This is a genomic window from Candidatus Viridilinea mediisalina (genome assembly GCF_002532535.1).
Lineage (GTDB): Bacteria > Chloroflexota > Chloroflexia > Chloroflexales > Chloroflexaceae > Viridilinea > Viridilinea mediisalina.
On sequence record NZ_NQWI01000001.1, the window covers coordinates 54,654 to 112,324 of the forward strand.

General features: G+C 60.1%; 51 protein-coding genes and 1 pseudogene (2 of these 52 cut by a window edge). 21 read left to right on the forward strand and 31 right to left on the reverse strand.

Annotation, left to right across the window (positions count from 1 at the left end):
- Positions 1-511, forward strand: the 3' portion of a protein-coding gene (locus CJ255_RS00305; RefSeq protein WP_097642088.1) for a hypothetical protein. Its footprint begins 500 nt before the window's first position; the window shows 511 of its 1,011 coding nt (coding positions 501-1,011); the start codon falls outside the window, past its left edge; it ends in the stop codon at positions 509-511.
- A gap of 48 nt (positions 512-559) precedes the next feature.
- Here CJ255_RS00305 and CJ255_RS00310 read toward each other — a convergent pair whose 3' ends face one another.
- Both CJ255_RS00310 and CJ255_RS00320 read right to left on the reverse strand, forming a co-directional pair.
- A complete protein-coding gene (locus CJ255_RS00310) occupies positions 560-2,458 on the reverse strand; it encodes a CHAT domain-containing protein (protein WP_097642089.1) in 1,899 nt (632 codons plus the stop codon).
- Positions 2,459-2,494: 36 nt separating this feature from the next.
- Positions 2,495-6,376: pseudogene (locus CJ255_RS00320) on the reverse strand (Hsp70 family protein).
- A gap of 284 nt (positions 6,377-6,660) precedes the next feature.
- Here CJ255_RS00320 and CJ255_RS00325 point away from each other — a divergent pair.
- Positions 6,661-7,932 (forward strand): hypothetical protein, encoded by a 1,272-nt coding sequence (locus CJ255_RS00325; RefSeq protein ID WP_097642092.1) that lies wholly within the window; start codon positions 6,661-6,663, stop codon positions 7,930-7,932.
- 94 nt (positions 7,933-8,026) lie between these two features.
- On the opposite strand, the gene CJ255_RS00330 is transcribed toward CJ255_RS00325, so the two are convergent.
- Together CJ255_RS00330 and CJ255_RS00335 are read right to left on the reverse strand one after the other, a co-directional pair.
- Positions 8,027-8,299, reverse strand: coding sequence for a hypothetical protein (locus CJ255_RS00330; protein WP_097642093.1), 273 nt, complete (start codon positions 8,297-8,299; stop codon positions 8,027-8,029).
- Positions 8,296-8,592 (reverse strand): type II toxin-antitoxin system RelE family toxin, encoded by a 297-nt coding sequence (locus CJ255_RS00335; RefSeq protein WP_097642094.1) that lies wholly within the window; start codon positions 8,590-8,592, stop codon positions 8,296-8,298. The genes CJ255_RS00330 and CJ255_RS00335 overlap by 4 nt, the downstream gene beginning before the upstream one ends.
- A 143-nt stretch (positions 8,593-8,735) precedes the next feature.
- Between CJ255_RS00335 and CJ255_RS00340 the strand changes: the two genes are divergently transcribed.
- Entirely contained in the window at positions 8,736-9,062 is a 327-nt protein-coding gene (locus CJ255_RS00340) for a hypothetical protein (protein ID WP_097642095.1), read from the forward strand.
- 155 nt (positions 9,063-9,217) lie between these two features.
- Here the strand turns inward: CJ255_RS00340 and CJ255_RS00345 are convergent, their stop codons facing one another.
- The 3 genes from CJ255_RS00345 to CJ255_RS00355 form a co-directional block, all read right to left on the reverse strand.
- The gene (locus tag CJ255_RS00345) at positions 9,218-9,868 is read right to left on the reverse strand and encodes a SanA/YdcF family protein (protein ID WP_097642096.1); all 651 of its coding nucleotides are present in this window, start codon (positions 9,866-9,868) and stop codon (positions 9,218-9,220) included.
- Between the two features lie 125 nt (positions 9,869-9,993).
- Positions 9,994-10,416, reverse strand: a complete 423-nt coding sequence (locus CJ255_RS00350; RefSeq protein ID WP_097642097.1) for a type II toxin-antitoxin system VapC family toxin — start codon at positions 10,414-10,416, stop codon at positions 9,994-9,996.
- On the reverse strand, positions 10,403-10,621 hold the full coding sequence (locus CJ255_RS00355) for a hypothetical protein (protein ID WP_097642098.1): 219 nt from the start codon (positions 10,619-10,621) through the stop codon (positions 10,403-10,405). The genes CJ255_RS00350 and CJ255_RS00355 overlap by 14 nt, the downstream gene beginning before the upstream one ends.
- Before the next feature lie 288 nt (positions 10,622-10,909).
- Here CJ255_RS00355 and CJ255_RS00360 point away from each other — a divergent pair, with 288 nt between their 5' ends.
- The 8 genes from CJ255_RS00360 to CJ255_RS00400 all read left to right on the forward strand — a co-directional run bounded on the left by CJ255_RS00360 (position 10,910) and on the right by CJ255_RS00400 (position 15,016).
- A complete protein-coding gene (locus CJ255_RS00360) occupies positions 10,910-11,164 on the forward strand; it encodes a DUF4160 domain-containing protein (RefSeq protein WP_097642099.1) in 255 nt (84 codons plus the stop codon).
- A gap of 10 nt (positions 11,165-11,174) precedes the next feature.
- Positions 11,175-11,453 (forward strand): DUF2442 domain-containing protein, encoded by a 279-nt coding sequence (locus CJ255_RS00365; protein ID WP_097642100.1) that lies wholly within the window; start codon positions 11,175-11,177, stop codon positions 11,451-11,453.
- A 245-nt stretch (positions 11,454-11,698) separates the two neighbouring features.
- Positions 11,699-12,691 (forward strand): formylglycine-generating enzyme family protein, encoded by a 993-nt coding sequence (locus CJ255_RS00370; protein ID WP_165774509.1) that lies wholly within the window; start codon positions 11,699-11,701, stop codon positions 12,689-12,691.
- Positions 12,692-13,205: 514 nt separating this feature from the next.
- Positions 13,206-13,481 carry a hypothetical protein gene (locus CJ255_RS00380; protein WP_097642103.1) on the forward strand — a complete coding sequence of 92 codons (276 nt, stop codon included), beginning with the start codon at positions 13,206-13,208 and terminating at the stop codon, positions 13,479-13,481.
- 61 nt (positions 13,482-13,542) lie between these two features.
- A complete protein-coding gene (locus tag CJ255_RS00385; protein WP_097642104.1) occupies positions 13,543-13,743 on the forward strand; it encodes a hypothetical protein in 201 nt (66 codons plus the stop codon).
- On the forward strand, positions 13,740-13,997 hold the full coding sequence (locus CJ255_RS00390; protein ID WP_097642105.1) for a type II toxin-antitoxin system RelE family toxin: 258 nt from the start codon (positions 13,740-13,742) through the stop codon (positions 13,995-13,997). The genes CJ255_RS00385 and CJ255_RS00390 overlap by 4 nt, the downstream gene beginning before the upstream one ends.
- Before the next feature lie 19 nt (positions 13,998-14,016).
- On the forward strand, positions 14,017-14,469 hold the full coding sequence (locus CJ255_RS00395) for a hypothetical protein (protein ID WP_097642106.1): 453 nt from the start codon (positions 14,017-14,019) through the stop codon (positions 14,467-14,469).
- Positions 14,470-14,488: 19 nt separating this feature from the next.
- Positions 14,489-15,016: a hypothetical protein gene (locus CJ255_RS00400; RefSeq protein ID WP_124681765.1), complete on the forward strand. Its 528-nt coding sequence runs from the start codon at positions 14,489-14,491 to the stop codon at positions 15,014-15,016.
- 45 nt (positions 15,017-15,061) lie between these two features.
- Here CJ255_RS00400 and CJ255_RS00405 read toward each other — a convergent pair whose 3' ends face one another.
- The 3 genes from CJ255_RS00405 to CJ255_RS22340 form a co-directional block, all read right to left on the reverse strand.
- The gene (locus CJ255_RS00405) at positions 15,062-15,481 is read right to left on the reverse strand and encodes a type II toxin-antitoxin system VapC family toxin (protein ID WP_097642108.1); all 420 of its coding nucleotides are present in this window, start codon (positions 15,479-15,481) and stop codon (positions 15,062-15,064) included.
- On the reverse strand, positions 15,472-15,738 hold the full coding sequence (locus CJ255_RS00410) for a hypothetical protein (RefSeq protein WP_124681766.1): 267 nt from the start codon (positions 15,736-15,738) through the stop codon (positions 15,472-15,474). Before CJ255_RS00410 ends, CJ255_RS00405 begins: the two co-directional genes overlap by 10 nt.
- A 252-nt stretch (positions 15,739-15,990) precedes the next feature.
- Positions 15,991-16,242, reverse strand: a complete 252-nt coding sequence (locus CJ255_RS22340) for a hypothetical protein (RefSeq protein ID WP_124681767.1) — start codon at positions 16,240-16,242, stop codon at positions 15,991-15,993.
- On the opposite strand from CJ255_RS22340, the gene CJ255_RS00415 reads away from it, so the two are divergent.
- The 6 genes from CJ255_RS00415 (at position 16,222) to CJ255_RS00440 (ending at position 20,778) form a co-directional block, all read left to right on the forward strand.
- Positions 16,222-17,112, forward strand: a complete 891-nt coding sequence (locus CJ255_RS00415; protein WP_124681768.1) for a hypothetical protein — start codon at positions 16,222-16,224, stop codon at positions 17,110-17,112. The genes CJ255_RS22340 and CJ255_RS00415 overlap by 21 nt on opposite strands.
- 111 nt (positions 17,113-17,223) lie before the next feature.
- A complete protein-coding gene (locus CJ255_RS00420) occupies positions 17,224-17,406 on the forward strand; it encodes a hypothetical protein (protein ID WP_245863081.1) in 183 nt (60 codons plus the stop codon).
- 206 nt (positions 17,407-17,612) lie between these two features.
- Complete coding sequence (gene dnaN, locus CJ255_RS00425; RefSeq protein ID WP_165774510.1) at positions 17,613-18,362, forward strand: DNA polymerase III subunit beta; 750 nt, start codon at positions 17,613-17,615, stop codon at positions 18,360-18,362.
- A 282-nt stretch (positions 18,363-18,644) separates the two neighbouring features.
- Positions 18,645-19,310 (forward strand): JAB domain-containing protein, encoded by a 666-nt coding sequence (locus CJ255_RS00430; protein WP_097642113.1) that lies wholly within the window; start codon positions 18,645-18,647, stop codon positions 19,308-19,310.
- Positions 19,311-19,463: 153 nt separating this feature from the next.
- Complete coding sequence (locus CJ255_RS00435) at positions 19,464-20,120, forward strand: hypothetical protein (RefSeq protein WP_097642114.1); 657 nt, start codon at positions 19,464-19,466, stop codon at positions 20,118-20,120.
- A 55-nt stretch (positions 20,121-20,175) separates the two neighbouring features.
- The gene (locus CJ255_RS00440) at positions 20,176-20,778 is read left to right on the forward strand and encodes a hypothetical protein (RefSeq protein ID WP_097642115.1); all 603 of its coding nucleotides are present in this window, start codon (positions 20,176-20,178) and stop codon (positions 20,776-20,778) included.
- Between the two features lie 107 nt (positions 20,779-20,885).
- Here the strand turns inward: CJ255_RS00440 and CJ255_RS00445 are convergent, their stop codons facing one another.
- The 18 genes from CJ255_RS00445 to CJ255_RS00535 form a co-directional block, all read right to left on the reverse strand.
- Positions 20,886-21,323, reverse strand: coding sequence for a DUF488 domain-containing protein (locus tag CJ255_RS00445; RefSeq protein ID WP_165774511.1), 438 nt, complete (start codon positions 21,321-21,323; stop codon positions 20,886-20,888).
- Complete coding sequence (locus CJ255_RS00450) at positions 21,320-21,877, reverse strand: CYTH domain-containing protein (RefSeq protein ID WP_097642117.1); 558 nt, start codon at positions 21,875-21,877, stop codon at positions 21,320-21,322. The genes CJ255_RS00445 and CJ255_RS00450 overlap by 4 nt, the downstream gene beginning before the upstream one ends.
- 22 nt (positions 21,878-21,899) lie before the next feature.
- On the reverse strand, positions 21,900-22,235 hold the full coding sequence (locus CJ255_RS00455; RefSeq protein ID WP_097642118.1) for a hypothetical protein: 336 nt from the start codon (positions 22,233-22,235) through the stop codon (positions 21,900-21,902).
- An 8-nt stretch (positions 22,236-22,243) separates the two neighbouring features.
- Positions 22,244-23,302 (reverse strand): tyrosine-type recombinase/integrase, encoded by a 1,059-nt coding sequence (locus CJ255_RS00460; protein ID WP_097642119.1) that lies wholly within the window; start codon positions 23,300-23,302, stop codon positions 22,244-22,246.
- A gap of 228 nt (positions 23,303-23,530) precedes the next feature.
- A complete protein-coding gene (locus tag CJ255_RS00470; RefSeq protein WP_097642121.1) occupies positions 23,531-26,296 on the reverse strand; it encodes a phospholipase D-like domain-containing protein in 2,766 nt (921 codons plus the stop codon).
- Positions 26,293-27,924 carry a hypothetical protein gene (locus CJ255_RS00475; protein WP_097642122.1) on the reverse strand — a complete coding sequence of 544 codons (1,632 nt, stop codon included), beginning with the start codon at positions 27,922-27,924 and terminating at the stop codon, positions 26,293-26,295. The genes CJ255_RS00470 and CJ255_RS00475 overlap by 4 nt, the downstream gene beginning before the upstream one ends.
- 92 nt (positions 27,925-28,016) lie before the next feature.
- Positions 28,017-31,328, reverse strand: coding sequence for a Swt1 family HEPN domain-containing protein (locus CJ255_RS00480; protein WP_097642123.1), 3,312 nt, complete (start codon positions 31,326-31,328; stop codon positions 28,017-28,019).
- A gap of 11 nt (positions 31,329-31,339) precedes the next feature.
- Positions 31,340-31,813, reverse strand: a complete 474-nt coding sequence (locus CJ255_RS00485) for a ribonuclease toxin HepT-like protein (protein WP_097642124.1) — start codon at positions 31,811-31,813, stop codon at positions 31,340-31,342.
- Positions 31,806-32,120, reverse strand: coding sequence for a nucleotidyltransferase family protein (locus CJ255_RS00490; protein ID WP_097642125.1), 315 nt, complete (start codon positions 32,118-32,120; stop codon positions 31,806-31,808). The genes CJ255_RS00485 and CJ255_RS00490 overlap by 8 nt, the downstream gene beginning before the upstream one ends.
- A gap of 22 nt (positions 32,121-32,142) precedes the next feature.
- Positions 32,143-36,144: an REP-associated tyrosine transposase gene (locus CJ255_RS24045; RefSeq protein WP_097642126.1), complete on the reverse strand. Its 4,002-nt coding sequence runs from the start codon at positions 36,142-36,144 to the stop codon at positions 32,143-32,145.
- Between the two features lie 32 nt (positions 36,145-36,176).
- Entirely contained in the window at positions 36,177-37,277 is a 1,101-nt protein-coding gene (locus tag CJ255_RS00500) for a hypothetical protein (RefSeq protein ID WP_097642127.1), read from the reverse strand.
- Positions 37,278-37,337: 60 nt separating this feature from the next.
- The gene (locus CJ255_RS00505) at positions 37,338-38,288 is read right to left on the reverse strand and encodes a hypothetical protein (protein WP_097642128.1); all 951 of its coding nucleotides are present in this window, start codon (positions 38,286-38,288) and stop codon (positions 37,338-37,340) included.
- Between the two features lie 71 nt (positions 38,289-38,359).
- Positions 38,360-41,962: a DUF8742 domain-containing protein gene (locus CJ255_RS00510; RefSeq protein ID WP_097642129.1), complete on the reverse strand. Its 3,603-nt coding sequence runs from the start codon at positions 41,960-41,962 to the stop codon at positions 38,360-38,362.
- 16 nt (positions 41,963-41,978) lie between these two features.
- Positions 41,979-43,346 (reverse strand): hypothetical protein, encoded by a 1,368-nt coding sequence (locus tag CJ255_RS00515; RefSeq protein WP_097642130.1) that lies wholly within the window; start codon positions 43,344-43,346, stop codon positions 41,979-41,981.
- A gap of 4 nt (positions 43,347-43,350) precedes the next feature.
- Entirely contained in the window at positions 43,351-46,035 is a 2,685-nt protein-coding gene (locus CJ255_RS00520) for a HelD family protein (RefSeq protein WP_165774512.1), read from the reverse strand.
- 348 nt (positions 46,036-46,383) lie between these two features.
- Positions 46,384-49,944, reverse strand: coding sequence for a UvrD-helicase domain-containing protein (locus tag CJ255_RS00525; RefSeq protein WP_097642132.1), 3,561 nt, complete (start codon positions 49,942-49,944; stop codon positions 46,384-46,386).
- Complete coding sequence (locus CJ255_RS00530) at positions 49,941-50,549, reverse strand: transcriptional regulator (protein WP_097642133.1); 609 nt, start codon at positions 50,547-50,549, stop codon at positions 49,941-49,943. Before CJ255_RS00530 ends, CJ255_RS00525 begins: the two co-directional genes overlap by 4 nt.
- A 2-nt stretch (positions 50,550-50,551) precedes the next feature.
- A complete protein-coding gene (locus tag CJ255_RS00535) occupies positions 50,552-51,205 on the reverse strand; it encodes an RNA polymerase sigma factor (RefSeq protein ID WP_245863082.1) in 654 nt (217 codons plus the stop codon).
- 176 nt (positions 51,206-51,381) lie between these two features.
- Between CJ255_RS00535 and CJ255_RS00540 the strand changes: the two genes are divergently transcribed.
- The 4 genes from CJ255_RS00540 (at position 51,382) to CJ255_RS00555 (ending at position 55,094) form a co-directional block, all read left to right on the forward strand.
- Positions 51,382-51,696 (forward strand): DUF4258 domain-containing protein, encoded by a 315-nt coding sequence (locus CJ255_RS00540; protein ID WP_245863084.1) that lies wholly within the window; start codon positions 51,382-51,384, stop codon positions 51,694-51,696.
- A gap of 259 nt (positions 51,697-51,955) precedes the next feature.
- Positions 51,956-52,339, forward strand: a complete 384-nt coding sequence (locus CJ255_RS00545) for a hypothetical protein (protein WP_097642134.1) — start codon at positions 51,956-51,958, stop codon at positions 52,337-52,339.
- A complete protein-coding gene (locus tag CJ255_RS00550) occupies positions 52,336-53,736 on the forward strand; it encodes a hypothetical protein (RefSeq protein ID WP_097642135.1) in 1,401 nt (466 codons plus the stop codon). The genes CJ255_RS00545 and CJ255_RS00550 overlap by 4 nt, the downstream gene beginning before the upstream one ends.
- Complete coding sequence (locus CJ255_RS00555; protein ID WP_097642136.1) at positions 53,733-55,094, forward strand: AAA family ATPase; 1,362 nt, start codon at positions 53,733-53,735, stop codon at positions 55,092-55,094. The genes CJ255_RS00550 and CJ255_RS00555 overlap by 4 nt, the downstream gene beginning before the upstream one ends.
- A gap of 263 nt (positions 55,095-55,357) precedes the next feature.
- Here the strand turns inward: CJ255_RS00555 and CJ255_RS22345 are convergent, their stop codons facing one another.
- From CJ255_RS22345 to CJ255_RS00570, 3 genes are all read right to left on the reverse strand, one after another.
- Positions 55,358-55,669: a hypothetical protein gene (locus CJ255_RS22345; protein ID WP_124681769.1), complete on the reverse strand. Its 312-nt coding sequence runs from the start codon at positions 55,667-55,669 to the stop codon at positions 55,358-55,360.
- A gap of 80 nt (positions 55,670-55,749) precedes the next feature.
- The gene (locus tag CJ255_RS00565; RefSeq protein ID WP_097642138.1) at positions 55,750-56,232 is read right to left on the reverse strand and encodes a GNAT family N-acetyltransferase; all 483 of its coding nucleotides are present in this window, start codon (positions 56,230-56,232) and stop codon (positions 55,750-55,752) included.
- Positions 56,233-56,329: 97 nt separating this feature from the next.
- Positions 56,330-57,671 carry the 3' portion of a TerD family protein gene (locus tag CJ255_RS00570; protein WP_097642139.1) on the reverse strand. Its footprint extends 743 nt past the window's final position, so only the last 1,342 of its 2,085 coding nucleotides appear in the window; its start codon lies beyond the right edge, outside the window — the gene reads right to left on this strand; the stop codon is at positions 56,330-56,332.

A 57,671-nucleotide genomic window follows, 5' to 3' on the forward strand; every position in this document is an offset into this window, starting at 1 on the left:
CTACGCCCCAGAATATTTGGGCGCGGATTACACCCCGCCGCCGGGCATCGGCATTATGCGCCTAGTGGTCGAGATCGACAGCGGCAGCGAGGATGCCCGCCAACTCGCGCAGCGCGCCCGCAACTGGCGCACGCGCTGGGATCAGACCAGCTGGCCGCCAGCCACGCACACGATCTTCCTCTGGATCACCGACAAAGGCTGGCCCCGGCTCGAAACCATCTGGAGCGCCTGGACGCAGTACGCGCTGCTGCCCGCCTTCTTCACGACGGTGGAGACGCTCACGCTGGGCACTGGCGGCCGATGGCACCCCTGGAACCCGCGCCGCCACATGCCTGACGGGCGCAGCGTATGGGTCTGGCACGACATGGAAGGCCGTCCGCGTTCGTTGCGGCCCTGGGATCTGGATGAGGGGGTGTTGCGGTTTGAGCAGCCGAGGCCGGTACAGGCGAGGAGCCTGGGGGAGAGTGTAGAGCATCAATGTTCCGTTGAGTCAAAGCGATATATTCAGTGACTGCCTTATCGCACAAATACACTATCTCTGCGCAGTAGCTGGTCTGGCTTATTTCACAGGCCAAAGTTGCCCGTCCCGCAGGCGGAGGTAAAGCACGGGTTGCCACCAATCGTTGCCTCGCGTTGCCAACACATTACGCATTGCCGCCATAGCTCGGTCCACACTACCATGCCGACGTAGCTCGTCAAATAGGATGGGCATCCCGGCGGTGACGGTAGACACCGCAACCATGTCGTGCATTGCTAGGACGGCACCTACGCCGACTTGTGCGAGTTGTGGACCGAGTGCAATCAGGCCGCTATCCAGACCATCGCTTGGGCCAGCACTCTGGCAGGAAGCTAGCACTACGAGGCGCGGTCGAACCGCCAGCCCTGCAATCATTGAGGTAAAACGCTCTGCACGAATGGGCTCAGCCATTCCATCAGAGCCTTCTAGATAAAGGCACGTACTACTATCATCAAGTAGTGTGCCATGCGCTATAAGATAGAGGATGCTCGGGCCAGCACGGAGTTGATCCGCTAAGGCTGGCAGCGTGGTATGCGGCATCACTGCTACCTGATAACCCGCTAGAGCACTTTGTGCTTGAGCAATTTGCTGCGCACCATCAAGTGGAGCTAAATTGTAATGGTGCAGATTCTTCGGGTCAGCCACAGCGACGAGCGCCGTAGGAAGGGTAACAGCATGCGCAGAGAAGGGTGTGGTATCAGAGCTTCCTAGATAACGGGAGAAGTGTACTTGGTCGCGTGTGCAAAGGAAACTGTCGCGCTGCAAGTTTCGTAGAAGTTCCCAGCGTATGCGATGCAAAGCAGGATCGTCAGCGTCGAGTTGGAGGCGTAACCGCAGTGGTGTTCTGGCACCTAAGGCACGCTCCTGAGCGCGAATAAGCGCGAGCGCAAGCCGCGAATCGGCGAATAACACTTGAGATAGCGCGTTGCCGTACGCGTTAATGTCTAGGGTGTGAGGTAAAAGCAGCAGGGGATCGAGGTTGACCTCTGGGGGTTGACCTTCAACCATTTGTTCTTCAACTGGGATGCCAGGTGGGCGAAAAATGATCAACGCCTCGTGGGGGGCATTGGTGCGTCGGCGCAGCCAAATGACAAGATCGGCCGTGATGTGCGCCGGGGTAGTGAGAAGAGAAGTGGGATGCATAGGTGGGATTATCTCGACAAGATCCCGACTCTCTGAGGTCGGTTCACCTGCGAGCATGGCCAGTAATGCTACTGGGTCGCTATCCACAATGCGAACCATACGCTCATCCCAGATCCGCTGTTCGTCAAGGCTCATCCCCGGATGGATCGCATAGGCACCCAAAGCAAATTTCCCCATGCGGTCGAGGCCCTCGCGCCAGAGTATGTGGAAGTCTGGGTCTGTTAGGCTATGTCCAAGCAAAAGGACTGCGTTACTGCGAATCGCTCGGCGCACCTCGTCGAGCATCCCCTCCTTGTCACGGCTACGCCATAAACTGTAATGATCATCTTCGGTAACGATCAGGGTGTCGCGCTGCTGAAGATCCCCATAGAGTTTGATCAAGGTGGGCCGACGTGGATCGACAAAGGCCAAATCACTATCACGCACAATGCGATTGATTGGGGTGCCAGAGTCCTGGAACGCAAGCTCGAGCAGGTTATCGTAGGCAGTTGTGATAATAATTGATAGTGACAGTCGTGAAATCAAGCGGTGAATAGGTTGAGGGTCACGTCCAAGGGTGTCGAGTTGACGAATAAGGAAGTCGGTGAAAGCAAAGCGGTTGCCGCTCTGCATCACGCGCTGGGCCGTAGCTGCGAGGCTCAGACCGCTAGGAAGATGGTGACGCTCCGCTAGACCTGCGGCCAACTCTGCGCGTCCTGGTACCCCCGTAATCGTGGCAGGCAGATCGCCGCCCACAAAGAGCACCAGGCGTCCTGCCGCGAGTTGTTGTCTAAGGCTCACGAGTGCATCTGTAGCCATCAACGTGCTCCAAGCTATTGCATCGTCAGTCTTCAGTTACGAATTTGTTGCTTCATCTTTTTTGGGCAGTACGATTGGCAGATTGAGCTTGTCGATCTCGTGATCCTCGTCTAGCGCTGCGTTCGACTCAGCAGGATGTTTGTAGTGAATAGTTTTCCTCGTTGTTCCTCTGGTTGCCTTATCAGTGGCTGTTACTTCGAGAGTGCCATTTTGATCGATGTTAAATGTCACCTCGATTTGAGGAATTCCGCGTGGTGCCGGTGAAACCCCTACTACCAGCAACTTGCCGAGGCTTACGTTCTCATGTGCATGGCCAGATTCGCCTTGAAGAATATGAATGATAACGCTCGTCTGAATATCGCGCATTGTAGAAAGAGTTTCACTCTTTTGTGTCGGAATGGTCGTGTTCCGCTCAATGATCGGTATCATAACGCCACCCTCCCCCTCGATGCCAAGAGTTTTAGGTGCAACATCAAGCAAGAGTACATTGTTCACACTGTGGCTGATGACACCAGCTTGGATCGCCACGCCAAGGGCCACTGCTTCATCTGGATCGATACCGCGCCGTGGTTCGACATCAAATAGATCTTGTACTGCTTGGCGGACGTGGGGAATCTTTGTCGAAAGACCAACTAACAGTAACTCAAATGAATCTACATAAGTCCTCCAACCATTACCTGCATCCTTCTGAGCAGCACGACAGTATTCAATGGTTTTCTTCACAAGATCAGCTGTCATCTCCGCGAATTGAGTTCTAGTCAACTCGAAATCAAGGTGGCAAACGGCACCAGCATTGCTATAAAGAAAAGGCACATAGATATTGACGGTCTCGATCCCTGAAAGGGCAATTTTGGCCTTTTCAGCAGCTTCTTTCAAGCGCACTCGCGCACTCAGATCACGCGAAAGATCGACCTGGTTTGTCTGTCGGATGTAATCAATCAAATAACTGACAATCCGCTCATCAAAGTCATCACCACCGAGTGTGGTATCACCATTGATTGCCACTACTTCAACAACTCCATCAGAAGCTATAAGTAGTGAGACATCAAAAGTGCCAGCGCCTAAATCATAGACGGCCAGAGCTTGATCCGTCGAGAGATCAACCCCGTCGTATGCCATCGCTGCCGCCGTCGGCTCAGCGACAATCCGTAGCACTTCAAGCCCCGCTTGATGGGCAGCCTCGACAAGAGCCTGGCGTTAAACTACACTAAAGTAGGCTGGCGCAGCAATAACTGTCTGGGTAACTGGTTGTTGAAGGTACGCTTCGGCTTGCGCTTTGAGGTAGTTGATAATAATGGCTGCGATCTCAACTGCGCCGTAGATTTTGCCATCAATCGAGAGCGACCAGGTGGTACCTAGCTGGCGTTTAATCGAGAAGACCGTGCGTTCGGGATTCACAGGGGCCTGCAACAGGGCTGGTGTGCCGACTACTATCTCGCCCCGATGTGTGAAAGCCACTACAGAGGGAGTAAACTTGCTTCCCTCTTGGTTGGGGATAATGATAGGATCGCCCGACTCGATCACCGCTACTGCAGACGATCCAGTCCCAAAGTCGATCCCGATTATGTTGGTACCACGCCAATCTCGGCGCTTGCGTCGGTTACTGTTATCTATCTCATCAGTGAATGCTTCAACCGAACGACCTTGTTGAAATTGGCGTAACGTCTTGCGAACCTCGTGCTGATGCACATCGCGAACCTTGATCAAGACCTCACTGAGCCACGCGGCATCCTCAGCTTGGGCATGCAATAAGACTGCTGCGGCGCACGTCACGTCGCGGTTATCATCACCAAGCAAGCGCACATACATGTCTTTTAGCTGGCTCAATCTCGCGGCTGTTACTTCATGCCATAGCTTGAGTTTCCCGAACGTCAGAGAACTGCGAAAGATCAACTCAAGCTCACGCTCTTCAAACTGGATATGCATCCAGTAGCGATAGATATCTGCCAACTTGTTTTGGTTGAGCGGAGTTCGGTAGCGCAGCCAAGCAATGGCCTCGTAACGCAGCATTTCCCGCACTTGCTTTATCTGCACCTCATCGTCAGTAAAAGTTTCCCATACTTGCTGCACAATGTGATCATGGATGATTTCGTACTTATAATCATCATCGGTTTGCAGACGCCGTATGAGACGCGAGTTTTCAAGTTCGACGAGCAACGGCTCGATCTGCTTGAGATTGATATCAAGCCCGCTTGCGAGTTCGGCTGCTGTTCGTAGGAGTTTGGTACGGCTTGTACTAACGAGCTCCTGCAAAAGTCGGTTAGCAAGAACACGGCGGGATGCTGTCAGACGCCCGATCACATCTTCAAAGTAGGCACGAAAGATAGCTTGTGCACGGCCAAGTTGGGCATAGTGCTCAACCGTGATGATCTGTTCGGCTGCGAAGTGCTCGTAAAGACGACTGCACACGATCTGCAGTTGCGCAGGCTCAATACTGCCCTCAGCACGCAAATCTTCGATCAGCAACTCGACCAGCTTATCCTCAAATTTGACATCACAAAAGCCAAGAGGGCCAACAATAGACTCAGTGGCGGCACTTTCGGTAAGACGACCAAGGCGAAAGAAGTGGTGATAAATCGCGGGCAGCTGACCCTGCCAACTCTCGAGTTCAGGAAAGAAGTCGTCGCGCAGAGCAAAAACGACGCGTAGACCAACATGGTCATTGGTGATAACGCGAGCAATCTGGATGACAAAATTCTGCTGCTGTTCAAAGGATAGCCGAAAGATCTCTTCAAGCTGGTCAACGAAGAGAACCAACTGCTGACCAACGACCTGCTGTGCACGTGCCACAATGCTGAGCAGACGACTAGCTGACTGATCCTCGCTATCAACGCCACAGCCAGTACAGGCACGCACCGCGTCATCGATCGCCCGCTCAAGGGCCACTATTGGATTATCAAGACAACGACTATAGATAGGTAGATACCCGAGTCGGGCGATCTCAGGCATCAGACCAGCTTTGATGAGTGAGGTTTTACCGAAGCCCGATCCACCGAATAGCACGGACTGGCGACTCGCCAGAATGCGCCGACTGAGCCGAAGCACCTCTTCACCTCGACCGAAAAATAGTCCCTCATCTGCCGTCTCGAAATAATCGAGATATTTATACGGTGTCGCCAAATTAGGGATGACAATGGCGCGGCGAGGAGCAATAGCTGGGAGAGTCTTCGGCAGAGCCGTTACAGCATTTTGCAGGAACGCCTCGGCTCCCTGGGCGATTACAACAATATTGTCTTTTGCCCAGTAGCGTCTAGTGAATTCATCGGACTGGGGGGTGACAGCGTAAGCGGTACGGTGGAGAGGGCGAATCCCAGCAATCGTCTCTTCATGGAACTCGCGCAGGTAGTCACGCTGTAGGTCGTAATTAAGAAAGATGAGGGTCTTACTCGCGTAAATAACTTTCAGTTGATTTGCGATTAAGGGATGGCGACGCTGGAAAGTACGATGATCGCGCTCAGTTAACACCAGAGTTTCTGGCTGCTCCACACAGCCACACACCTTGATAAGTGTTACCTGCTTACCATCACCAAAGCTAACGTCACTATCACGAATTACTTTTGCCAACGGTTTGTCTGCACGTCGGAAGGCTTCTTCAAGCCGGGTGTCAAAGCTTGTCGTGATGATAACCCCAAAGGGTAAGGCAGTAAGCAACTTGTGGTGTAGCGTAGGTTCTCGGCGCACACGGTCTACCCAGTCAATAGTTCGCTGGATGAGACTCTGGCGCCCAGACATAATTTCAAAATAATCAGCTACCCGCGATAGTTCCTGTTCGGGTCGGTCGTAATTACAATACCCAGCCAACTCTGCTGCTAATGCCTGCTCACTCGACGCTCCTGAGGTGTAGCTTTCAGCGATAAAGAGTGCCCCTTGCCCTTGAGCCAGACGTTCAAGTAGATCTCGCGTGACAGAGTTGTTCATGATCTTGGTATTTGATGTACAGAAGATGCATCAAGGAAGACACCAAAAACGATAGCGTTCAGTCCACCATCATCATTCCAATCCCAGCAATCCTGATGTTTCACAAACAGATGATCGCTCTTTCACATGATAGCACACCAGGTGAACATCGCTTATCGCACCTTGCTACGTTGATCGGCAATGATCACCGATGCCCTCCGGCCCGCAATCCCCCATGATACCTCCAGGCGCATCTGCGCCGCAGCGCCATCCTCGTGGCGCTGTGCATTGCCAGGAGGTTCACGATGCTCACCAACGGCGCCGGCCAGGGTTTGCTGGCCGAGGATTGGGATGTTCCGCCGGACGCTGCCACCACTGACTCTGCCTCGCCTGCCTTGCCTGCCCCACATGCCCCGCATGCCCCGCATGCCCCGCCCGCTGCGCCTGTTGCGCCGCATGATGCTGCGCCGACGTCGCCACCGCCGCACCTCGGCCTCATTTTGCCTGACCGGGTCGCCCTGATGCTCGCGACGGCGCTGCACGGTGATCGTGCGCCGAACGGGACGCCTGATGGGGAGGGCCAACCGCGTAGTAAGAATTTGACCGTGATTGTCGGGACGGTGCGCGTCGTCACTACGGGGCGCGGTGAAGGTCGGCGGATTTTCACGGAGCTGGGTGCCGCTGAGTATCGCTACGAACTGAGTATCAATGAGGTCGTTGGCGATGGGCAGAGTGCCGCTCGTGCCAGTTACCGCCTGCCGATTACGATGAGCGATGCGGTGCGTTCCCGCGCCGAGCACCTGCTTGTGGATGGGCAGCGGATCGCCATCCTTGGCCCGCTGGGCATGGAGGAGTACTACGACCAGCGTTTCCAGCGCGATGCCTACGATGCGGGACGCCGTACCTGGGATATTCGCATTGATGTGATCGGGGTGCAGGAGATCGGCGACGACGTGCCCGATATGGCCTGGGTCCAGCTTGAGGGCGAGGTCGTCGATCGTCCGCGGATCTACACCCGTCAGTATGGCGACCGCCGCACCCTGGTCGAGCACTATGCCGGGGTGACGCTGCGCTACCGCGAGGTGCTGGCGGCCAGCTTTGGGCGAGCCGTGCGCCCGGTCGTGAAGTCCATCCCGGTTGAGGTGTTGATCAGCGCGGAGGAGGCGATCATTCCGGCCAGTGATGCCTTGCTGCGCCCTGGCAACAAGGTGCGTATCGAGGGCCGTCTCAGCCCGGCGACGTTTCGCTTGCCCCGCGCTGCGCTGGAGGATGCGACGGTGCAGACGGCGCTGGAGCGCACGCGGAGCCAGTTTGAGACCCGCAATGCCGATCTGGCCCAACGGGCAGAGGCGGCACGTCAGCAGCGGCTGGCCGCTCAGGAACGCGCCCAGCGCGAGGGGCGTCAGGGCCAGATGACGAGCGCTCGCCAGCAGCCGTTGACCGCCGAGGCGCTTGAGCGCCAGATTGCCCGCGCCCAGCAGCGCCTGCTCACCGGTCGCCGGGTGCGCGTGGAAGTCGGCTATGTCGGTGTCCGGCACACTAGGTGCAATACCTTTCAAATAAGGCACCTACTTTGACGCAAAGGCGCAAAGGCGCAAAGCTTTTGGCGTAGGGAAGCCAACCTTTCGCGGCTTTGCGGCTTGGCGCGAGCTTATTTGCAAGGCATTGGTTTTAGGTATCTAAGCCAAGGCGGCGCCGTGCTTCTTCCGCCGGGATGCGTGCCTGCTCCTGCGACCGTACCTCAAGCAGTTCCATCAGCATACTATTCTGGCGTGTGCGCGCAATTTCATCGGCAAAATCGTCATGCTCATCATCGTCTTCCGCTACTGAGCGAAGCAAAAAGACTTTCCCATTGGGCAGTCGCAGCAAGACGCCATCGTCGGTTGCAAGATCGAGCAGTTCTTCCACTGCATCAACAACCCGCATCAGGTCTACGGTTTTCATAGGATATACTCCTTGCCACGAATATAGAGCCGATTATGCTCTTTCCAGCCCACCGCTTTGACCAGCACCACGCGGTCGCTGACTTCCACATCATAGAAGATCCGATACTTCCCAACGCGGACTTCCCAGCGGGCCAGCGCATTGAATTCCAGCGGCTTACGATTCCGCACCTCGCGGAGCGGCTCGTGGGTGAGCTGCGTTTCAATCGCAGTGACGATCAATCCTCGTTCGTATTTGGTAAAGTAGGCGATATCTTCGATCGCACTATCCGTGTACTCGATACGGTATGCCACAGATCGTACCTTCGCATGTATGGTCGCCAAAAAAGTATACCATGGTGCCAAGCACACTGGGGCGAGTCCAGACTCAGAGGCTGTCTGAAAAGTTTACGGTGATCGTGCGTCGAGTGGGACACCGGATGCGGAGGGTCAGGCGTGTGGGCCGGACGCAGCTCGTGGCGGGGCATCCCGTTCAAGCGACGACCCAGATTACGGTGGAGGTCGTTGGTGCCGCACGGGTCGCCAGTGTCGCGCAGCAGTTCGGCGCGGGCAGCCGGGTGCTGGTCGAGGGACACCTGGAGCTGCGCGAAGCCACGCGCAGCGAGCGCCTCCCGTTGGCCGATGGTTCGGGCGAGGTGCTGGTGCGGGTCGCACGGCGTGACCTGGTGTTGGTGCTGGCGACGATCTTCAACGCCGATCCACCCCTGCCAGCCGCTGAGGCACAGCGCCAGCCAGCCCAGGTCTGGTGGGACGCAGCATCGTGAGGCGGTGCGGTGGGTAGGGCGGCGAGTCTGCGTCGCACATCGCCCTGGGCATTCCCCAATGATCGTTGAGCATGTTGCATACGGGAGGCTCCGATCCTGCACGGTGATGCCCAGCAGCGCAATCCACCATCCACAATCCAAAACCCCAAAGGGTCTTACTCGATGCCTTCGTAGGGGCCGAGGAAGGTCGGGCGCGGCCGGGTGAGATGGACATCAACCAGGGCTTTCACGGTCGCGAGGGCTTCGCGCAGCGTGTAGCGAACCAGCAGGGGCGGTGCGTAGCGACCCCAATCCGGCACACCGAAGCCCACGGCATCCACCCCTAAGGCGCGGCAGGTATAGACCGCCCGGGGCACATGGTAGCGCTGGCTGATCAGCACGGCCTGCTCCACGCCAAAGATGGGCTGGAGGCGGTAGCACGATTCGTAGGTAGAGAACCCGGCGTAGTCGCGGGTAATCGCACTCGCGGGCACCCCAAGCCGCTCGGCATACCGGGCCATCACCGTCACTTCATCATAATCGGCACGGCTGTTGTCGCCAGTCATGAGCAGCTTTTCGACCCGCCCGAGGTGGTAGAGTTCGGCCGCGCCCTCGATGCGCTCGGCCAGGATGCGGGTGGGCTGATCGCCACGAATGCCCGCACCAAAAACAACCGCAACCCGCGTTGCGGGCGTCTCGGTCGGATTGGTGAGCCGGAAGCGGGCGGTCGCAACGTGGCTGTAGCTCAGCGCCAGCAGGGGCACGAGCAGGCTCAGCCCGAGGCCCAGGGCGATGAGGCGGCGGAGGTTTTTGATCGTGATGGGCATCGCTAGCGTCAGACGATCAATGTACAGCAGAGGTTGCAGCCGCGATCAATGGTCTGCCCGCATCGTGTGAGCCTCTGGTGACCGTGGAGATGCGCGACTGCCTACGTATGCGGTGTCAGCGATCGTCACATCGTCCAGTCTTCGACGCGCAGTCCTGGCACTTGCTGAAAGTCTGCGCTGTTTCGGGATAGTACGGTTGCATCGTGGGCCAGGGCAATACTGGCGATACGCAAATCCATTGTCCCAATGCGGATACGCTGCTGCTGGAGGCGCTGGAAGATCATGGCCGCAGTCTGATCAAATGCGACGAGGAGAATCGCACAAAAGACCTGGAGGTGACGCTGTAAATAGGCATAGGCCGTAACGTGCTCATCGCGTGAGCGCGCTTTGGACAGAAAACCAAGCCAACCCCGCGTCTGTTCCTCATAGCTGACAACCGTTGCCGCCACCTCATCAGGTGAAACCGCTTGGAGACGTCGTCGCAGGCGCTGTGATTCTGCGCCGCCGCGTTCCAACACACTGAGATGGTCCGTATCAAGCAGATACATCCCCGTCCTCGTCTATGAGGGGTCGCTGGGCCGCTCGATACTGACGGCCCAGATCGACCGCCTCATCAAATGCGGGGGTGTCGGCAAACACCCCGCTGATCTGCTCCCACCAGGGAGCCTCAACAGGCTTCGGGAGCTGCCGCTTGAGTACCAGCAGTTCCTGCTCAAGGATCGCAACCCGCTCTTCAAGGGTCATGGTGGACATAGCGTCGCTTCCTCCTCGTGGCCTTGCTCTGCTCATTATACCGTTCCGACAAGCGTGATGCCAACATGGGAAAGCTGACAGCTGAAAGTTGAAAGCTGAAACTACAAAGGGCACCACTGTCTGCACTGCTGTTTTCATATTTCATATTTCATATTTCCACTGGGCGCTCAGCCGTACGGCCCGCCAGCGCTCACGCGCCTGGCAGTCACGTCCGGTGGAGTGGTATACTACCAGTGCGTCTTTTTGGTCGCGAATCACCTTCATCGTGCAACGTACCAGGAATCAGCAATGCCACGGATCGCTGAGTTTGATGGGGTTATTATCCTCATGTACTATGATGACCACCAACCACCCCATTTTCATGTGCGCTACGGCAGCGATCAAGCACTCATTCATATTGATCCCACAACCCTTGCGGCTGGAAAGCTCCCACGGCGCGTCGAGCAGCGCGTTATTGCATGGGCAACCCGCCGGATGGCTGAGTTACAGGCCAATTGGGAACGCGCTCAGCACCATCAGCCGCTAGCATGGATTGAGGCATAGGAGTACCATCATGCAACTTATGGATATTGTGGCGGTCGAGTTGATCGAAGACTTTCGGGTTCGTCTGACTTTTTCTGATCACACGATGCGTGAAGTGGATCTATGGCCTTATATTCGGCGTGGCCCGATCTTTGCGCGTGTGCGTGATGATACCTCCTTCTTCCGCCAGATCGAGATCCGCGATGGTACGATTGCCTGGCCCAATGGAGCCGATATTGATCCGAATGTGCTCTACTACCCCGACCTGCAACCGGCAGGATGGGAACATGACCGGGCACCAGCATCCTGACGCGTATCGTTTGAACCCACAACCCCTGAAACCTCTGACGGCAATCCTGCGGCACCGTCAGAGGCTTTTTCATGTCAGATGACCATGCGCTTCGCGCACAACGCCGTGATGAAAACGCCGTTAGGCTATCGGTTATCGGCTATCGGCTATCGGCTATTTTCACGTTAGCATTACCCCCACAGCGCACCTTGGCACATGTTATACTCCAGATAAAGGATCCATCTCATCATCCTACCCGCAACGCTATGACCAAAAAAGAAGAACGCTACACGATCATCGGGCTAATCATCGCCGTCTTAAGCCTCCTCATTGCGATCCCCCCGATCCAGCGCTTCATAGAAGAGCGAACCTCCGCAGCCCCCACCCCAACGGCGCTAGCTACCCCCACCATGCCACCGACAAGTGCTCCAGTGGTCGTCAGTCCACTCCCACCCTGGGTTCCCGAGTTGGTCAAAGTCCCCGCTGGCCCCTTCCTGATGGGCAGCACGGATGCTGATATTAGGGCTCGTGATAACGAAAAGCCCCAGCACGAACTCACCCTCCCTGACTACTGGATCGGGCACACCGAGGTGACGAACGCCCAGTTTCGGCCTTTTGTCGAGGGCGATGGCTACACCAATATCGCCTACTGGACGGAGGCGGGCTGGGCATGGCGGGTCGCTGAGAAGATTAGCCAGCCAATGTTTTGGGAAGATTCACTCTTCAACGGCGATGACCAGCCCGTGGTCGGGGTAAGCTGGTACGAGGCAGTGGCCTATGTGCGCTGGCTGAGCGCCCAGATCGGCCACACCTTTCGCCTGCCGACGGAGGCCGAGTGGGAGAAGGCGGCGCGTGGCCCCGACGGGCGCATCTATCCCTGGGGTGACACATGGGATACCAGCCGCCTCCACAGCGGTGGAACCGTTGGCCGCACAACCACAACTCCAGTCGGGCAATACCCCTCTGGCGCTAGCCCCTATCGCGCCCTTGATCTGGCGGGCAATGTCTGGGAGTGGTGCGCAACTAAATGGAGGGAAAGGTATCCCTATCGGCTTGTGGATGAGTGGACTGAGGAGTACCTTGCGGGCGAGAGCAGCCGAGTAATGTGCGGTACATCGCACCGCGGCAGTTCCGAACTGCACTCACGCAGTGCAAGTCGCATTGATAGAGAACTGGATCCGCGCCATGGACATGACCTACGTAGCTACGTCGGCTTACGCATCGCCAGTGATGCGCCCGTGCCCGGTGCTGGTCAGTGACCAACCAAAGGGCGGCTTTGATAAGCAACGGCCTGTTCCCCCACCCCACGCAAGCTCCAACGCAGCTTCAACTCATTGTCCACGCGTTCAGCGTGAGGGCGGGCGCACGCTGGATGATCGCCAGCGCGTTGGCCTGTCCCAGTTTGCATACCGTGTAGGCCAAAGTTCTTAACCAAGCGACGCGAGTTGCCGCCATCGCCGCCCATGACCCGACGATCCCTGGGCAACTCGGCCTTGCCGAGAGCCTGGAGGAGCGTTGGCTCGTGGCCTACGCCGCCCAACGCGGGAGAAATAGCCGATAATCGATAGCCGATAGCCGATAGGTGCGCGATAACCGTTGTATGTCATACCATCTACCCTTGAAGATGCCGCATTGCCCGTGACGGCTGACCGCCGACCGCAGCCATAGAAGTGCTTCTGGCGGTCAGCGGTCGGCAGTCGGTTCATGCGATAGATCCAAAGAGCATTGGTATAACCGTTTCGGCTATCGGCTATCGGCTATCGGCTATCGGCTATGAAGAGCCCGCCCTTCACGCTGGAGGCCGATGGCACGACGCTCACGCGCACCTTGCCGCCCTGGCCGCTGCGCGTGCGCACCGACCTCCATCGGCTCGACCTGAAAGACGCTGCCCACTGGCCGGTATCGCTCTGCGTCCTGCCCGATACCCTGAGCCGCGATGGCAACGAGGCCCTGCTGCACCTGAGTGCGGTCAATGGCCTGAGTAAGAACCGGGCGCTCTGGGCTGCGGTGCTCGACGGATCTCGCTGGATTCCCCATGTGCTAGAATGAAGGAAGATGCGCTGGAACACGCTCCCCAACCAAGAGCGAAATCTAAAGGAAGCACACGACAATGACTACGGTCAGTGAAATCAAAACCGCGATCACGCAACTCACCTTAGAAGAACTGCGTGAACTTCGCACATGGTACGAGCAGTTTGAGGCCGACCAATGGGATGCCGAGCTTGAAGCCGATGTTGCCGCAGGACGGCTTGACTCGCTTGCTGACGAGGCGATCCGGGACTTTCAGGCTGGGACTGCAACGGAGCTATGAGACATTTTGCTAGTCCGGCTTTTTGGCAACACTATGATCGGTTGCCTTCCACGGTGCAAGCCCAGGCCGATAAGAGTTACGAACTGCTCAAAGCAAATCCGCAACATCCTTCGCTCCACTTCAAACAACTGGGGCGTTTCTGGAGTGTGCGCGTTGGGTTGCGCTATCGCGCCCTTGCGGTTGCTGTGCCCGAAGGGCTGATTTGGTTCTGGATTGGCTCGCATGCTGAGTATGATCGGCTGGTGAAGGGCTAGGATCTGCGCATAATCCAGCGTGCTCGCCCCCCAGGATGTCTGGCTGACCAATCGGGCGACGCTCAACCACCTGGCCCGCTGCTACGACCGCGTGACCATGGTGGCCCTCCCTGAGGAGCAGCGCCACTACCGCGAGGTGCTGGTGATCGGCGTGGTGCGTGCGCGTGACCGTACCGGACAGGAGCTTCAGGCTCGCGCTCGGCAGATCGCCGAGAAGCTCGCGGGCGACCTGCCGGTGCTGACCGAGCAGGCTGAGCCACGCTACCGCATTCCGGCCCCCCCCAAGACCCAACGCCCGCTGATCTGGCGTGACGCCAACGCCGCCACCCCCGAACAGGCCCAGGCCGATGTGCTGGCCGGCGGCGGAGCCTGGAACGCCCGCGCCTATCGCGGACGGCTCCAGACGGCCCGCCAGGATCGCCGCCGCATCCGCCCGGTCTTCCCGATCGGCAAGGTCGCCAGGGAAAACTGAAAACTGAAAGCTGAAAAGGTTGTCCTGCTTGATTTTCAGCTTTCAGTTTTCTGATTTCAGCTTTCCCTGCCAGCTGCTGCCGACCAATGGCCCGGGCCGCGCCTTTACCACTCTGGTCGTTGCTCCGAACCACCTGATTGGCGACCTCGCCCAGGTGCGCGCCCACGAGGAGACCCTGAACGGCATGGGCCAACCGCCCTTGCCGCAGTGGATCGCCGAGTGGCGCGACCTGCTGCCGGATTGGTACAGCACCATCCTTGAGACCCCCGCCCAAGTCAGTGCCTTCTACGCTGGGGCTAGGGCCAATCCCGCGACGCCCCGGGTCGGCTTCATCGCCTTCTCGAAGTTCAGCCTGAGCTGCGGTTGGGAGGTGGCGGTCACGACCCATCACCCGGCCCCGCCGGTGCTGACAGCCAATCCTGACGACGCCGAACGCCCTGAAGCGACGGCGCTGTCCTGGCGTGCGGAGTTCTACGAGCGTTTGCGTGCCGAAGAGCACCGTGAGTGGGAGGCGTTACAAACGCAGAACGCAGAACGTAGAACGTAGAGCGGCTTGCCTCACTTGCGCAGCAATCTGCAATCCAAAATGGTATTACGCCAGCAGCAGATCAATGGCACTGGTTCCTACGACCAGACCGTCAATATGCTGAAAATGCCCGTCAAAGCTGAAGAGCACACTGCCAGTTTGCAGCGCCGATGCAGCAATCCACATATCGTTCGTCGGAATGGGCTTGCCTTTTTGCTTCAGAATACGGTAGACGCGGGCATAGTACTGGGCCGTGTGATCATCAATCGGTCGCATACTGACGCGTGGCGAGGCCAGGAACTGTTGCAGCTCAGCGCGATTTTGCGCCTCGCGTGAACCCATCGCAAACCCAGCCAACAACTCTCCGATCACGATACTACTCAGCGTGAGGGCTGGCGCACGCTGGATGATCTCCAACGCCTCGGCCTGTCCAAGCTTGAACGCCGTGTAGGCATTGGTATCCACCATGACGGTGATCACTGCCATAGGGTCGGATCCAGTTGACTCATGTCGTCGAGTGCCTGCTGAAACACCGCAGCGTCAGCGGCACTCCACGTTCCTGCCAGTGCATCAAGGTCGTGGTAGCGTTGGGTGGGAGCTTGGCGTCGGGCGACCTCCATCCCCTGCACTAAGAGCCACCGCACAATGGCTTCGACTGATTGGCCAGTACGCTGCGCCTCACGCTCGATCCACTCCGTCACTGCCTGATCGAGGTGGGTAACGGTTACCGATTGATCCATCATCTGGCTCCTTGAGAGGCGTTCGTTGCACAACCGCTAGCCAAAAGGCCATCAGGTTACCTTCATTCTAGCACAACGCCTTGCAGGTTCTCCGGCGACAGGGAGGAACGGAGAACGGCTTGCATCGCGATGGCACAGCCAACGATGCCGCGACTCGTTCTACGCTCGGCGTTCTACGTTCTCTGACTGCCGCCGTACCAGGAGGGCGTCGTCTTCTTCGATCTGCCCGCAGAACTCGCCGAGCAGTACGCTCGCCTAGTCAACGAGGGCAAGGCGATCATCCAAGAACCGGGCGGCAAAGACGCGCTCAGCAACTACCTGCAGTCCACCCTGACCTACGCCATCGCTCCGTGGAAGCCGGTGACCGTGCAGAGCAACCAGACCGGCGAGTCCTACCGTCCACCCGCCTTCCCGCTCGACACCATCCTGCCACACCATCGCTGGCTCGCCCAGCGGGCAGCCGAGCAGGCCCGCACCGGGCGGGGCATGCTCGTCTTCGCCGAGCATACCAACAAGCTCGATGTGCTCGCCGACCTCCAGACCAAGATCCAGCAACTGGCGCTGCGCGACCACGGCACCCCGGTGAAGGTCGCCATCCTGCGCAGCACGACGGTCAAGCCGGGCGCCCGTGGGGCCTGGTTCGCCGAACGCGAGCAGGACGGCACGAACGTGGTGCTCTGTCACCCTGGTCTGGTCGAGACGGGCATGAACCTGATCGCCTGGCCCGAGATCGTCTTCGCCGAGCCGACCTACAGCCTCTACCGCGCGATGCAGGCGCGCAAGCGGGCGCTGCGTCCGACCCAGACGCGGGCATGCAACGTGACCTGGCTCGGCTACGAGGAGACCATGATCGCCCAGGCGCTCGACATCATCGGCAGCAAGGCCACGGCCGCCACGCTGCTCAACGGCGACGACCTCAGTTCCGGCTTGATGCAGATGGACCCTGGCATGTCCCTGCTGCAAGAGTTGGCCAAGCGCGTGCTCAACGACGAGGTTGCTGCCACCGCACGGGAGGCGATTGCCGCCCGGTTGGAAGCGGCGGGCACGGCACTCAAGGCCTCGCTCGAAGTCGGTGCCCACGACCTCGTCGGCGTCAGTGTCGGTGCGATGGTGCAGCCTGACCGGCAGCGGCAGCCGAGCACGCTGGTCAGCCCGCCTCGCGCCCTGCCCATCCCGCCCACCTTGAGTCCACCGCAACCGACCCTGGTGGATGACCGCACGCAGCCCTTCTTGCCCGATCTCGGAACCAGCCCAACCCAACCGACCCCATCCCACGGCGAACGGATCACCTGGAACGAAGTCCTCATTCGCCGGAAGCGCGGGCAACGCCCCGTCACCGCCGAGGAGCCGCAGACCGTCCAGTTCGCCTTCCTCTAGCCTGCCCCTCACCCAACCGAACCGACGCCCATGCACGCCCAGCCCAGTCACCCTGGCTGGGCGTGCGCCTAGCTTACCGACCCGCAATGAAAGGACACCGCCATGAAGCTCGTGGTTCAGCAAGAAAATCTCAAGAAGGCCCTGGCCCAGGTCAGTCGCGCCGTGCCAAGCAAGCCGGTCATGCCCGTGCTCAGCAACGTATGCCTCGCGACCGACCAGGGCCGACTGCGCCTCAGCGCGACCAATCTCAACCTCGCGATCACCAGTTGGACGGGTGCCTTTGATAGCCGATAGCCGATAGCCGATAGCCGATAGCTGATAGGAGGACGCCACACTGCCAACGCCTGCACTATCGGCTATCTGTCGTACATCAAGACATCGTGCGAACAGCTTAACGTCCTGATGCGCCAAAAGGGATTGATTACCCTACGACGTATGGAGAAGCGATAGCTATCGGCTATCGGCTATCGGTTATCGGTTATGGGTAGGCCATTCACCAGGTGGCCTGTGCCGCCGCCGACAGCGATGCGCGCCCGGTGCTGGCTGGCGTCTACGTGCGCCTGCACGAGAGCACCGCGACGCTCGCTGCCGCTGATGGCTTCCGCCTCGCCCTGAAGCAGATCGCGCTGCCGGTTCCCGTCGCGACGAAGCAAGAGGTGATCATCCCGGCACCGGCCCTCCGCGAGCTCGGTGGACTACTCGGAGAGACCACCGAGACCATCAGCATGAGCGTGAGTGCCGCCGCGCTCGGGAGCGCCAGCGCGACCCAGGCCATCTTCACGACGACCAACATCACCCTGAGCACACGCCTGATCGAAGGGCAGTTTCCCAACGTCGAGCGCATCCTGCCGCAGGGCTGCACGACCCGCGCCATCCTGGATGTGCGCGAGCTCAACCGAGCGGTGAAACTGGCGGGCCTGATTGCCAGCGTCAGCCAGAACGTCGTCAAGCTCAGCCTGAGCGCCGACGAAGCAACGCAAACCGGCACGGTGATGCTCAGCGCGAACGCGGCCGGCATCGGCACGAACACCGGTGCCGTCGAGGGCCAGATCGCGGGCGAAGGGGGCCAGATCGCCCTCAACGTCAAGTACCTCGGCGAAGCGCTGGCCGTGATCGGCACGCCCCAGGTCGCGCTCGAAATGGTCACCGCCCAGGCCCCGGGCGTCCTGCGCCCGGTCGGCCAGAACCCTGGCCTGAGCGGCGTCGAAGGCGGCTACGTCCACGTGATTATGCCGATGGCACTGCGCTAACCTGAACATAGCCGATAGCCGAACGTCCGATAGCCGATACCGAGCACGTTCTGGCCCATGTTCATCGTGGCGTTGTGCGCTCCGCGCATGGAGCCTAACGCGAATTTCCACTGAATACACCGCATCACCCAGGGAGCGCTACCGCACGGTGATGCCCAGAAGCAAATCCACAAGCCAGCATCGGCATGCCACACCGCGAGCACGCCGCCGACCAGATAACCCGAAGGCCACCCTGATGCCTGCCCCGGCGATCAGGGTGGCCTTCTGATCAAGGAGACGCAGATGCAGTACGAACAGACCACGCTCATCCCGCCGACGCCGATCGCCACGCTGGAGCCACCGGCCAGTTCTGGGGCACCTGCGCGCCGCCGACGCGGCACGACTGCCTCCCCGGCAACCAGCACCCGCGCCCTGCGCGAAGCGCTCGATCCCTTCGTAGACTTCCCCAAACTGCGCCAACTCGCCGCCTGCGGCCAGGATCTGCAGGATGCGCTGACGATTGGCGAAGTGCCTGAAGACGTACAGGCCCTGATCATCTTCGTCGCCGAGCTGCTGCGCCCGGTGAGCCGCGAACAGATCAAGAGCCCCGCAGACGCCGCCGGCTTCTTGATGGCGCGCATGGGCCTGCTCGACCAGGAAGAACTCTGGATCCTGTGCCTCAACACCAAGAACCACGTCCTCAAAGTCCACCGGGTCTACCAGGGCAGCCTGAACACCTCCGCCGTCCGCATCGGCGAAGTCTTCCGCGAGGCGATCAAGCTCAACGCCGCCGCGATCATCGTCTGCCACAACCATCCCAGCGGCACGGTCGATCCCTCCCCCGAGGACATCCTCGTCACCCGGCAAATCGTGGAGGCAGGCAAGCTCCTCGACACGGACGTGCTTGACCATATCATTCTGGGCAAGGGCAAATGGCTTTCGATGCGCGAGAGGCAATTAGGCTTCTAAACGCCGAATCTCCGCATTCCGGAGTTACGTGAGACGACCATTACCCCATCATCAATGCAAACGCCGCAGGAGCCTGAGGGCTGCTGCGGCGTTTTTGTGTTTTCAGGGTGCCAAGATCGTTACACTGGTATGTTATCATCCTCGAAGAACATCGTGATCATTCTCTATGTTGCTACAATGACTACCTTCGTGACACTCGACAATCTGCGTGTGGGCATTCGTGAATGGAAGGCCCGTCCGCATTGGGCGCAAGATTTTCATAGCAGCCTCTATGCGAATCTGGAGCAATCTCGGCGTGCCGATCCTACGCTTGAACAGTGGTGGGAATCCGCAGTTATTGCGCTTGGCCAATGGAAGGCATTGCGTTCTCCAGTACGCGAGAAGAATACCCGCAAGGCCATTTACCAACGGGGATTGCGCAAGCTGCCCGATATTCGCGCGCAGTATGATGCCATTTGCACAGCACACGCAGGGTCTGCGCCAGATCTTGAGCAGACGTGCTGGGATGAGCTTCGCCCGCTGATGCGCTTAGCCAAAAAGGTCAAGATCGCACAGAGCTGGATGTTTGCCAGCAAGTTCTGCCATTTTCTGCTCCCCAACTGCGTGATAGTCACTGACAGTCAGATCGCTCCGCTTCACGGCGCTTCGTACAAGAACTATTGGCGTGCTTGCCAACAGGCATGGAAAACGTGTGATGCACATGAACCGTTGATCGCAGAGCTCCGTTCAGCGATCAGGGGTACGCCTCCAAGTACCTATCCGTGGGCAACTAAAATCACCGAGTTGTGCTACGCTGGCGCGCGTGGGTGATCGCTGCGGTAATGTCAACGAGAGCGTCGCGTCTTAGCGCGGCGAAGGAGACCCTATGGCTGCACGGAGCAACGCACTTGGCGAACTCACCCGCTTCTGGCTTCAGGCGCGCCACGGCTGTCTGATCGACGAGTCCGTCGCGGTGCGGGTACCCTATGGCAACTCCGATATCGACCTGGTCGCGATGCGGCCTGATGGCATGCCCTGGCAGCTTCCTGACGGCACCTCGCTGACACGGGCGATCATCGAGACGAAAGATGAGCACGACTTCGATGCTGGCGGCCGGGATTTCGCCAAGCGCCTGCGCGCCGATGTGACCGCTCTTGGCGATGGGCTTTGGATCCCGAAAGGAGAAAAAGCTCACTTCTCGATGCTCCGCCAGGAGCATTTCGACAAGGCCGTACAGATCTTCGGGGGCGAAGAGTTTGATCGGCTGTTCGTGGTTCACGCCCTGGAGCAAACAACCCGTAGCGAGCTTGGCCCGATCCTCGCGCCACGACGGATCTACTGGCTCACCGTCCACGAGCTCGTCGATGATCTGCTCACCTGGTATGGTCCCGGTAAGGGTCAGGCTGCTTTGCGGCATACCCTGGTTGGCGACATGTGGCACCTGCTGGTGGGTTATTGCGGGATGCGACGATCAAGGGATGTTGGTTGAGAGACAGAGGTTCCTGACAGCACATCTCGCACCCAGAGCAGGGATGGTCAGCCCAGCGCTGACACGCCACTGTGAACTATTCTACTCCCCAAATGGGCCATGATCTATCACTCCCACCCCGGCAGCCGCAGCTGCTCGCTGGGCCGGTTGGTGCGCTCAGGCGCAAGGATGTGCTCGACCTCGGCGCCGAGGCGCTCAGCCAGGAACGCCGCAGCGACGCTGCGATGACAGCGCTGCGGATCGGCGCAGCCGCAGAGCAGCACAACTGGGCCGCACTCCAGCAGCGCGGCGATCGGCGGTAGCGCGCGCTCCGGGTCGTTCAGCGCGACCGGGCCGCCGGTGAAGGCGTTGCGGTTGCCCAGGGTCGGCAGGTGGCGGTACGCCGCGCCCATCAGCGCGGCCAGCGCCTCCTTGCGCCACTGCGGCGACTTCGAGGTCGGCGCGATGCGCACATCAACGAGCGCGGCGCCCAGCGCCAGCACATGATCGCGCAGCGCGGCCGACGCCCAGCCGGCGTAGCCGATGGTGTAGATCGTCCAGATCATAGTCGTCCCTCTTGGTAGCCGCTCGCCCGCCATCGCTGGAATTCCTCCGACGTAAGCCGTGCCAGGCTGCCGCCGCGAAAGACCGGCTCGGCGGTCACCTCACGGGAGGCAAAACTCGGTAGCACCACGCCCGCTACCTCTGCATCGCTAGCACCTTCAACCTCCGCCAGCACCAGCCCCTCGAGCGCTCCAGCGAAGACATCGACCGAGAAACGCACGCCGTTATCCACCCACGGGTAGCGACGCTTGCGCAGCGTCGCGCCGGGCAGCCCGCTGAGCAGAGCGTAGTCTTCCGCGCTCAGGTAGATGTTGGTGATCAGCACCGCGTAGGCCGGCAGCTCGGGCAGATGGCGCTTCTGGGTGAGCTTATAGGCGATGGGGCTGCCGTCCGGGCGCTGCATCAGGCGCAGGCGGAGCTGCGCGCTCGGCAGGTAGGTATCGATGATGTCGACGCAGGGCGACGCCGGCATCGGCGTGAACGGCAGCCGCGCGACAAGGAAGCGGCGCTCGCGCTCGACCTGGGCGTACTTCTGCGGATTGGACAGCTCAAGCATCCGCGCGCATCCTTATTGACCCTCACCAGCGCCAGGTGATGTAGCCGTCGGCCTCGAAGCCGGAGACGCTGACCGGCAGCATCGCGCCGTCGGGCGTGCGGATCGCCCAGCCGTGCAGCGCGGCCGCCACCTGTGCCTCGTCGAGCCCGCGCCGGCGCAGCTCCTCCTCGTAGCGCGCATCGGACTCGTCATCCGGCAGATCATCAGGGATGGTCTCCACCCAGGCACGAAAGGCATAGATCGCCGCATACCGCTGGATCGTGAGCGTATCAGCGCGGAGCCACGCCTCGGCCCAGGGTGTTGCGTAGCCGTAGTCAACCAGCGTGCCCAGCCGAACATCGTGATGAAACAGATCCATTGGCTCACTCACACCTGTAGCTTCACCCGTTCATTGGCAATCTTCGCCCGCTCAACGTAGCGACGCGGCATGGCCAGCGAAGCCCAGCCACCGGCCTCCTGGAGCGCGAGCAGGTCGGTGCCGCCGGAGATCGCCGCTGAGGCCCAGTAATGCCTCAGGTCATGTGGCGAGAGTTGCTTGAGCCCAATGCCTGCGCCGAGCATCTGCACGCGGGCCTGGATCGAGCGGACGCCGAGCGTCCCACGCAACCCGCCACCTCGGCGACTCCCGAGCAGCAAGGCATCGCCTGCGGCGGCACCGGTGCGATCATGCTGGAAGTAGGCCAGGGCAGCGCGTAGCGTAGCCGCTGAGAGCAGATGGGTCTGGGTTAGATCAACCTTCTCGCGGTAGAAGGTCAGTGTGCCTGCCGCGAGATCCACCGCCCCGACGGTAAGCGCAGCGAGTTCGCCGATGCGCAGGCCGTGGTCGAGCAGCAGGCAGATCAGCAGCGCATCACGGCGACCCTGCGGCGTGTCGCTGGGTTGCTCCTTGAGCGCCCGCGCATGCGCCAGAGAGATAGTCACCGCCTGGGCCTTCTTCGCGCTGCGCCGAGTCGTGGCCCGCTCGGCGTCGAGGTTGCGGCCTTGCTTGCGCCCGTAGCCCTTCACGGCGGCAATCATCGTCGCTTGCTCAGCGGCGAGCGCACCGGACTGCGCGGCGAGGCGCGTGTAGGATTTGATTGTCGCCAGGGTGCGATTGAGCGTCGCCAGCGCAAAGCCCTCGCGCAGCATCCAGCGCTTGAAGCCCTCGACAAGGCCCCAGGTGAACCCGGCCCAGGCCACTGGCTCGACGGCCAATGCCCCAACGCTCACGCCGACATCGGCCAGGTAGAGCGCACAGCGCGCGAGATCCTGATCGTGGGCACTCCGCGTGTGGGCCGCAAGCTGCTGGCGGTACTCCGCGAAGAGCGCCGATGATGCAGCGCGGTCGGCCGCTGCGGCAGCCTGGCTAAGCGCGGCACCGGTTGGCTCACGCGGCACCAGCGCCGTGATCTGCGCCTGGTCAACGGTGTCCAATGCGTCAGCCATGACCACTCCTCCCACGCCATCAGGACTAGAACAAGTGTAACAAGTATGCACGATGATGGGGAAGGTGGATAGACTCGTATAACAGGGGGTTATGCGAGTCTAACTTCTCAACTACTTCCCACTGCCCCGGCCGAAATTCGGCTTGCGGATCAGCGAGAGCCGTGCGCAGAAGAGCCAGGGCGTGGGCGAAAGTGTCGTGCGACATCGAGTGGTTCCAGTGTCTCCGGGCTACCTTACTTCAGCTTTCGTACTGACAATTTGAGGAACCTCCAGCCTTGCCTGTACCTGTTCAGCCAGCGCCTGCAGCTGCGCCAGTGCTTCGGCCCATGATTGCGGCTCAGAATCAATGCGTCCAAGGATCGTTTCACGTTTGGTCAGGCTGTCCCAGAGCAGACCTTCATGTTCACGCACTTCGTAGAGCACGACACGCTCAGCCTTGTGGCTTGTCGGCGCCACGATGCGGTAGTAGTCCAACGGCTGGAAGCGCATCCACTCGCCCACCAGCGATACGGCCTCGTCGGCGCTGCGAAGGGCGTTGTGTACGGCGATCACCAGACAGTTCACTGGCGCTGTCCGGTCAAGCGGTTCCCGATAGACTTCTACCCGCTCGAACTGGCAGCTCCCAGCCGGGAAGCCGTGCCGACTCTCCAACGCGCGCAGAAAGCTGCCAGATGTCTCGAAGTCTGCTAGCTCGGCGAGATCAGCGACGATCTCCGCCGGTAGGGGCGTCGTCTGGGGATAGGCGTCGGCAAGAGCATGCCAGGTCTGCTCCAGCACCTCAGTTGTTATGAGCCCCGCGTGCCGAGTAAGCAAGACGCGCCAGAAGTCACGCAGCGCCAGCCGCTGCGCATGCCAGCCCCAGGTGTGCATCCAGCGGGCGCTGTCGAAAAGGCTGGCCAGCAGTGTCGCTACGGTGTGGTGCTCGCGAAGGATGGTGCCAATTTGGTCACGTGACTCTGTGCTTGCGGTGGTAAGGCAGCCAGGATCGTCTGCGTCGCCCCAGAATGCGTGCCAGGTTCTAGTGAAGGCATCGACCATGAAGTTATAGTCAAGCCAATCCTTGACCCAGAGGCGCCAGAGGATATGCGAGAAGATGATGTAGTTCTGGGCAAGCACCTCCACGCCGACCAGTGCGCGGAACTCAGCGCTCGTAATGCCTTCCAGGTAGCGGTTGATGAAGCTTTTGAGCAGGCGCTGCGTTCGCTGCTGCGGGCTGCGCATGCCCTGGGGCGCCGCAGGCTCATCTGCGGCTTCTAGCTCTTCCTCGCTCAGGTCGGTGCTGCCGATCACTGCCGCTCCCGGGCCAGCTATTGGCCCCTGGCTGGTGCGATCGAGGATTTCCAGCAGATGACCGGAGATCGAGCTCAGAATGACCTGGAGACGCGTCCGACCCGCTCGTGCTACCCCGAAGCCGCGCAGATACTGCTGTACCCGCGGGTGCTGGCGCAGCAGCGCGTAGTCAATGTCGTCGTAGCTCAGGTGTTGCGCGTCGCCAGCTTCCATGTCAGCAACCGACGCTTGCTTGCCAGCTACCTGCCACAGACTACGCCGATCGATCAGCAGGGTGCTATCGATCAAGCCGAAGAGCGTCTCGATCTCATGATCGTCGAGATCCAGCCCCCCCACCTGGCTGAGGCTGGCATCCTCGGCGGTGACGGCGAGTGCCGCGTCCAACGCTGCGGTATTGCAGATGAAGACCGGGTTACTCTGACTGCCGTCGACCAGGCGGATTCGCAGTGCCACCGGGCGATCAAAGCGCCTGGCCTCTTCTACTGGTGGCTTCCACGCAACCGCACGCACGTCAACGCGTGGACGCTCGATGCGGTGCTCGTCAACCCCGAGGATCGCGACTGCGCCGCTGAGGTCGGGGCGCGGGCCGCGGTCTTCAATCCGCAGCTGGGTGCCATCCCACGCGGCGGCGGTGAGTCGCCAGGCAGCAGGTGCTGAGAGAAGTTGTTCCGGCTCCTCATAGTGGAGATCGAGGTTTTGCACCTCCACCAGCGCCGGATCGATCGCTAGGCCGGCCAGCAGATCGTCGAATGCGTCGCGGGCGCCGCTGAGCAGGTTGACCAGTTCGATGTTTCCCTGCGGGTCAATCAGCAGCAGCGCGGCCTGTGAGAGGTTCGCCGAGCCCTGGAGGCAGACCGCGCGATCGCGCTGCTTGACCAGGATGAGCTTTGCGTGCAGGTAGGGCTCGCCATCCGGGCGTCGCGCGACCTGGACTCTCGCCGTCCCACGGTAGCCGGCCAGCACGCGCTGGAGCGCCACCGGGTCGAGTGAGGTTCGGCCAGGTTGCACAAGCAGTGTCAGCTCCGCTGGCTGTAAGAGGATCAGCAGCTGCTCAAGGGCCCGGCACTCCCGGTCGTAGAAGGGGCTCAGGATAATCAACTCCTCGACCGGCTGCTCACCGACCTCCAGACGGAGTTGCTGGAGAAAGCTCTGGTTCAGGTTGTGGCGCACCGGGCGATCGGTTGCTTCAGGTGACTGATGCAGCCAGGGGGTTCCCTGGAGCAGGAGTTGCAGGTAACGTTCGGCGGCATCGCTCAGGTAGCGCCGCAGCATCAGCCCTTCCAGCAGATCGCGGACGGCAAGGAAGGCCCCAAGCTGCTGCGGTGCCTCAGCCTGGTACTGGTAGGTGGTAAAGAGTTCACCGCCCGAGGCGTAGCCCTGCCAGCTGAGGTTTCCGCTCCCGACCAGGAGCCGCCCCTGGGTCGGGTTGGTGAGCATGATCAGCTTGGCGTGCGCGGCCTGCGGCGAGAAGATGCCCTCGGCGACATAGCGGTGGTTCATGGCCCGCGCCAGGCCGTCGCGCACGTGGGCCTCACTGATCTCCAACAGATGTGCCCCATCTCCCAGCACGATCCGGTTGCGGCAGCGCGCTGGCAGCTCGCGCAGCAGGGTGTGCTCGAAGAAGGGCAGATCCATGCCGTAGGTCAGGATCAACAGGTGATCCCAGGGACCTTTGATCTGCTCAGGGAGCTGCACCTCGCTCATGGCAGGTCTCCCGTGGACAGCAACTGCGCACCATCAGCGGTGAGTGAATGGCCAGCAAGCTGTAGGTCGCCGCAGAGACCAAGCTCGTGCAGGGTCGTGCTGAGCGCTTCAAAGCGCGAGTCATTGAATTGCAGGCTGTTATAGAGGTTGACGAAGCGCAGCCGCTGGCCCTCGCGCTGGAAGCGAAAGGTATTCTCGGGGAGCTTGCTGGTGGCGATCATCAGGTGTTGCTGGATGATGTATTCATCGTAGAGCCAGCGTGCGACATCGGCGATGGTGAGCGCCTGGCGGGTGAGACGGTGATGCAGGCTCTTGACGAAGCCATCGAGGCTCAGGCGGCCATCGGCCCCCATCTGGGCGATCGGCCAGTCCGGTTCGAGCCAGCGTGGGGGCATGCCGAAGCGGAGGTAGGTCAACGCGAGCAGCGCCAGCATTGCCGGGACGAAGATTTGCGGATCGTTGCTGACCTCATCATGGGCCAGAGCGTACAGCCGGTGCTCGTGGATCGGCGCATCCAGGCGGCACAGCGCATCGAAGCCGGCTTCATTGGCGCCGACGGTGCTGCGCAGCCAGCTCAGCAGGCGGGCGAAGCTGGCATTGGGGCCGAGGCCAGGCTCGGCCACGCCGAGTTGTTGCGCAAGCGAATCGAAGTTGAGCAGCAGGCGAATATGCTCGTGGAGCGCCTCGATCGGCAGTGGCCGTATATCGCCCTGCTCGGCGATGCCCCAGTCACAGAGGTGCCACCAGAGGCCATTGAGCGCAAACGCGTAGTACTCGCGGGCCTGGTAGAGCCGCCAGCGCCGATAGGTGAGCGCGACCGATTCCTGGGGTGTATAGGTTGCGCCGCCCATCTCGGCACCGAAGAGGAGCAACTGGCGAAACGCATCCTGACTGACGGCAGAGCCATCGGTCTGGGCTGCCAGATCCAGGAATAGGCACAGCGTCTCGCGGCGCGCCGCGGCGGCCTGGGCATCGCCGCCGTGTAGAAACGTGTCGAGGAGCAACTTCCGATCCGGCGCGTCCTCGCACTGAAGCTGGCACAAACACGCGGCGTGGATATACTCCTGCACCACCTCGCGCGGCACCGGCTGGTCGGGGTGGTCGAAGTAGTCGCGGTAGTAGCGCGTGGACTGAATGGCTCGCCGGAAGGCTGCGGCGAGCGTTTTGCCGCGCTCGGAGGGTACATCAAGCGGATAGGGTAGGGGCTTCGGGCCGCCGGGGTAGATCACCCCAAGTTCGGCCATTACCGAGCGGTAGTAGAGGCCGTAGCCGCCCAGTTCACTCTTGATGTAGTTGAAGCCGGGGTCATACGTTGGCAGTGTTTGCCTGGCAATGCCTTCGGTCTTCTGCGTGCCGACAATGGTTGTTACTCGATCATGCTCTGGCTGGTCACAGAGATTCGCACCAATGGAGAAGATGCACTCTCGTGGCCGGTAGAAGCGTGAGAACGCCGCCGTGCTGCGCGGCAGGTCGCGACGCCAGTACTCGTCGAGCAGAAAGACGTAGAAGCTGAAGTAACGCGGGTGGATCGTGAGTACATTGATGCCGGGTGAGAGCGTCGGTAGGATCTGATCCGACGAAACGCTACCTAGGCCCAAGTGATCACGCCCGACCTTGCCGGGGTACATGCGCGTGATCCATTGGGGGTGGGCTGGCACTATCACGGCCATCTCCTGATGTCGCTGCGATCAACGCTGCTGATTGCGTAGTGTCCGCCGCGCTACTCTTCTTCGAAACCAGCCTGGTCGAATTTGAGCGTCCGGCTGTTCTCCGTCACGGTGCGCACCACATGTTCCGGCGCACCGTCGGGAATATCGGCGCTAATCTCAATCGTGATCCGTACGTTCGTGCCGACGAGACTGGTTAAGTGCTGCACTATAGCATCAGCAATGTCTTTTGAACGACTTGCCAGTCGGTTTGGGTCACTGAGTGTCGCGCTCCCATAGAATCGCCGCGGACGCTTCACTCCTGGAACAGGTGGCTGCGGGCCAGGACCAACGATGGGTGGCTGCGGGCCAGGGCCAATGATGGGTGGTTGGGGGCCGGGGCCAACGATGGGCGGTGGTGGCTGCACCATGTCGAGTTGGCGACGTGCTGATACAGGTTTCACCAGCACACTCTCTGCATCGAGGGCCGCTCGGACGCTCTGCCCAGCCTGGAGTCCGCGATACGCCTGCCGCGTGGCATCCCAACTGTCAGCATAGGCGAAGGTTTCACTTTCCCAGGTCAGCTGCCCAACCCCTTGCTCGATCGCCCCCACAAGCACGTCGGTGCTGCGCAAGCGGGGTAGGTAGAGGTAGCGGGCAAAGTCATCGGCGAGCTGTTTGATAGCGACATGATCCCCACGCCAAAGCGGGATGCGGTCGAGCTCCATCCGCAGGCGTGTCCCGGCCATCTGCGTGACCAGCAACTCTTCATTCCGTAGCTTCTTCGCCGCCCGCACCGCCAGCGCTTCCTGCGCTGGCCCCTGACTCTGGAGCCGTATCTCCGTCCAGGTTGCCGTACCCTGCGGATCGGGCTGTTCGGGGATTAGCAACCAGATATAGGTCTCAGGAATGCGCTGCTCCACCGTATCATCAAACTGCTCACGCCGTGTTTTGGCCTGATTGGTCTGGAATGAGTCGAGTCCCAGCGAGTCACGTTCATCCTCGATGGACTTCCAGGCCAGGTACTCGCGTACGGCCTGCTCCAACTCCTTGAGCCGGGCGGCATCAGCGGCGAGGAAGGTCAGCGCGTTGCGATAGGTACGCGGGCCGGCCCCACGCGAATCGAGCAGTTGCTCCGCGTGTTGTCGGGCCGCGCTCTCGGTCGCTTTGCTACTGTGTGCATGGACGGGATCGAGGAGTACCAACCGTGTTTCACGCTCATCGGGTACGTCGCTCCCCCCAGCTGGTGCTGGATGGACAGCAGCGAAATCACCGCGCTGGCGGGCCGCAGCGCGCAATCGTCGCAGCAACTCATCATGGACAGTATCATCTTTGAGCCGCGCCGCGCGATCCTGCGCCAGGCGATTCACACTTGGCTGGGTGGCATACCAGTACCGCTGCGCATTCTGGTAGAGATAGGTTGCCTGGTCAGCCAGACGGCGCAGGGCGTCGCCAAAGATGGCCACACTCTCGCCCGGTTGCACACAGCCCAGCTTGATCTGCCGATCTTCAATCCCTTTGTTCGTCATCCGAAAGGTCGGTGCGGAGCCCAGATAGAGTGTTCGCGCAACGCGCCGCGTCGCCGAGTAGCGTCCCAGATTGGGGTTCTCTTTATCGAGCCGGAGCGAGAGAGAGTTTGGCCCGTCAATGTCTTTCTCGATCACCGGCACCCAGGGGTCTTCCATATAACGGGTGAGCTCATACTGCACCGCTGGCTCATCGACTGGCACACTCGCCGGCAGGATGAGCAGCGATCGGTCATCACGCTGCCAGAGCGCATGGATCACCGCAGCCATGAGCCGCAGCACGCCACGGGTACGCTGAAACTTCTCCAGCGTGCTCCAGTCGTTGTAGAGTCGGTCGAACAGCTCCGGATGGATCGGATAGGCAGCCTGCATCCGCTGCTCGTAGTCAGCATCACGGGTGTGTGCAGGAAACTCAGCGCTCTGCGTGCGATACAGGTCACAAAACGCCCGTACCACGGCATCGCGCTGCGGAAAATGCGCCGGGTCGGTGATGGGTTGGAAGAGCCGGCGTCGGACAATCTCAAAGCCTTCTTCCGCACTGGCAGGCCGCCAAGCCGACTCCAGCCGCCCGAAGGTATTCTTCAAACGGGTGAGCGCTTCACGCCCGGCCTCACCGCCGATCTCAATATCGGACGCCGGGAGCGAGGCCACCAGCAGGACGCCCGGTACGGCGCGCGCTGCTTCGGTCAATGCCTGCGCAAAAGTCAGATTCGCATCGAACGAGCCGGCCGGGAGATCATTCCGGGTATAGAGCTGACGGACATAAGCAACCCATTCATCGATCAAGATGAGGCATGGGCTCGCCGCGTGGAATAGTGCGCCCAGTTCGTTCGATCCAGGGCTGACCCCCGCCCGATCTGACTCAGCGACAAAGGCATAGCCCTGCTCCCCAAGCAACTGATGCGCCAGTTCGCCCCAGAGCGTATGCACCTCTGTCCCATCGGCCTTGCGATGCACCTTGGCGGGCGAAAGCGCTGTGCCGACCAGTACCGCACGCCGTACGCTGGGTAAGCTTGTGACCTCGGCAGCCGCCAGTACGGGCTCGCTGCCTGGCAAATCGGCCGGCGCTGCGCCGGAGCACAAATGGTAGAGCGCCAGCATCGAGTGGGTCTTACCACCGCCAAAATTGGTCTGGAGCTCGACCACTGGATCACCACCAGAGTTGGTTAGGCGGCGGAGCGCTCCAACGAGGAGCAGGCGTAAGCCCTCGGTGATGAATGTGCGCTGAAAGAAGCTGCGCGGTTCGCGGTATTCGTCGGAACCCTCGCCACGATAGACCTGTGCCAGATCTGCGGCAAACTCGGCCTGTTGGTAGCGACCGGAAGCAACGTCTGGGTGGGGAGTGATGATCTCGCGCCAGGGTCGTAGCCCGCCGGCCGGCTGGCCGACGAGCGGTGCCGTGGCGACTTTGCGGGTTTCACGGCGGGTCTGCTCTTCAAAGCGAATGCGCAATACCTCTTGCTTCTGCCGATCAACTTCAGCGGCTTCTGGCGCTGAGATGGCCGTGAGCAGTCGCTGCACGCTATCGAGTGCGCGATAGGTGTCATCGGTCGAAAATGGTTCTTGGTGCGCCCACTTGTGGCGGGTATCGCGCAATTCACTGACCAGGGAGCGCTCGGCGTGGCCGAGGGTCTTGCCAAAGACACTATTCCATTGCTCCCACATGATGCGCAGGAGTGGCGAGGCATCAAGACGCGGTTCATCGCCGTCCCAGCGCAGATCGTTGGGCCAATGCTCGGTCACCTTCGTCACCCAGTAGCGGCCATGGATCGCCAGCAGTTCGCGCTCGACAAATGGTCGCAGGCCGAGTTGCAGGAGTTCAAGACCTTTGTTCACGCGATCGCGGTTGCTGAGGGCCATGGTGGTACTCCTTACGAATCGTCAGGCTGTGTAGGGAGGAAATTCAGGAAGACGTCGAGCTCTTCACGCAACGCTGTATGCACGGTAGATAGTTCATGCACCAGGGGTTCTAAACGTGCCCAGTCAAGGGTGAAGGCATAGCTGTGACGGAAATAGTGGCGAAAGGCCAGGTAGACCGTCAAGCGCGTCTCAAGTGAGGATGAGAGCAATGCTGGACGACTCGTCGTTGGCCGTGCTACCTGTGCTAATAATTCCCGATGCCACCGCGTTCCCTCAGGCAACTGGAGATCAAGGTGTCGTGCCACAGCCAGGAAGATACTTTCAGCCCCGTTGTAGTACGAATGGAGTACGGTAGCGAGTGCGGCTAACTCTACGACGTCGGGTGCTTGTTGTTGCACCCGATCAATCAGGTTTGCATAGGTTGTCAAGAGCAGATCAAGTTGGGCCAACTCAACCTTGATGGCTTGGATCAGGGTTTTAGCCAAGGTACACCAATTCCTCGCTGCTCAACAAGGCTTCAACAAAGGGGCTAGAAAGATCGAGATCGACGAGATCAACCGGATGCTCAAGCTCAGAAAGCAGCTGTCCAAGGAGTTGAAAAAAAGCGTGTGGGGGACAACCGCGTACGGCAAAATCGAGATCTGATCCCACGTGCCGAGTACCGGTCGCCGTCGAGCCGAAGAGGTAGACTTCCTGACAACCTCCAGCTTTCAGAATGGCGACCGCCCGCGCAAGATTGCGTGCGACATCAGCCGGATAGGCTTGTTGAATTTCATGGATTGGCTTTGTCATACCTGCTTCCTCCTTCCCCAGATCAGATCTCCATCCGCCCCTGCACCGGCGCGCCGCGCTGTGCCTCCGCTGCTAGCCGCCGAATCTCCGGCCATGCGACCACGAGGCTGTTATAGGCGAGCGCCTCCTGCGCCCAACCCTTGCGCTCGCAGGTGGTATAGAGCCGATAGGCCAGGTCGCGCGCGATCTCACCTTCGCCGCCGAGCTGGGCCAGCAAGGCCGCCGCACCAGCTTCGCCACGCTTATCGAGCGCATGGACGAGATGCTGAGCGACCTCCCAGACGCTCATGCTGCCCGTGCGGGCGGCTCGCCCGCTTCCTATAGCGGACGGGCCGTCCGCGCTCCCGGGAAGTTCGTCACGGCTCAGCAGGCGCACCTTGCCGCTGCGGGCCACCACCAACCCAGCTTCGACCATGCCCTCGACGGAGGTGTTTTTGGCCTTGGAGAGCGTCTCGGCGACGCCATACGGCCCTTCATTGACCCCATACTGGTCAAACCAAGCGATCGCCCAGCGTGTATCGCCGTCGAACTCGCCCTCCTGCTCGGCCAGCACCGTGTCAAGCTCTTGATTGATGATCTGCAACGCCGTGCGCACCCGCATCGCCGAGCCGTCCGACTCGACGACTTTGCTGTAGCGCGAGAAGACCGCCATGCCGGGGCCGATCGCGGCCTGCGCCAGGTCTACCGGCGCGATATTGCCCTGCTGTAAGCGCCGCAGCGCCGCCGGTAACTCGGCCTTGAGCGCATTGAGGAACTCGCGGCGCGTGGCTGCACGGGCCTCCGCTGGGCGCGGGCGGCAGACGAGGACGATCGATGAGGCGAGGGCGTTGGAGCCGATATTCCGCATGCGATTGCCTAATTCGGTACGAATAGGCCACGTGCCAACAATCGTAAACCCCTCCTGAATCAAGCCTTGCAGCATGGTTTCCCAGCCCGTTGAGGCAATGCCAATGCCGGGAGCGCGGGCGGCTCGCCCGCTTTCCAGCTCGGACGGGCCAATGTCGGGAGCGCGGGCGGCTCGCCCGCTTTCCAGTGCGGACGGGCCAATGCCGGGAGCGCGGGCGGCTCGCCCGCTTTCCAGCGCGGACGGGCCAATGCCGGGAGCGCGGGCGGCTCGCCCGCTTTCCAGTGCGGACGGGCCGTCCGCGCTCCCGGCGGGACTCTCATCCGCATCACTCTCGGCCTGTTTGAAGGCGTAGTAGACACTCAGCGGATAGGCGGGATGCTGCGATGTGCGAATACGCTCGAAAACCTTGAGCAGCCCTTCCTCGAAGAAACGTTGGGCTGCTTCGCGTCCGCCGTGGCGGAATGGTTCAGCCACCAATTCCTGAGCTTTGGGCACAAGCAACGTGCCAAACAGATCAGGGTAGACTTCCTTGAGCGAATGACGCAACCAGACGTAGAAGAAATCGCTGAGATCGGCGTAAGGTACGTTGTCGTAGTAGGGTGGGTCGGTGGAGAATATTCGATTTGTATTGCGATCCAATTTTTGTGCGTCAATTTGAGAAACACGTCCGTGACTAACAACAGATAGTTGCTCAATACTTCTTGCTATATTCGTAAGTGTGACAACTAAATCTCCCATTGACCCAGAAAAAATACAGGGTTCAGCAAAATCCCATACGATCGGTATAGCTTGCCTAGTAAAAAGATGGATTGGTTGATCCATACTTGGTTTCCATGAGACAAGAGAGTTACCACTATCAGCAATTTTACTCACCCCCAACGCCAAATAGGTAGCAACCGCATCGGCATAGGCGGCGGGATCGGGTGCAGGCGAGCCGCCTGCGCTCCCGGCATCGGCACGCACTCGTTCGCGGGCTTCACCCACCAGATCGCTAAAGGTCGTAAGCGCCGTGAGTTGGCGCGAGGTGAAGAGATCGCGATGCTTGGTAAGGCCATAATTTTGGACACGAAAACCAAGCGCTTGCTCAGGCAGCTCAGTTTCGGGTGCCCACGCAGGCTGTGCGCTCGCGGCCACCTGCTCATGCTCGGTCGTGGGTGGCAGGTAGATCCGCCCGCGCTTGCCTTCAGCGACAATCGCCAGCATCTGGGCCGCCATGCGTCCGGCTTTGCCCTCATCACGAACATACTCAAGCGGGACGGGGGTCTGGCAACAGAGGCAACGGGCCCCGCGCCGACCTACCGTGCCTTCGGGGGGCTTGCCGGAACCACTTTGCACCGTGAAACGCACGCCGGGAGCGCCAGGAGCGCCGGGAGCGCGGGCGGCTCGCCCGCCATCTCTTGCGGGCGAGCCGCCCGCGCTCCCGGCGGGTTCGATCACTGGTTCGACCCAATGCTCTTTGCCCTTCTTCTTCGACAACTCAAATGAGCGAACTAACGGCATCTGTGCGCCACAAGCCGGGTTAGGGCAGGTGACGGTACGCGCCCAGAGCCAGGCGATCACGGTTGCCTCACCGCCGCCATACTCCTTGGGCAATTGCACCTTGGGGTAGAGGTGACCGATACGCTTTTCCGCCTCGTCACGCATCCATTTGCCGTAGTAGCGCACATCGGCAGCCAGCCCAGCAGCGCCTTTCCACTGCTTCTCGAAGCCGGGCAATGCACCGCCCGGGAGCGCGGGCGGCTCGCCCGCAAGTGGGGCATTGCCCGGGAGCATGGGCGGCGCACCCGCACTTACGGGCGGCTCGCCCGCAAGTGGGGCATTGCCCGGGAGCATGGGCGGCGCACCCGCACTTACGGGCGGCGCACCCGCAAGTGGGGCATTGCCCGGGAGCGCGGGCGGCTCGCCCGCAAGTGGGGCTGCACTGCTATATACCCATTGCTCAGGCTGAACAATCAACCCTGCCTTCACCGGATTCTCATGGATATAACGCACAGCATCATTAAAATGACCCTCATCCCGGATATAACGGTCGAAATACTCCGGCTGCCAGAAATCACCACTACGACCGAGTATCTTGTTGGCTTCCTTTGCCGTATACGACTTCCAGGTATGCACGACCTTCTCAAGCGGGTAGCCAGGAAAGGTCTCAATCAGCACATGAACATGGTTGGGCATAATTACCCACGCCAACAAGCGGTAGCGCTGACCATCGAAATGTAAAAGATTTGCTTCTACTAACTGTGCAATCCGTTCATCACGCAGATTGCATGAACCATGTCCGGCGTCCAGATATGCCTCTACTCTTTTACGACGGGCAACATCATTGGTGAGACTCAGCAGATCTTGCCACTCAGAACGTCGTTCAGTGGGCATTGAGTCCGCAAGCCGGTAGGTAACCATCTGAACCAGCCCTGGTACATCGAAATGGGGGAGATAGCCACGTGAGTGCCAGCCTTTATGCACTGGGTGCGGGCGAGCCGCCCGCGCTCCCGGGGATGGGTGCGAGCGAGCCGCCTGCGTTCCTGGGGATGGGTGCGGGCGAGCCGCCTGCGTTCCTGGGGATGGGTGCGGGCGAGCCGCCTGCGTTCCTGGGGATGGGTGCGGGCGAGCCGCCTGCGTTCCTGGGGATGGGTGCGGGCGAGCCGCCTGCGTTCCTGGGAATCCTGGATTGTCCCCTGGATTCACTGGCGGCATGTTCGCAAACTTGGGTGGTATCTCAATCAGCGCCTTATTGATCAACACCGCCACCGGGTTGAGATCGGAGGCGTGAGCCTCCAGGCCGAGGCGCTGCGCCTCAAGTGGGATCGAGCCGCCACCGGCGAAGGGGTCGTAGACTGGTGGCGGGTTGCCAGTGGTGTGCTTCAGGATCTCATCGCGGGCCTCACGCAGCACATGCTCGTTATTTGAGTTCTCCCACTTCACCAGGCGCTCGATGATGCCGAACAGCCGCTCGCGCTCGCGCTGCTGAGACTCCTCAGTCGGAAAGCGATTCGGGTGGCTGCTCGGGTCGTCCACTAGCGACGCAAAGAGCACAGCGCGGCATGCGGCGAGCGGGCGGCGTGCCCACCAAAGGTGCATTGTGCTTGGATGCCCGTGGCGGATCGACTTCTCGCGGGCCGATGCGGTATTGATCGCTTCCAAGGGAAGTGCGACTTCGATGAGTTTGCGGGTGGGCATGTAATAATCCTTAAGGCTCAAGATTGAGCAAGTTACTCTATGATGAACCAGTAGTCGTCAATGTCAAAGCCGTAGGCTCGAGGGTTCTGGATTGCGTTATCAACAGAAAAAGAACAGCAAGTACAGACTGCTGCATTAGTAAAAGACCAGATCGCCTCAGGAGCCATCGAATCACCTTCGATCTCTACTTCGCTATACAATACCAGCGACTCAACGCCACAAACTGGGCAAGGACGAAGAGCATGGGCATCGCCTTGTCGAGCAATCGCTTCAGCATCTTTTCTTGCACGTTGCTTGGCTAATGAGTTTCCCTCCACTATAGCAGACCTTCCGAAACCTCTTTCAGGAACGGGTCGGATTGGATTGCGATACGCAGCTCTTGCCAATTCTTTAAGAAACGCCACTTTGCCTAAAGTGTAGTCTCCATTTTGAGTATGGGCGATTAACTCAGTCAAAGGGTCTATGCCGCACGAAAGCGCCTTATACTTCCACAAATTCGTCCTGCTTGCGTAATTTGGCAGGTTAGTTACATCTACAATGAATGGAAGTATGCACCCTGTTATAAAACGATCCAGTGCCTTATAACGTAGAACGTAAGTTCCACGATGCCATATGCGATTGCGAAGATTATTCAGTCTCTTTAAGCTGTGATCATACTGTGCAAACAAACTGAACGTTGGTGGCAGTCTTGCATCTGCATTCAACTTTCGAATTCGATCTAGCGTTTCTGAAAATTCGACAGATTTTAGATTCTCCCACTCAGAAGGCGTGATTTCTTCTCCTTTCAATAACTTGTGCAAGATGACCGGGAAATTGGTGGCCTCGACAATTAATAAAGCATGCTCGCTTCGCAGTAGATCCTTGGACGCAAGTTCTGCAAAATGCTGGAAATGAACGATGGTCTCTGCGTACAACTGTCGATATTTCGAGTTGTGTAATCGGTCAATTTGATCCTGATCCAAATCCACAGGATTCTCAAGTTGAGATATTGTGAACTTGACACTACTATATGTGAAAAAATACGACTCTAGCGCGATCTTTAGCGACAATAGAGCGAGCTCTGTTATATCACTTCCTGGTTGGGCAAAGCTAAAACCATCGTCAGTGAGCTGATTTACTGTGTTATTATCCATGGTTACCTATTACCTTGATATATTCTAGATGTTCATTACTACTACAATCATCGATAATACCTATATCGAGGGAAGTCGATTGATGAGATCGCGGCCCAATACCCGAAGTGTATCCAGGAGTCTCATTACTTCTCCAGCCTCAATAATGATCTTGCGCCCAAGAATCGCACGTGGATCATGAGTGGCATTGAGGTATGCTTGGTCTACCACTCCCATCTTATGTGCAAGTAAGTGGCGCTTCTGAAAACATCCTATTGTAAAGCTCCAATCGTCGCTACTTATGGCTTTGGACAGATCGAACCCGAATAAGCTCTGTAAGTTCTGGCGCGCAGAGTGCAAGCTCTGAAAGGATAAATTCTCTGCCTTGGCTGGTGTAGTAACGAGATGCGCACGTATGCGACAAGCTTCTCGACCAAAGCCATCGAAAGCAGCAACCGCATTTTCAAGTGCGTCGCCAACTAAGTGATCGGCTAATTCAGCATCAACAGATCCAGCCAGTGCAATCTGTTTGCTGACCAACTCTAAGTTTTTGTCCAAAATCTGAAACGAATTGTGATTCCGACAGTCAGGACAGTATGCAAAGAAGCCGAATATAGTGTATCGAAGGTAACACTGCGAGCATACAATCTCAGTCTCTAGTTGCTGTTCACGGTAGTAGCGGATCGGATGTGACTGACCAGTAACTTTCATGCTGACGCCAATTCCAAAACCACCACGGGGTTTGTGATTGAATTCAAGTGTCTTGAGATCTTTGATCAATGCTCCAGTAATTTGGTTCAGAGCAACCGATTTCGCGTATTCGATCTGAGCTTTTGTGTAGAAGTGGTCTTGTGGTGCTGTGCCACCGCAATAGGGACAGTGGCAGTCGGGGTTGCCTTGTAATCCAGTTCCGGGCTGCACTTTGAAGTACCCTTCGCAGCGCACATCGGGGCACTCCCTACCGATGAATCCTTGCTCATCGGTTGGTAGCGTTATCTGGATTTGATTGCCGAGACGACGTAAATTGCTCATGCCTCTTCTTCTCATTTGCTTACTTCCTGACTGCGGTTTTCCTCAGTGCCCATTAATGCGTATCATAGGTTCTAGACCTGCTCCTCACCCCTCGCCCACAACTCATCCCAGTCGTAATTGACACTGGTTGCGCCAAAGTCGGGCTCACGGCTGAAGGGTTGACGGACGTAGCGTACCACACAACCCGCGCCGGTCACATAGCTGTCGCGCTCATCGGCGATACCGGTATAGAAGGCGTCGCCCTCGGCGAATTCCGCCGGCGGTACCTCAACCAGCGCCAGGATAAATGCCTCCGGCTTATTGAGCGCAGTCAGGATCTCGTTCTTGGTAACGGTCACGCTCGTGGCACCCTGAATGCGACCTTTGACCTCTAGGAAGCGCAGCCGGCCCTCGGCGGGAACGCGGGACTCGATGTCATAACCGCACTTGTCGGCGCTGACATCACGTGGCACAAAGCCGAGCGTGTGCTCGGCTGCCATCACCGCTGCCATCGCCGCCAGCTCAACGCGCTTCGTCTCGCGAGCAAACAGCGCCGGCTCAGCGCTACGCGCACCTTTGAGCCGTGCAAGCAGCCCTCCGGGCACCACCAGGGCTCCACCAATCACAACCGGCGGAAGTGGAGACACACGGCGCTCCTGGGCAAGCTCCTCAGTGCGCCGCCGTAGCCGAGCCTCCAGTTCATCGCGGCGTTGGCGGGCACGGGCCGAGTTCAGCCGCGGTGTTTTCCCTGCCTCTTCCTGGAGCTGGAGATCAACGGCACGCTGATCCCAGTAGATGATCTCCTTGGTCAGGCGCTCCTGGACGGCAATCAGCGTCTTGGTGACTAACTCCTCTTTCCGACGGCGCACTTCGTCGAAGTGGCGCGGCACCAACTCACTGATGGCATAGCGCAGCGCCTCGTGTTCGTAGGAAATAGGAGATAGGAGATAGGAAATAGGGGAGTTTGTGGACTGTCCCTCACTATTTTCTATTTCCTCTCTCCTATTTTCTAACACCCCCCGTTCTTCCTCGCTCAAGGGTCGGTAATCCAGGTAGGGGGCATACCCAGCCGTGCGGGCCTGCCCATCAGCATCAATTTCAACAAACTGCAGCTGACGCGAAACGACCCGGCGATTGCCACTGCGATCCGTGCGGGCATCCTGGATCGCGTGCTCAACATAGAAGAGCGTTCGGGGCGTCTCGCCGGGATCGTCGGGCGAGACCAGAATCGCGCCGCGCTTCAGGAGATCGCGCTCGCGCTCCAATACCAGGTCGATCGTCGCGTCGAGCAGTGGATGTCCCGGACAGATGAAGGCTGCCGGAGGCTTGCCAGGAATACTGATCCGCTCTTTTTCGAACGTGACCCGTTCGTAGCGTTGGAGCACACCTTCGCGTGCGCCAAGGATACGATCACGGTTGCGAATCACGGCCGGCACGTGGGTGATCTCATAGCGTTTTGGTTCGCGTTCACGCATACTGCCGCCCAGGCGCTTGAACGCTTCGAGAAAGAACGCAGCAATGAAATGCGGCTGAAGCCGCCGTGCCTCCGCCCGTTCCATATCTTCACGAATGCGCCGAACCTGAGCCGCATCCATGGTATCGCGGGCCAGCGCGCGCTCCTCCAGAAGATCCGTGAGATGCTGACGGTCAAGGGCAGCATCGACCACCTGCGAGAGCCGCGCGCGCACGTCAGGCTGGTCGCCATACCGAACCGCCTCGATCAGCAGATCGCGCAGCGAGCGATCCGCAAACTTCAGCTTGCCGAGTACATCGAACACCCGCCCCTGCAACGCCTTCCGCTCCTCATCCAGCTTCTTGAGCAGGCGGAGATAGACTTCGCCCTCACGGGTCTCATCGGCCACCAGGTTCCAGAGATGGCAGACCTCCGTCTGACCAATGCGGTGAATGCGACCAAAGCGCTGCTCCAGGCGATTCGGGTTCCACGGCAGATCGTAGTTCGCCATCAGGTGGGCACGCTGGAGATTAATGCCTTCCCCCGCCGCATCAGTCGCAATCAGTACCTGCACCTCAGGATCCTGGGTGAAGCGTTCCTGGGCTTTTCTGCGCTCATCGCGGCCCATACTGCCATGAATGACGACAACGGCCTCAACGCGGCCGATCAGGGTGCCAATGCGCTCTTCCAGGTAATTGAGGGTGTCACGATGCTCGGTGAAGATGACCAGCTTGCGCCGATGACCCTGAGCATCAAACATCTCACCTTCGTTCTGGAGGAGTTGCGACAGTTCATCCCACTTGCGGTCTTTGCCGCTGCGCCGCACCTGCAGCGCGAGCTCTTCCAATTGTGTGAGGATCGCAAGCTCAGCTTCAAGTTCCGCAATTGTGCGTGCGGCTGTTGCTTGATCGACAACCCGATCCTCTGCCTGCTCGACCTCGATATCAGGGGCATCGTCAAGATCGTCGAGATCGTCGAGATTGAGTTCAAGACCGGCGGGCGGCCCGCCTGCGCTCCCGGCCCGCATCTCTTGCAACCGAGCCTGGAGCCGTTCGCGGCGCCGGCGCAATGACTGGTAGATGGCCTCAGGCGATGAAGCCAGGCGTCGTTGCAGGGTCGTCAGAGCAAAACCAACCGTGCCCTTCCGGCCATTGTTCTCAAGGGCCTCGGCACGATTGAACTCCTGACGAACATACGTTGTCACCGCCTCATACAGCGCCGCCTCGGCGTCGGAGAGAGTATAGTTGACGGTGTAGGCAATGCGTTCAGGAAAGAGTGGTCGGCCGTCAAACTTGAGCAACTGCTCTTTTGTCAGCCGCCGCATCAGGTCGGAGGTGTCAGCCGTATGGACGCCATCACGGAAACGCCCTTCAAACCGATCGGCATCGAGCAGTCCCATGAAGAGCTGGAAATCCTCTTCCTTCCCATTATGGGGTGTCGCGGTGAGCAACAGCAGGTGGCGGGTTACTTTCCCCAGCAGTTGGCCCAGACGGTATCGCTTGGTATAGCTGATCTCACCACCAAAGAAGGTCGCTGAGAGCTTATGGGCCTCGTCGACAATCACCAGATCCCAGTCAGTCTGCTCCAGCTTTGCCTGCACATCGTCGTTCCGCGAGAGCTTATCCAGCCGAGCGATCGCGAGGGGATTCTCCTGAAACCAGTTACCGGTACGGGCCGCCTCGAGTTTGTCATTGGTGAGGATGTCGAAGGGGAGGTGGAAACGACGATCGAGCTCATCCTGCCACTGCTCAACAAGACTGCCAGGAGACACGATCAGACAACGCTGCACATCGCCACGAACCACCAGTTCCTTGATCAGGAGCCCCGCCATAATCGTCTTGCCGGCCCCAGGATCATCAGCGAGCAGGAAGCGCAGGGGCTGGCGCATGAGCATCTCGCCATAGACTGCAGTGATCTGATGGGGCAGTGGCTCAACGAGGGAACTGTGGACGGCCAGGAGCGGATCGAAAAGATAGGCGAGACGAATCCGATACGCCTCAGAGGCAAGGCGGAAGCGCGCTCCATCACCATCAAAACCCCAGGGGCGGCTCGTTGCGGCAAGCTCGATGGTGGTCTCGCGATCCCGATAGAGAAGCTCGTGGCCCAGACGGCCGGCAGCATCTTTATAGGTCAGTTCAACCGCCTCGGTGCCATACCAGGCAACATCAACCACGGTCACCGCACCATCAGGGAGGATGCCTTTAACTGAGGCGCCACGAGTCAGTTCTTCCAAACGAGCCATTATATACCCATCGTGATTATGCACCAACAATGCTGATCCACAGCGGCGACGGTTCGCGATTTATGAGGCTCTGCATATCGGCTAGCAGCGCTGGGTTGAGCGTAAGCGCTGCCCCAGAGCCTTCCGCCGTATCCACCTTCACGAGCACGCCTGCGGTCGCGCCCAACTCGATAACCTGGCGCAGCGCCTCAGCGTGGGTGGCGGGCAGACCCTGGCAGATACGCTCAATTGTAACCGACTCCTCCCCAAGCAGACCGTGCCCAATCATGCGCACAACCAGGGTGCGCATGCGCCGTGCCTGCGGCGACAACTTGCCTGCTTGCTTCTTGTTCCAGAGCTTGAGGTCTTTGCCGGTAAACCATTCACTGTTCATTGTATCGAGCTGTGTCTCGTCTTCAGGCGGGGCCTCCTGCGCCACTTCCTCAGCGGCGATTGGGGAGGATGACGCACCAGCAGACGTAGCCGCTGCGGTCTCGTATGCTCCGAGCTGCCATGCCGCCTGCGTGATCTGCTCGATTCGTAGATCCAGCAGAACATCTTGGAAGAGCGGATTGGACATCAGTTGCTGCTGGAGCAGGCTCGTGGCCGACTGCGCGATCGACGCCTCGCCCCGGTAGGTAGCCAGTGCCACGAGTACACTCTGGCCTTCCCACGCGGCGAAATCGAGGTCGTCAATACTCCAGTCCGCATGCTTCCCTAAGCTGCCTAGTGCGTGCATGACCGCAGTTGCTGCATGCATCATGATCGGCGCTGTCTCTGGTGCCAGGCTCGCCACGTTCGCAGGGAAGGGCAGCGCCCAGTATAGGAGTTCATCCTCCGAAGGCTGAGCCAGCATAATCTGAAGTAGGAGCGGTCCGGCTGGCCGAAGATCACGGCGCTGCTGTTGGAGATCCAGCCATTCGGCGATCTGGAGCCGGATCTTCTCAATCTCGGCTTGTACCGTCTGGGCGACCGCCGGACGTAGCGCCTCAGGAATTCCCGCCAGGTAGGCCTCACCGCCTGTTTCGACCTTATGGTACGCTTCGATCTTCTTGTCAAGCGCGGGATCTTTCGCATACAGAGCTTGTATCTGCTGCTCAAGCTGGGCCTGCGCCAGCCAGTAAGCGTGGAGTTGCAAGAAAGAGGCGAAGCTCCCAGCGAGCGCAGTGACCGCTGCCGTCTGCTCCTCGGCGGCGCTACGCTGCGCCAACGCCACAAGCTCAGTGTGCAACTGGTCGTGATACGCCTGCAACTGCTCAAGCCGTTGCTGCAACTCGGCAAGCGTTCGACGCACCGTTATCTGCTCTTCCTGGCATGATTGCAACTGATCGTGGAGCTGTTGCGCGGCGGTGGCATGATGTTGGCGGATGGAGGCAAGCGTGGTGGCTGCTGATTCTCCGTGCATAGCGCTACCTCGGCGTATGGAGTGCATTGACGTCAAACGGTGTTGGCAACTGCGGCAAAGCTTCCAGCAGTTCACGGTCCCAGCTATCTGTGGCGATCCCAAGCCCAAGGTTCAAGAGTGGCTGCACCCAGGTGGTGCCGACACGGATTTGGGTGCGCTGTGCCGACTGCTGAAGCTCGATGATCCCATACTGCTCAAACATCGTCAGCCAGCGTTCGGCTGCCGCCCTGCGGTGCCCTTCTACCGCCTGCAAGACTGCCTGGCGGGTCGTCCAGCGCCCAGCACTGGCGATGACGTGCCCACGCCGGGTTGCCTGAGCCAGCGTTGTGAGCAAGATTACCTGTTGGCTGAGCGAAACCTTGCCGTCATCAGCAAGCTCTAGTCCGGCGCTGCGCAACTGGTTGCGGAGCAGACCATAGGCGAACTGAGTCAGGGCCAGCGCATCCTGAACGTCCATTGCGTCTGCCTGGCTGAGGGCATCAGCTTGTTCCGTCAGGAATTGCTGCTCATCCTCATTGAGGAGCGCGATGGCTGGCTCTTCGTCATGCTCATTCGTGCTTGCAGCCGGGCTATACCCGGCCATGACCACATCCAGCAGGTGCGCATCAATGTTGCCAGCCTCGAGCAAGCGCAGCTTATCCATCTGGGCCAGGCGCTCAACATACCAGTCAGCATCGCGCCCTGGGCGTGTCGCTGCATACTGACTGATGGTCTGCGGTTGCGGATTGAGCGCACCAGCGAGCGCGGGCTGCAACGGCACATGGGGCTGTTGCGGGTCAAGCAGTGGCGTCACAGCGCCGAGCCAGCGCACATGCAATGCGTGCGCAGCCCGCGTGAGCACGACGTAGAGCAGCTTGACGTGTAATGCATCTGGCGGGTAGGTCTCGGCGTCCGCATCAGCGATGATGACAACATCGAACTCCATGCCTTTGGTCAGATACGAGGGGATGATGGTGATTGCGCCCTTGTACTGGCTGTTACGATCCACCAACAATTGGTAGTCGGTGAAACCAGCAGTCGTCAATTCACCCGCAAGCTTACGGCATGCAGCAGCGGTCTTGCAGACAATTGCCAGCGCTGACCATTTCTGCTGCTCATCCTGCACGGTGTTGATGATATTCGTGACGAGTTGCGACCACTGCTGAAAGCGATTCAGCGTTGGTGACGGACCTGGGCGGCTGAGCGGGACTGCCAGCGCATCCTCGGCGACCCCTGTACGGGTCAGCATGGCATTCGCAAACTCAATAATCTGGCGTGTCGAGCGGTAGCTTTCACGCAACGTCTCGGGGGCGAGACTCTGCATCTGGAGGGCCTCAGCAAGCACATCCCAATGCTCAATGCCGTGCTGGCCGTAGATGCCCTGACCGATGTCACCAAGCAGGGTCATTGAGGAACTGCGACTATAGGCTTGGAGTACCTTGAAGTGCAGCGGGGTGAGATCCTGGGCCTCGTCCACGACGATGTGCTCATAGCCTACCCCATCAACGCCATCGAGGCCCAGCTTCAGGTACATCAGGGCCGCGAGATCGCTAAAGCGGAAGGGAGTCTTGTTGGTGGGGGCATCCTGGCTTAGTAGTTCCAGATCCCAGGCGTGAAAGAGGCCCACGCCAAGCTGCCTGAGCAGATCAGGTCGTCTCAGCAGGCGGCGGTAGGCAAGCGCAACATTCTCTTTGTTCCACCCGCTGAAGTACTCGCGCACCTGATGCTGCGTCTGCTCGCGGATCTCCTTTTGCTGTTCGTCGCTGAGATCCATGCTAACCTGCTGGCTATTAAGCTGTGTACTCAGTTGAGCTCTTGCTTCTGCGCTCACATCACGTACAAGCAACTTTTCGACCGCTTCACGTTGCTGGTTCAGGGGCAGCGCTTGCACTGTTTCGAGGAGGGCGCGGATGTGATCAGCCGATCGTTCAACCGTTGCGAGCATTCCTCGCCTCCCACGTAGATCGAAGGTACAACCCAAGGTTGCGGTGATACGCTCTAGCGTGGTGGTGTATAGCGATTGGATGTAGCGATCAATGAGCACACCCATCTGGAGCGAGCCCTTGTTGCGTGCATTGCGGTAGTGCATCGCACGTACCGAGGCGATCTGAGTCGGGTCGAGGAGCGCTTCGAGTGACTCTTCCTGCGCCTCAAACACCAACTTGTCACCAAGAAGCTCCACCGTCCACTCATCGACGGTCTTCTGGGGCACCCGTCGCTCACCGAGCGACGGTAGGATGGCAGAGATATGGCCCAGGAACAGGCGATTCGGGCCAAGGATTAAGATATTTCGGGCGGTAAAGTGTTCGCTCTGATAGTTATAGAGAAGATATGCCACCCGATGTAGAGCGATCGATGTCTTGCCACTGCCGGGCGCGCCCTGGACGACAAGCACCTGATCGAGTGGGGATTGGATGATGCGGTACTGCTGGGCCTGGATCGTGGCAACAATATCACGCAGCTTACCGTGGCTCTCCTGAAGGAGCTTGAAGAGCAGTGAGTCGGTGAATTGAGCCTGGACGAGTTCGTCGCTGACACTCGCATCTACATAGTGATTGTAGATCTCATGTAGCTTGTCATGGGCAACCGCGAGGTTGAGAATGAGCCGGACCTTCTCACCATCCTCAGCCCCATCCTCAGCCTTGTTCGTTTCCAGATAAAGCCGTTTTGCTGTAGGGCTTGCCCAGTTAGCAATATTACGTCTTGGCAAAGCAACTTTTCCAAAATATAGAGATTTCTGCCCTTCCGTTGGATCGTCTAGGTCAATGCGCCAGACAAGTGCTTGCTCGCGGCTTAGTTTAAGCTTCTCAATATACGCAAGATTGTCCTTTTTCAGGATGCGATGCGCTTGTCGGTCACCGCCATAAGCGACCGGCGGATCCAGGTCATCAAGCTGCTGTTCGATCCATGCAAACGTATCCGTAAGATATTGGGATATTGGCTCGTAGTAAGGGTGGTCTTGAACGCTCATCTGGTTAACCTTTACTTGCCTGGGTACACAATCAGCGTCGCCATCTACCTGCTACTCTTCAGATAAGACTGGTAACGGGTCAGGATTTCACACTGGACAAATCAGATTGAACGGGCACGTATCGCAGTGCGGCCCAACGGAGGGCTCCCAGCGCCGCGCTTGCATTTCCTCCAGCAGGTTATCGATCTTCGCGCTGTGGTTGGCGAGCACCTTGTCTTTCGGCGTCGCTGGCCGCAGTTCGCCAGTTGCAGTGTAGTGGATCGCAAGCTCGCCGGGGTCGCCGTGCAATTCCTGGTAGGCCAGGGCGTAGAGCATCACCCGTTCCGAGAGATGATCATCGTCGCCGGGCAGTCCTGAGCGCGTCCAGACCCACCGGGTACCGTCAGCATGGGGTTCCTCGCGGTCAATCCGTACCTCAATCGTCCCACTTGGGCGGCGCACCACAATCCGCTGATCGACCCGTTCTGGGGCCATGCGCGCCTCACGCAGATCTTCCCAAACTGTGCGGACGTGTCGCCACGCCTCAGCAGCGTAGTCGTCGGCGTAGAGCACGCTATCGAGTTCATAGCGCTGTAGCTGGCCATAGACGAGTGAGCGCAGGTTTTGCTCATCGGCGGTGAGATCACCGTCGCGGGCCTGCTTGGTCAGTTGCTTTACACTCTCGCGAATGGCCTGGTGCATGCGCAAGAAGGGTGACTGGTCGTCGTAGAGCTGATAGACGTACTGGTAGAGGAAGCGGCGTCGGCAGCCGTCGAGGTTGATGCTTGAGGCCGGCAGGGGCATTGGCGGGGGCGGCGTGTCAAGCAGACGGATCTCCGGCGTCGGCACTGGGCAGCCATGCGCTGTGGGAAGGATGCGCGTGGGCCACGGTGTGTTCGCCTGCTCGCCGTCTCCGGCGAGCAGCGAGGAGCGCTCGGCCACTTTCGGCTCGCCATTAGATTTGCGCCCGCCATCGGTCGAGCGGGTCAGGACGAGGCGGTCGCGGGCACGGGTCATCGCAACATAGAGCAGGTAGCGCTCCTCCTGCAATTCGCTCTCGACCGGGCCGCGGATCAGGCCAGCCGGCTGCGGCAGGCCGCGCTGGCCGCCCCGCGCCGGGAACTGGCCCTCCTGGAGGTGCGGCACGTAGACGATCGGGAACTCAAGTCCCTTGGCTGCATGCACCGTCATGACCCGTACTACGTCAGGTTGTCCGCCAATAGGCTGGCTGGAACTTGCACCAGCGGCACGCAGCGTGCGGATGTAGTCAATGAAGTCGGCGGCGTGCCGTTGGCCAGGCTCGGCCTGGCGTACAAATTTTCGGGCGGTCGCAAGCAACTGGCCGAGATTGGCCAGTTCGCGCTGGGCCGCGCCCTCGCCGCGTCCGGCGCGGGTCAGGCGCTCGCGCATCTGCTGGCTGTACTGAAAGAGGTAGGCCACCAATACCTGCCAGGCATCACCCTCAGCCGCGAGCGCCTCGACGATGGTCTGCAACCGGGCGAGTGCTTGCTGTGCATTGGGGCTGAGTTGAGCGATGATCGCCGCGTCGCGAGCCGCGCGCGGCAGCGCCTGTTTCGTCCGGCGTGCCTCGTTCACCAGCATATTGAGCTCTCTGGGCTCCATCTGGTGCTCAGGTACCGTCAGCGCACGCAGCAGTCCGGCACTGTTGAGGGCGCGCACCTGCGCACAGATCGCCAGCGCGTCCTTGACCTCAGGCGTCTCATAGATGTCGCGCACACTGTCAACCGGGATGCCATGCGCCTCAAGTACTGCGGCGATCTGCATGGCGTGGTCGTTTTTCCGGCAAAGTATGGCGTGATCGCGAAAGCGCCAGCGCCGAAAGAGGGGCGGCGAGCGGTGGCGACGCTGCGAGCGCTGCCGATACGGTTGAGTACGGCGCGGCTGCAATCCAGAAGAGGTACACGGTAGCTTTTGCGCCACCGCTGCATCTACCCGCCGCAAAATATCGTGGGCGATCGCGGCATACTCGTCGTGGCGACTCTGTCCGACCCATTCGTAGACGTTCACACCATTCCCGGCAACGCGCTGGGCTATGAGTCTAGGACGATGTGTGGTCCGATGGTCTCCGGCCATGATCGTCGCACTAGCGTCAAGAATCGACTGGAGTGAGCGATAGTTGCGGGTAAGGTGATAGAGTTGGGCCGTCGGATAGTGCTTGGTGAACTCGTCCAGATTGGCTGACGAGGCGCCACGGAAGCGATAGATACTCTGCCAGGCGTCGCCGACCGCCCACACTCGTCCACGACCGCCATCAAGCAAGCGTACCAGTTCGCCCGAGGCGTAGTTAATATCCTGGAACTCATCAATGAGCAGATAGTGGTAGTGCTTGCGTAGATCGGAAGCCACAATCGGATCGTGTAGCGCAGCGACTGCCAGCACAATCAGGTCGCCATAATCGAGGGCGCCTGCCTGCCGTAAGACGGCCTCGTAACGTGGGTAGACTTGCGCCAACTCACGGAGCGCAGCTGCCTGGCGAGCCGCTCTTTGCCGAGCTTCCGCCGCTTTCTTCGTGGGACCCGCATGGTTTTGCTCGGCCTGTATAACCAGATGCTGCGCTTCTGCTTCGGCAAGCTGCGCATACTCCTCAGGGGTGCGCAGCTCATCCTTAATCCGGCTGATCGCCTTAATGATGGTCACCAGATTGCGGGAGGGAGCGCGGATATCCTTGAAGTAATCGAACTGGAGATCGGCCAGGTGGCGGGTCAGCAGGAGAAATAGGTCGCCGGTATCGAGCAGGCGAATGTTGGTCTGCAAGCCCAGCCGTGCGCCATAGGTGCGCAGGACATTCAGGCCCCAGGCGTGGAACGTACTAATCGCAACGCGCCCGGCGAGGTCAGGGAATTCCTGGCGCAGCGCCGCAACGATCCGCCCGCGCATCTCGTCGGCGGCTTTATTCGAGAAGGTTAGAGTCAGAATAGTTGCCGGATCGATGCCCTGCCGTACGAGGTCAAGGTACTTTGCTACCATGCTGCGCGTCTTCCCAGTGCCCGGCCCGGCGGCAAGGAGCAGTGGCAGTGGGGCTTCCACGGCCGCCTGTTGCTCTGGGTCAGGAGGCGACACAGTGAACGGGGTTTCACGCATGGGATCTGTCAGGGCAAGGGGTTCGCTGCAGCTCACATTGACCAACTGCGCACGTATAGCATCCAGCGAAACACCGAAGTGGGCAGCGAGATCTTCAACGCGCCAGTCCGGCTGCTGAGCGGCCTGCCAGAGATCATCGGCTGGCACCAACAGCTCCAGGGCAAAAAGATTCGCCTCCTGTTCGCGTCGCTCGCGGGTATTGTAGGTTCGCACCGCTGAATCGTCTGCGCTTTCACCCGCCGAGCGTTCGTCAAGGGTCTCTTCCGTATCACAGAAAGGCCCAGCGGTCAGGCCTTCGAGGGCTACGTGGCCCAGCTCGTGGGCGATGACGAAGCGCTGCCGTTCCGACGTAAGCTCGCGCCGCACGCGGATGACCTGGAGTTCCGGCTCGACCTTGCCTTGAATGCCTTCGGCCAGCGTTCCGGTACGCACAACCGTAAGACCCCAGAGGCATTCGGCCAGGTCAGCGAGATCCAGCGGTTGCACGATGGAACCCTGATGGTGGGTTTGATACTGCTGCCGGGCAGTGTAAGCGGCAGCACGAATTTGTTGCCAGCGTGCGCTCATGGTAGGTGGGTGGCCCAGGCGGCCTGCTCTTCGGACGTTGGTTCACTCTCGACAAAGGCTCGATCAAAGCTAACCGCTTGCTCCTCGCCCTCGCTGATACCGTCAACGGCATTGAGACGGGCTGAACGGGTAGCCGGCGGCGGCGCAAGCAGAGCAGCCTGGATTGCGCTCCTTGAGGCATGGAGTACCTGAGCGAGTTGTTCAATCAGCCGATTGGGCACACTCGCCACAAACACCTTCCCGCGCTCCATGCGTGCGAGCACATCCACAGGGAGCTTGAGTTGGCGGGCCAGTCGTCCAACGGTGATCTGTTGGGCATCGCGGAGTTGGGTCAGATTCTGGACTGGCGCACCACTGATCGTGTGCTCCCAGGCACCGCGGGCAAGCGCGATCACGTGGTCGGCACGAGCCTCCTGCTCGGCAGTCAGCACCGCGGGTTCATCGAGCTCACCAAGAGTCAGATTGAACTCCAGAAAGGCCCGCAGTTCATCACGGGTCTCGGCCGGCTCCTGGGCAACAAAGGTGTCAAGGCCGATTAGTTGACCAGATTCGAGCAACGCTTCGTAGCGCAGCGCCGCCTCTACGAAATAGGATCGCTCTTCCATACTCAGTGCTCCTCAACGATCAAGATCTGGTGCAGCCGCACAACGACGCGATTGTAGATCCGGGTAATGTTGACCGGTGTCAGGTTCAATCGTTGTGCAATTTCGACGCCTGGAATGCCTTGCAAGCGCAGGTTGATGACTTCACGATCATGTGGCGGTAGCTGGGCGATGGCCTGTTGTAGCCGCGTATGAAGCTGCTCTTCACGGTATGCCTCAGCAAGGCGCTCAGGCGTGATATCTTCGATCAACTCGTGCCGGACTAGACCCTCCTCACCGACCTGCGCATCCAGGCTCTCACTTGCAGATAAGACCCGTTGCTCACGCATATTTCGCAGGAATTCAAAAATGATGCGATTCACGGTTGTCGAGGTGTATGCACCAAATTGGCGCTCCATACTGCCGAAGCCGGGACTGCGCAGATCGCGATCGAGCCGCTGAATGGTTTTGAGCTGGATCTCGCTGACTGCGTCTTCATCCAGCTCAGGGAACCGCTTCGCCCGGCCAAGGATCCAGTTGCGCATCGCCAGGATGACCGCCTCCAGATCTGCCCGGATCTCCGGTGTAAGCGTACCGCCACTGGTCAAGATGGCGCGGATACGCTGAACGCGCTCCTGACACTCGACGACAACATCATGCCATTGACGCTCGTGCTGCATAGGCTGGCCTCGTTCGCTCATCGTTTCCGGCATGGTGCATGCCACCTCAACAGTACCGCGCCATCGTACAAAAACGCGCTTGTAGCTGTAAATCAACGGGCAATGTGAAATTCGATCGCCCGCCACTCCTTATCGGCAAAGTAACAGCCGAAACACACACGCCAGGAGGAGCAGTGATGTTGCCGATGCTTGTGACCGACCACGCCAGAACCCGCCAGGCCCAGCGCAACCTATCGGACGACGAGGTTGCCTTCGTCCTTGATCACGGCCAGTACGTTCGTAGCGGCGGAGCACTCCATATCTTTCTCAGGCGTCGGGATATGTTCGGTGACCAGGCGGTGTGCCAGCAGTATCAGCACCTGGAAGGTTCGGTGCTGGTTATGAACGACACGGGCGAGGTTCCAATTCTTATCACCGTCTATCGCAATCGCCGTGGACTCCGGTATATCCGGCGCAAGGCGAAGTATCGTTACAACGTCGATATAGTATAAACCAGAGCTATTACCAGATTTGCATTCGGTACAGTTATCATTTGAATTGGGAGGTGAAGCATGAGCCTTTCCGGAGCGCGCGGCCTCATCCGCGTCGCGCACAACCCGACCTGCGAACTCCAGGCAGCGATGACGCTTGCGCGTGTCCGTGAGCAGGATGTCTACCGGGCCATGGCTGGGGCCGACTATCCCGGCGAGTACGGCGAGCGTGTCTCGGCACGCCGGCGCGGTGCACAGTTTGAGAAGAACCTTTACAAAGATGGCGCTGTTGTTCGAGATGCGCCGTGTGCTGGTCACCATGGCCCAAGTGGGCACCCGCATGCATGCCCTGGGCTTGGCTTCAACCGCTGATGCTGAGGGTTTGGCAGCTTTGTCTCCCCAGCTTACAACCACGTATCAGGAGTCCTGCGTCGCTGGATGCTTGCTCGCCCAGATCTGTCGGCAAAACGCAGGCGCTCAGCCGAGCGTCCTGGGAGACCATGTCGCCCAGACCCTTGGTGAAACCATAGATCTCCCGCGTGCTCTTGCCTTGTTGCAAGATGCTCCAGCAACCAATGAGCGTGAAGCCTGGCTTGGGCCAGTGCTGCGTGAAGCGGCTGCCCTGTTTGGCCCATCCACCATTGTCCAAGGGAGAGCGGCATGAGTACGATGATCGACCTGACTGCCCGCCTCCTGGCCTACCAGTCTGGGCGGGCGATCCCCATCAGGCGCAGTTCAGCCCTTATTGCCGATCCAAGCCCGACCTTTGCCATTGTGCCGATCCGCATGGTGGCCGAGCAGGTCGTCTACGCGCTGGCCTATGGCGATCCAGAGGGCGAGCCGGAGGTCGTGCTGACCTGGAACCCGCTCGACCGTGATGCCAGCTTTATGGAGCCGTTCGCCGCTACGCTCGACCGTTACCTGAGCGACTGCGTGATCGCAGGGGAGATGCCACGGATCTGGCTGGCGCATGCGGCTGCACTCGAAGTTATCGCGTTGCTAGGGCATCGCTACCGCACGAACCGTAGTGTAGGGCCGGAACTACAGCGTATGGGGGCACAGTGTCGGCTGTTGGCAGAAGAGACTACCTTTGCCGGGCAGCAGATCGTCGCCATCGCGGGCAGCCTGCTCGCAAGTCACGTTGCCACCGGCCAATCGCCGAGTGAAGATCTGCACCTGGGTGCCTTGCTTGCCTGGATCGATCCGCCCGCTGGGACGGTGGTTGCCGACGCGGCAGCCCAGGCAGCCCTTGCGCCAGCGGCTGCGATGTTGGATCGCGCTGCCGATGATCGGGTCGAGCAACTGCGCGCACGCGTCGCCAGGGGGCGTCTGCGTGAGCCGTCCGCCCGAGTTGAGGCAGAAGCAATCATTCGTGAAGAGGCACTGCGCGAGTGGGCCTTGCTGGTGCGGGCGCGCCGAGCTTTCTGGGGACTGGGGCTAACACAGGGTACGGAGCTTACCAAGCTGACTGCTGAGTCGTTCAAGCGTGTTGCCTGGCAGATCGACCGGAACTATGGCAACCCAGCGCGACCACGCAGCCTGGCCCAGCGACTCGACGAGTTGACCTATGCCAAGGAACTTACCGCGTATGCCGATGTGGCCGATGACCCGATCAATCGAGCCGCAGCGCTGAACGCTGGCCGAGTACTGGATGCGGTCGTGTTTCAGCGTGACCAGCCGCGGCGAGGCTTCAATCCCTGCACGCTTACCCTTGAGACTCGCCAGAATGCGTTGCGGATTCGGCCCGGCACGCAGCTCCAACTCCGAGGTAGCCGGGTGTTTGGGCGGATCACCGAAGTGCGCGAGGTCAATGCAGGGCAAGCAACCCAGCTTACCTTGGTAGTTACCAATGGAGTGCGCAACCCCCAACTCCCGACTCCTGGTCAGCGTACGGAATGGATGGAGCCAGAGCCGGCTGATCTGCGGTACCAGAAGCGCCAGGTGTACGAGCGCATGGCCGCCTCAGCCGATCCACGCGTGTTTGGTGATACGCTGCCTCTTTCCCGGCCCCAACCCATTGATGATGATCTCGCCACCATTGCTCGGAGGCTCCGCCGATGACGATTCAACCGTATCTTATCGCCCGACAACGCAGCGATGACGCGCAGCAAGAGGTGCTGCGGCGGACACTCCAGGAGCGGGAACCGCTCGTGATCGTCGACTCGCCCCCCGGCGCCGGCAAGACCTACCTGGTCGAGGCGGTGATCGCCGTTGCCGTGCAACACCTGGGCCTACGGGTCGCGGTGGTGGCCCCGCGCGCCGAACAGACCTACGACCTGATGCGGCGGCTCGCTGTTAACTTCGACCCGATGCCGATCACCGCGCTCCTATCCGCTAGCCGCCAGCTACCCGATGATCTGCTGCTAACGCAGCGCATTCTGGTCTGCAACGATGCGGCCGCGCTTCCCGGTGGCGCGGGCGTGACGATTGCTACTGCAGACAAGCTCCTGTTTGCGGTGACGAAGATCACGCAAAGCTTTGATCTACTCATCTGCGATGAGGCCTATCAACTTACCTTCGCAACCATGGCCCCGCTCTTTGAACTGGCGCCAAGCGTGCTGCTCGTGGGTGATCCGGGCCAGTTGCCGCCGCTGATCACCGTCGACACCGAACGCTTTGAGACGGCGCGCTACCGAATCCACTGGCCGGCACCCCGAGAGCTGCTGCGACGCTTTCCGCAACTTGACGTGGTACGTCTCCCCGCATCACGCCGCCTGCCCCAGGACACCGTCAACCTTGTTCAGCCGGCATTCTACCGGCAGCTCCCATTCAGCTCAGCCACAGCACCCGCAGAACAACGCCTGCAGCTTGATGCAGCAACGCAAGGAGATACCATCGACCGGGCGCTCGATATGCTGACTGACGGTGCGACCCTGGTTGGCGTTCTCTTGCCACCGGCCGAGTTCGGGCGAGAGCAAGTAGATGATGAGCTTGCCGAGACGATGGCAGCGATTGCGGCGCGCCTGTTGTCGCGACAACCACGCTGGGAAGGGGTTCGCCAGCTGAGCGCCGGCGATATCGGCGCCATTGATGCGCACGTGGCATCTGGTGCGGCGGTTCGCCGTTCGCTGCGCTTATCCAATGTGCCGACCGATGCCTGTATTGTGGAGACGCCAGAGCTCTGGCAAGGCCAGGAGCGACCACTGATGGTCGTCAAACACACGCTGAGCGGCCAGCGCCAGATCGGCGAGTTTAGCCTTGAGTCTGGTCGCTGGTGTGTGATGCTCTCACGCCACCAGATCGGGTGCGTGATCGTCGGTCGTGACGGCGTGGGTGATGCACTCGCTGAGCATCGCCATGCGTGCGGTGCCCGTCCGATCGGCAGTGTCGATGATGCCTGGGAGGGTTGGCGGGCGCATCAGGCAATTTGGGGTCAGCTTGAAGCACAAGGGCGATTGGTACGGATTGCCCAGGGTTGAGGGAACGATCATCGAGCAGGGAAGGATTTGCTGAGATCTTGACACATATTGTACAATTGTTCTACACGATAGCGGTAATCCCTCCGCCTATCCTAGTAGAACGAGGTACACCAATGTCCAGTCAGCCAGTCTGCCCCTGTTGCCACTCGCCCCAGGCCACCCAGCGGGTCGCCGCAATTGTCACCGGCGGCACCCGCGACGTTCGCCTCCTCACGGCTGACCTCGTGCCGGCGGCGGGTGTTGCACGTACGCACCTCGCGCAGTTACTCGCCCCGCCCCGCCAGCCCGGCGGTGGCTGGTGGATCATCATCGTGCTCGTTGGTCTGCTCATGCTCAGCCTGCCGGCGAGCTGCATGCTGACTCTGCTCATCGTTGAATTCCAGGGCCTGACCTTTGAAGCGGCATTGGGCACGGGGCATGCCGAGCGCATCTTCGCGGCGATCGCGGGCGTGGGGATGCTGATCGCCATCGCGATCACGGTCGGCATCGTGCAACTGGGCGAGCGTGGGCGGCGCACTGCGCATGCGCGCTGGCAGCGCCAGGTGGCGCGCTGGCAGCAGTCCTGGTACTGTCATCGCTGCCACGTCGCTTTCGTCGCCGGCTCAACGCAGGCCGTGGCCCCCGAGCAGTTTGGGCGGCTGTTTACGGGTAGCAGTCACGGCGCGTGACGCACCAGCAGCCACTCCTCAACCTCGGCGCCGCGCCCCTCGGCAAAGCCGCGATCTTCGCCGTGTATGGTGAAGCCGTTGCGCTCGAGAACCCGCTGGGAGGCGATGTTGTCCTTGGCGATGCGGGCGTAGAGCGGTCGGGTCGCTACCTCGGCGAGAAAGAGCGCCAGCGCCCGCGTCGCGATGCCGCAGCCCCAGAACGCCTGCCCCAGTCCGTAGCTGACCTCCGGCTCGCCGAACCAGGTGTGACAGGAGATCGAGCCGGCGACCTGATCGTTCGCCAGGATGATCCGCATGGTCACCGCTGGGTCAGCCAGCACCTTCGCCCAGTGGGCGCTGAAGGCCTCCCAGTTGGATGGGTCTTTGGCGGTGAAGGCGGCCATCCAGACCGCCGCCGGCGCGCGCTGTTGCTCGAACAAGATCGGCAGGTCGCCCTCAGCAATGGGCCGCAGGGTGATGTAGTCGGTCATCGATCTCCTCGCTCCTGGTATCGTGGTTAACCTGGCACCAACCAGGGTCAGCCCTCGCGTTTCACGCGCGCACGGCGGGTGATCTCTCCCTCGCCAGCTACAGATAGTCGGCCAGAATGACACCGATGTCGAAGGGCGTCACGGTGCCGTCGGGCGCAAAGACCACGCTGGCTGCTTCGCGAGACACTGGCGTGCCGCGCGCCGCTGCGTGCAGCGTGAATAGGTCGTAGAGCGTGGGCTTGATCAGCGTAGTCAGCGCCTGGCCCATCAGCAGCATGCCCTTCTGGTTGCCCTCGACATTGGTGAACCAGCGCGGGTTGCGGCGCAGCGCCAGGTCGGCCCAGATCACCTGGTGCGCCACGAGGTCGAGGATCACCGGGATGCAGATGCGCGTGTTGGCCGCCACGTCGATCTTCTGCTGCACCGTCTGCGGCTCGAAGACCTCGCCTGACTGCGGTTCCTTTCGCAGCATCCAGCCGGCGTAGCACTCCGGCAGCGTGCTGAAGGGTTGGCCGGTGAAGGCGTTGATTGCGGTGACGACATAGCGCCCGCCGTAGCGCACCACCGACTCGATCTCCAGGTCGATGAACTCGCAGGCGCCGTTCGGCGCGGTGACGATGTCGCCACTGTGGGCCGCCCGGTACTTCTCCGACTTCAGGTTGGTGTAGGAGATGTGCTCGACGTAGCGCCAGTTAGCGTCATAGAGCACCGCCGAGAGGTCGATGTCCACCCGCCCGGTCGGCTTGCCGCCCACCTCGCCCTCCTTCCACCAGAGGAAGAAGCGCACTGTGCCGCCGTCGCCAAGCGGCAGCCGCGAGCCGCGCGGGATCGTCCGCAACGCCTTGCTGGCCGAGCGCTGGGTCAATGGCACGGGATAGTCGCGCAGTCGCTCATCAACGAAGACCTTCCCCAGCGGCGGGCGCTCACGGAAGCGGTTGACCAGCGTCTCGCGGCAGATTGCGACCACCCCCGCGCACAGCCCGGCGTCGAGCAGCGGCAGCGTATTGGCGATCACCTGGGCCTTGGCCACCTCGCCCTTGGGGAAGAAGCTGCGCAACGGGTGACCTGCCGACCGCTGCGCGAAGTGGGCCAGAGCCTGGAGCAGCACCGGGGTCGAGACCTGGGCCGCAACGTCGCCGAAGGCCGTCACCACCGCATCGGGCTGCGCGGCCCGGCGCAGCAGGTGATCGAGGCGGCGGGCCAACTCGCCCGGTCGCCCGCGCAGCAGGGTCAGCGCCGCGTCGATCTGTCCAGCCTGGATTGCACCTTCGACCTTGGAACGGAAGGTCGCGACGGGCCGGTCGTTGCGGATCACGTCGAAGGCTGCGGCAGACTGGGGGAAGCGAGTCTGATACTCGCCGGGGTGCAGCCGCTCGCCCAAGCGCTTCCAGGGCTCAGGGTAGCGCAGCATGTCCTCGATGCTATTTCCACACGCCTCC

What these genes read in the sequence shown, in the direction of transcription:
- CJ255_RS00310 (WP_097642089.1), bottom strand. Translation starts at nt 2,458, where the DNA reads ATGGCTACAGATGCACTCGTGAGCCTTAGACAACAACTCGCGGCAGGA.
- CJ255_RS00325 (WP_097642092.1), top strand. Translation starts at nt 6,661, where the DNA reads ATGCTCACCAACGGCGCCGGCCAGGGTTTGCTGGCCGAGGATTGGGAT.
- CJ255_RS00330 (WP_097642093.1), bottom strand. Translation starts at nt 8,299, where the DNA reads ATGAAAACCGTAGACCTGATGCGGGTTGTTGATGCAGTGGAAGAACTG.
- CJ255_RS00345 (WP_097642096.1), bottom strand. Translation starts at nt 9,868, where the DNA reads ATGCCCATCACGATCAAAAACCTCCGCCGCCTCATCGCCCTGGGCCTC.
- CJ255_RS00350 (WP_097642097.1), bottom strand. Translation starts at nt 10,416, where the DNA reads ATGTATCTGCTTGATACGGACCATCTCAGTGTGTTGGAACGCGGCGGC.
- CJ255_RS00355 (WP_097642098.1), bottom strand. Translation starts at nt 10,621, where the DNA reads ATGTCCACCATGACCCTTGAAGAGCGGGTTGCGATCCTTGAGCAGGAA.
- CJ255_RS00360 (WP_097642099.1), top strand. Translation starts at nt 10,910, where the DNA reads ATGCCACGGATCGCTGAGTTTGATGGGGTTATTATCCTCATGTACTAT.
- CJ255_RS00365 (WP_097642100.1), top strand. Translation starts at nt 11,175, where the DNA reads ATGCAACTTATGGATATTGTGGCGGTCGAGTTGATCGAAGACTTTCGG.
- CJ255_RS00370 (WP_165774509.1), top strand. Translation starts at nt 11,699, where the DNA reads ATGACCAAAAAAGAAGAACGCTACACGATCATCGGGCTAATCATCGCC.
- CJ255_RS00380 (WP_097642103.1), top strand. Translation starts at nt 13,206, where the DNA reads ATGAAGAGCCCGCCCTTCACGCTGGAGGCCGATGGCACGACGCTCACG.
- CJ255_RS00385 (WP_097642104.1), top strand. Translation starts at nt 13,543, where the DNA reads ATGACTACGGTCAGTGAAATCAAAACCGCGATCACGCAACTCACCTTA.
- CJ255_RS00390 (WP_097642105.1), top strand. Translation starts at nt 13,740, where the DNA reads ATGAGACATTTTGCTAGTCCGGCTTTTTGGCAACACTATGATCGGTTG.
- CJ255_RS00405 (WP_097642108.1), bottom strand. Translation starts at nt 15,481, where the DNA reads ATGGCAGTGATCACCGTCATGGTGGATACCAATGCCTACACGGCGTTC.
- CJ255_RS00410 (WP_124681766.1), bottom strand. Translation starts at nt 15,738, where the DNA reads ATGATGGATCAATCGGTAACCGTTACCCACCTCGATCAGGCAGTGACG.
- CJ255_RS00415 (WP_124681768.1), top strand. Translation starts at nt 16,222, where the DNA reads ATGCTCGTCTTCGCCGAGCATACCAACAAGCTCGATGTGCTCGCCGAC.
- CJ255_RS22340 (WP_124681767.1), bottom strand. Translation starts at nt 16,242, where the DNA reads ATGCTCGGCGAAGACGAGCATGCCCCGCCCGGTGCGGGCCTGCTCGGC.
- CJ255_RS00430 (WP_097642113.1), top strand. Translation starts at nt 18,645, where the DNA reads ATGCAGTACGAACAGACCACGCTCATCCCGCCGACGCCGATCGCCACG.
- CJ255_RS00440 (WP_097642115.1), top strand. Translation starts at nt 20,176, where the DNA reads ATGGCTGCACGGAGCAACGCACTTGGCGAACTCACCCGCTTCTGGCTT.
- CJ255_RS00445 (WP_165774511.1), bottom strand. Translation starts at nt 21,323, where the DNA reads ATGATCTGGACGATCTACACCATCGGCTACGCCGGCTGGGCGTCGGCC.
- CJ255_RS00450 (WP_097642117.1), bottom strand. Translation starts at nt 21,877, where the DNA reads ATGCTTGAGCTGTCCAATCCGCAGAAGTACGCCCAGGTCGAGCGCGAG.
- CJ255_RS00455 (WP_097642118.1), bottom strand. Translation starts at nt 22,235, where the DNA reads ATGGATCTGTTTCATCACGATGTTCGGCTGGGCACGCTGGTTGACTAC.
- CJ255_RS00460 (WP_097642119.1), bottom strand. Translation starts at nt 23,302, where the DNA reads ATGGCTGACGCATTGGACACCGTTGACCAGGCGCAGATCACGGCGCTG.
- CJ255_RS00470 (WP_097642121.1), bottom strand. Translation starts at nt 26,296, where the DNA reads ATGAGCGAGGTGCAGCTCCCTGAGCAGATCAAAGGTCCCTGGGATCAC.
- CJ255_RS00475 (WP_097642122.1), bottom strand. Translation starts at nt 27,924, where the DNA reads ATGTACCCCGGCAAGGTCGGGCGTGATCACTTGGGCCTAGGTAGCGTT.
- CJ255_RS00480 (WP_097642123.1), bottom strand. Translation starts at nt 31,328, where the DNA reads ATGGCCCTCAGCAACCGCGATCGCGTGAACAAAGGTCTTGAACTCCTG.
- CJ255_RS00490 (WP_097642125.1), bottom strand. Translation starts at nt 32,120, where the DNA reads ATGACAAAGCCAATCCATGAAATTCAACAAGCCTATCCGGCTGATGTC.
- CJ255_RS24045 (WP_097642126.1), bottom strand. Translation starts at nt 36,144, where the DNA reads ATGCCCACCCGCAAACTCATCGAAGTCGCACTTCCCTTGGAAGCGATC.
- CJ255_RS00500 (WP_097642127.1), bottom strand. Translation starts at nt 37,277, where the DNA reads ATGGATAATAACACAGTAAATCAGCTCACTGACGATGGTTTTAGCTTT.
- CJ255_RS00505 (WP_097642128.1), bottom strand. Translation starts at nt 38,288, where the DNA reads ATGAGCAATTTACGTCGTCTCGGCAATCAAATCCAGATAACGCTACCA.
- CJ255_RS00510 (WP_097642129.1), bottom strand. Translation starts at nt 41,962, where the DNA reads ATGGCTCGTTTGGAAGAACTGACTCGTGGCGCCTCAGTTAAAGGCATC.
- CJ255_RS00515 (WP_097642130.1), bottom strand. Translation starts at nt 43,346, where the DNA reads ATGCACGGAGAATCAGCAGCCACCACGCTTGCCTCCATCCGCCAACAT.
- CJ255_RS00525 (WP_097642132.1), bottom strand. Translation starts at nt 49,944, where the DNA reads ATGAGCGCACGCTGGCAACAAATTCGTGCTGCCGCTTACACTGCCCGG.
- CJ255_RS00530 (WP_097642133.1), bottom strand. Translation starts at nt 50,549, where the DNA reads ATGGAAGAGCGATCCTATTTCGTAGAGGCGGCGCTGCGCTACGAAGCG.
- CJ255_RS00535 (WP_245863082.1), bottom strand. Translation starts at nt 51,205, where the DNA reads ATGCAGCACGAGCGTCAATGGCATGATGTTGTCGTCGAGTGTCAGGAG.
- CJ255_RS00540 (WP_245863084.1), top strand. Translation starts at nt 51,382, where the DNA reads ATGTTGCCGATGCTTGTGACCGACCACGCCAGAACCCGCCAGGCCCAG.
- CJ255_RS00545 (WP_097642134.1), top strand. Translation starts at nt 51,956, where the DNA reads ATGGCGCTGTTGTTCGAGATGCGCCGTGTGCTGGTCACCATGGCCCAA.
- CJ255_RS00550 (WP_097642135.1), top strand. Translation starts at nt 52,336, where the DNA reads ATGAGTACGATGATCGACCTGACTGCCCGCCTCCTGGCCTACCAGTCT.
- CJ255_RS00555 (WP_097642136.1), top strand. Translation starts at nt 53,733, where the DNA reads ATGACGATTCAACCGTATCTTATCGCCCGACAACGCAGCGATGACGCG.
- CJ255_RS22345 (WP_124681769.1), bottom strand. Translation starts at nt 55,669, where the DNA reads ATGACAGTACCAGGACTGCTGCCAGCGCGCCACCTGGCGCTGCCAGCG.
- CJ255_RS00565 (WP_097642138.1), bottom strand. Translation starts at nt 56,232, where the DNA reads ATGACCGACTACATCACCCTGCGGCCCATTGCTGAGGGCGACCTGCCG.